Annotated in this window: 62 protein-coding genes (1 of these 62 running past the window's edge); 21 read left to right on the forward strand and 41 right to left on the reverse strand. The window is 42.7% G+C overall.

The features are described 5' to 3' along the window. Positions 1 to 155: 155 nt before the first annotated feature. From H0R92_RS03430 to H0R92_RS03455, 6 genes are all read right to left on the reverse strand, one after another. A complete protein-coding gene (locus tag H0R92_RS03430) occupies positions 156 to 1,529 on the reverse strand; it encodes an MATE family efflux transporter (RefSeq protein WP_432961187.1) in 1,374 nt (457 codons plus the stop codon). Next, positions 1,519 to 2,172, reverse strand: a complete 654-nt coding sequence (locus H0R92_RS03435; protein WP_432961189.1) for a TetR/AcrR family transcriptional regulator — start codon at positions 2,170 to 2,172, stop codon at positions 1,519 to 1,521. The genes H0R92_RS03430 and H0R92_RS03435 overlap by 11 nt, the downstream gene beginning before the upstream one ends. 167 nt (positions 2,173 to 2,339) lie before the next feature. After that, entirely contained in the window at positions 2,340 to 2,834 is a 495-nt protein-coding gene (locus H0R92_RS03440) for an O-acetyl-ADP-ribose deacetylase (RefSeq protein WP_432961191.1), read from the reverse strand. Between the two features lie 44 nt (positions 2,835 to 2,878). Continuing rightward, entirely contained in the window at positions 2,879 to 3,193 is a 315-nt protein-coding gene (locus tag H0R92_RS03445; protein ID WP_432961193.1) for a winged helix-turn-helix domain-containing protein, read from the reverse strand. Continuing rightward, positions 3,186 to 3,794: a hypothetical protein gene (locus H0R92_RS03450; protein ID WP_432961195.1), complete on the reverse strand. Its 609-nt coding sequence runs from the start codon at positions 3,792 to 3,794 to the stop codon at positions 3,186 to 3,188. The genes H0R92_RS03445 and H0R92_RS03450 overlap by 8 nt, the downstream gene beginning before the upstream one ends. Positions 3,795 to 3,868: 74 nt before the next feature. Next, positions 3,869 to 4,375, reverse strand: coding sequence for a hypothetical protein (locus H0R92_RS03455; RefSeq protein ID WP_432961197.1), 507 nt, complete (start codon positions 4,373 to 4,375; stop codon positions 3,869 to 3,871). A gap of 242 nt (positions 4,376 to 4,617) precedes the next feature. Between H0R92_RS03455 and H0R92_RS03460 the strand changes: the two genes are divergently transcribed. After that, entirely contained in the window at positions 4,618 to 5,865 is a 1,248-nt protein-coding gene (locus tag H0R92_RS03460) for a hypothetical protein (RefSeq protein ID WP_432961199.1), read from the forward strand. A gap of 85 nt (positions 5,866 to 5,950) precedes the next feature. Then, positions 5,951 to 7,588, forward strand: coding sequence for a potassium/proton antiporter (locus H0R92_RS03465; protein ID WP_432961201.1), 1,638 nt, complete (start codon positions 5,951 to 5,953; stop codon positions 7,586 to 7,588). Between the two features lie 403 nt (positions 7,589 to 7,991). On the opposite strand, the gene H0R92_RS03470 is transcribed toward H0R92_RS03465, so the two are convergent. From H0R92_RS03470 to H0R92_RS03515, 10 genes are all read right to left on the reverse strand, one after another. Continuing rightward, positions 7,992 to 8,720 carry a leucine-rich repeat domain-containing protein gene (locus tag H0R92_RS03470; RefSeq protein ID WP_432961203.1) on the reverse strand — a complete coding sequence of 243 codons (729 nt, stop codon included), beginning with the start codon at positions 8,718 to 8,720 and terminating at the stop codon, positions 7,992 to 7,994. Between the two features lie 1,276 nt (positions 8,721 to 9,996). Beyond that, on the reverse strand, positions 9,997 to 10,212 hold the full coding sequence (locus H0R92_RS03475; RefSeq protein ID WP_432961205.1) for a hypothetical protein: 216 nt from the start codon (positions 10,210 to 10,212) through the stop codon (positions 9,997 to 9,999). A gap of 250 nt (positions 10,213 to 10,462) precedes the next feature. After that, the gene (locus H0R92_RS03480; protein ID WP_432961210.1) at positions 10,463 to 10,825 is read right to left on the reverse strand and encodes a hypothetical protein; all 363 of its coding nucleotides are present in this window, start codon (positions 10,823 to 10,825) and stop codon (positions 10,463 to 10,465) included. 910 nt (positions 10,826 to 11,735) lie between these two features. After that, complete coding sequence (locus tag H0R92_RS03485) at positions 11,736 to 12,017, reverse strand: hypothetical protein (RefSeq protein WP_432961212.1); 282 nt, start codon at positions 12,015 to 12,017, stop codon at positions 11,736 to 11,738. A gap of 181 nt (positions 12,018 to 12,198) precedes the next feature. Continuing rightward, positions 12,199 to 12,723, reverse strand: coding sequence for a hypothetical protein (locus H0R92_RS03490; protein WP_432961214.1), 525 nt, complete (start codon positions 12,721 to 12,723; stop codon positions 12,199 to 12,201). 6 nt (positions 12,724 to 12,729) lie between these two features. Beyond that, a complete protein-coding gene (locus H0R92_RS03495) occupies positions 12,730 to 13,464 on the reverse strand; it encodes an MORN repeat-containing protein (protein WP_432961216.1) in 735 nt (244 codons plus the stop codon). Between the two features lie 76 nt (positions 13,465 to 13,540). Next, the gene (locus H0R92_RS03500) at positions 13,541 to 14,107 is read right to left on the reverse strand and encodes a hypothetical protein (protein ID WP_432961218.1); all 567 of its coding nucleotides are present in this window, start codon (positions 14,105 to 14,107) and stop codon (positions 13,541 to 13,543) included. Between the two features lie 635 nt (positions 14,108 to 14,742). Next, complete coding sequence (locus tag H0R92_RS03505; RefSeq protein WP_432961219.1) at positions 14,743 to 15,516, reverse strand: hypothetical protein; 774 nt, start codon at positions 15,514 to 15,516, stop codon at positions 14,743 to 14,745. 29 nt (positions 15,517 to 15,545) lie between these two features. Then, entirely contained in the window at positions 15,546 to 16,316 is a 771-nt protein-coding gene (locus H0R92_RS03510) for a hypothetical protein (protein WP_432961220.1), read from the reverse strand. Between the two features lie 116 nt (positions 16,317 to 16,432). Next, entirely contained in the window at positions 16,433 to 16,621 is a 189-nt protein-coding gene (locus H0R92_RS03515) for a hypothetical protein (RefSeq protein ID WP_432961221.1), read from the reverse strand. Between the two features lie 533 nt (positions 16,622 to 17,154). Here H0R92_RS03515 and H0R92_RS03520 point away from each other — a divergent pair. Then, positions 17,155 to 17,412 (forward strand): DUF6290 family protein, encoded by a 258-nt coding sequence (locus tag H0R92_RS03520; protein WP_432961222.1) that lies wholly within the window; start codon positions 17,155 to 17,157, stop codon positions 17,410 to 17,412. Continuing rightward, positions 17,409 to 17,684 (forward strand): type II toxin-antitoxin system RelE family toxin, encoded by a 276-nt coding sequence (locus H0R92_RS03525; RefSeq protein ID WP_432961223.1) that lies wholly within the window; start codon positions 17,409 to 17,411, stop codon positions 17,682 to 17,684. Before H0R92_RS03520 ends, H0R92_RS03525 begins: the two co-directional genes overlap by 4 nt. Positions 17,685 to 17,804: 120 nt before the next feature. On the opposite strand, the gene H0R92_RS03530 is transcribed toward H0R92_RS03525, so the two are convergent. From H0R92_RS03530 to H0R92_RS03560, 7 genes are all read right to left on the reverse strand, one after another. Beyond that, complete coding sequence (locus H0R92_RS03530; protein ID WP_432961224.1) at positions 17,805 to 18,452, reverse strand: hypothetical protein; 648 nt, start codon at positions 18,450 to 18,452, stop codon at positions 17,805 to 17,807. A 172-nt stretch (positions 18,453 to 18,624) separates the two neighbouring features. Then, the gene (locus H0R92_RS03535) at positions 18,625 to 19,500 is read right to left on the reverse strand and encodes a YitT family protein (protein ID WP_432961226.1); all 876 of its coding nucleotides are present in this window, start codon (positions 19,498 to 19,500) and stop codon (positions 18,625 to 18,627) included. Between the two features lie 32 nt (positions 19,501 to 19,532). Continuing rightward, positions 19,533 to 20,603, reverse strand: a complete 1,071-nt coding sequence (locus H0R92_RS03540; protein ID WP_432961228.1) for an alpha/beta fold hydrolase — start codon at positions 20,601 to 20,603, stop codon at positions 19,533 to 19,535. 10 nt (positions 20,604 to 20,613) lie between these two features. Beyond that, complete coding sequence (locus H0R92_RS03545) at positions 20,614 to 21,705, reverse strand: alpha/beta fold hydrolase (RefSeq protein ID WP_432961230.1); 1,092 nt, start codon at positions 21,703 to 21,705, stop codon at positions 20,614 to 20,616. Between the two features lie 33 nt (positions 21,706 to 21,738). Continuing rightward, positions 21,739 to 22,611 (reverse strand): TPM domain-containing protein, encoded by an 873-nt coding sequence (locus tag H0R92_RS03550; RefSeq protein WP_432961232.1) that lies wholly within the window; start codon positions 22,609 to 22,611, stop codon positions 21,739 to 21,741. Further along, on the reverse strand, positions 22,608 to 23,384 hold the full coding sequence (locus H0R92_RS03555) for a TPM domain-containing protein (protein ID WP_432961234.1): 777 nt from the start codon (positions 23,382 to 23,384) through the stop codon (positions 22,608 to 22,610). The genes H0R92_RS03550 and H0R92_RS03555 overlap by 4 nt, the downstream gene beginning before the upstream one ends. 11 nt (positions 23,385 to 23,395) lie before the next feature. Next, complete coding sequence (locus H0R92_RS03560) at positions 23,396 to 24,004, reverse strand: LemA family protein (RefSeq protein WP_432961236.1); 609 nt, start codon at positions 24,002 to 24,004, stop codon at positions 23,396 to 23,398. 125 nt (positions 24,005 to 24,129) lie between these two features. Between H0R92_RS03560 and H0R92_RS03565 the strand changes: the two genes are divergently transcribed. Further along, the gene (locus H0R92_RS03565) at positions 24,130 to 25,362 is read left to right on the forward strand and encodes a GDSL-type esterase/lipase family protein (protein WP_432961238.1); all 1,233 of its coding nucleotides are present in this window, start codon (positions 24,130 to 24,132) and stop codon (positions 25,360 to 25,362) included. A 104-nt stretch (positions 25,363 to 25,466) separates the two neighbouring features. Here H0R92_RS03565 and H0R92_RS03570 read toward each other — a convergent pair whose 3' ends face one another. The 5 genes from H0R92_RS03570 to H0R92_RS03590 are packed head-to-tail and all read right to left on the reverse strand — an operon-like array spanning position 25,467 to position 31,453. After that, positions 25,467 to 26,141, reverse strand: a complete 675-nt coding sequence (locus tag H0R92_RS03570) for an HAD family hydrolase (RefSeq protein ID WP_432961240.1) — start codon at positions 26,139 to 26,141, stop codon at positions 25,467 to 25,469. A 30-nt stretch (positions 26,142 to 26,171) separates the two neighbouring features. After that, entirely contained in the window at positions 26,172 to 28,301 is a 2,130-nt protein-coding gene (locus tag H0R92_RS03575) for a hypothetical protein (protein ID WP_432961242.1), read from the reverse strand. Further along, positions 28,298 to 30,013, reverse strand: coding sequence for a DNA repair helicase XPB (locus H0R92_RS03580; RefSeq protein ID WP_432961244.1), 1,716 nt, complete (start codon positions 30,011 to 30,013; stop codon positions 28,298 to 28,300). The genes H0R92_RS03575 and H0R92_RS03580 overlap by 4 nt, the downstream gene beginning before the upstream one ends. Positions 30,014 to 30,024: 11 nt before the next feature. Next, complete coding sequence (locus tag H0R92_RS03585; protein WP_432961245.1) at positions 30,025 to 30,732, reverse strand: MgtC/SapB family protein; 708 nt, start codon at positions 30,730 to 30,732, stop codon at positions 30,025 to 30,027. 16 nt (positions 30,733 to 30,748) lie between these two features. Next, positions 30,749 to 31,453 carry a hypothetical protein gene (locus tag H0R92_RS03590; RefSeq protein ID WP_432961248.1) on the reverse strand — a complete coding sequence of 235 codons (705 nt, stop codon included), beginning with the start codon at positions 31,451 to 31,453 and terminating at the stop codon, positions 30,749 to 30,751. Between the two features lie 75 nt (positions 31,454 to 31,528). Between H0R92_RS03590 and H0R92_RS03595 the strand changes: the two genes are divergently transcribed. After that, positions 31,529 to 32,758 (forward strand): cation:dicarboxylate symporter family transporter, encoded by a 1,230-nt coding sequence (locus H0R92_RS03595; protein ID WP_432961251.1) that lies wholly within the window; start codon positions 31,529 to 31,531, stop codon positions 32,756 to 32,758. A gap of 67 nt (positions 32,759 to 32,825) precedes the next feature. On the opposite strand, the gene dtd is transcribed toward H0R92_RS03595, so the two are convergent. The 6 genes from dtd to H0R92_RS03625 all read right to left on the reverse strand — a co-directional run bounded on the left by dtd (position 32,826) and on the right by H0R92_RS03625 (position 37,007). Next, positions 32,826 to 33,266: a D-aminoacyl-tRNA deacylase gene (dtd, locus tag H0R92_RS03600; RefSeq protein ID WP_432961254.1), complete on the reverse strand. Its 441-nt coding sequence runs from the start codon at positions 33,264 to 33,266 to the stop codon at positions 32,826 to 32,828. Continuing rightward, positions 33,267 to 33,884, reverse strand: a complete 618-nt coding sequence (locus H0R92_RS03605) for an imidazoleglycerol-phosphate dehydratase (RefSeq protein ID WP_432961256.1) — start codon at positions 33,882 to 33,884, stop codon at positions 33,267 to 33,269. An 11-nt stretch (positions 33,885 to 33,895) separates the two neighbouring features. After that, entirely contained in the window at positions 33,896 to 34,831 is a 936-nt protein-coding gene (gene hisG / locus H0R92_RS03610; protein WP_432961259.1) for an ATP phosphoribosyltransferase, read from the reverse strand. A 264-nt stretch (positions 34,832 to 35,095) separates the two neighbouring features. Then, positions 35,096 to 36,037: a DNA/RNA non-specific endonuclease gene (locus tag H0R92_RS03615; protein ID WP_432961261.1), complete on the reverse strand. Its 942-nt coding sequence runs from the start codon at positions 36,035 to 36,037 to the stop codon at positions 35,096 to 35,098. A gap of 63 nt (positions 36,038 to 36,100) precedes the next feature. Then, entirely contained in the window at positions 36,101 to 36,631 is a 531-nt protein-coding gene (locus H0R92_RS03620) for a hypothetical protein (RefSeq protein WP_432961263.1), read from the reverse strand. Positions 36,632 to 36,716: 85 nt separating this feature from the next. After that, positions 36,717 to 37,007 (reverse strand): TRL domain-containing protein, encoded by a 291-nt coding sequence (locus H0R92_RS03625; protein WP_432961265.1) that lies wholly within the window; start codon positions 37,005 to 37,007, stop codon positions 36,717 to 36,719. A 146-nt stretch (positions 37,008 to 37,153) separates the two neighbouring features. Between H0R92_RS03625 and H0R92_RS03630 the strand changes: the two genes are divergently transcribed. The 3 genes from H0R92_RS03630 to H0R92_RS03640 are packed head-to-tail and all read left to right on the forward strand — an operon-like array spanning position 37,154 to position 38,952. Continuing rightward, positions 37,154 to 37,570: a secondary thiamine-phosphate synthase enzyme YjbQ gene (locus H0R92_RS03630; RefSeq protein WP_432961267.1), complete on the forward strand. Its 417-nt coding sequence runs from the start codon at positions 37,154 to 37,156 to the stop codon at positions 37,568 to 37,570. Between the two features lie 6 nt (positions 37,571 to 37,576). Next, positions 37,577 to 38,320, forward strand: coding sequence for an epoxyqueuosine reductase QueH (locus H0R92_RS03635; RefSeq protein ID WP_432961270.1), 744 nt, complete (start codon positions 37,577 to 37,579; stop codon positions 38,318 to 38,320). Further along, on the forward strand, positions 38,317 to 38,952 hold the full coding sequence (locus H0R92_RS03640) for a hypothetical protein (protein WP_432961272.1): 636 nt from the start codon (positions 38,317 to 38,319) through the stop codon (positions 38,950 to 38,952). Before H0R92_RS03635 ends, H0R92_RS03640 begins: the two co-directional genes overlap by 4 nt. Before the next feature lie 69 nt (positions 38,953 to 39,021). Here H0R92_RS03640 and H0R92_RS03645 read toward each other — a convergent pair whose 3' ends face one another. From H0R92_RS03645 to gyrB, 6 genes are all read right to left on the reverse strand, one after another. Next, entirely contained in the window at positions 39,022 to 39,327 is a 306-nt protein-coding gene (locus H0R92_RS03645) for an XRE family transcriptional regulator (protein ID WP_432961274.1), read from the reverse strand. Positions 39,328 to 39,339: 12 nt separating this feature from the next. Further along, positions 39,340 to 39,528: a type II toxin-antitoxin system RelE/ParE family toxin gene (locus H0R92_RS03650; RefSeq protein ID WP_432961276.1), complete on the reverse strand. Its 189-nt coding sequence runs from the start codon at positions 39,526 to 39,528 to the stop codon at positions 39,340 to 39,342. A gap of 114 nt (positions 39,529 to 39,642) precedes the next feature. Then, positions 39,643 to 40,044, reverse strand: a complete 402-nt coding sequence (locus H0R92_RS03655; protein ID WP_432961279.1) for a hypothetical protein — start codon at positions 40,042 to 40,044, stop codon at positions 39,643 to 39,645. 64 nt (positions 40,045 to 40,108) lie between these two features. Continuing rightward, on the reverse strand, positions 40,109 to 40,651 hold the full coding sequence (locus tag H0R92_RS03660) for a GNAT family N-acetyltransferase (RefSeq protein ID WP_432961282.1): 543 nt from the start codon (positions 40,649 to 40,651) through the stop codon (positions 40,109 to 40,111). A gap of 11 nt (positions 40,652 to 40,662) precedes the next feature. Next, on the reverse strand, positions 40,663 to 43,110 hold the full coding sequence (gyrA, locus tag H0R92_RS03665; protein WP_432961285.1) for a DNA topoisomerase (ATP-hydrolyzing) subunit A: 2,448 nt from the start codon (positions 43,108 to 43,110) through the stop codon (positions 40,663 to 40,665). 63 nt (positions 43,111 to 43,173) lie between these two features. Beyond that, entirely contained in the window at positions 43,174 to 45,090 is a 1,917-nt protein-coding gene (gene gyrB / locus H0R92_RS03670; protein WP_432961288.1) for a DNA topoisomerase (ATP-hydrolyzing) subunit B, read from the reverse strand. A gap of 89 nt (positions 45,091 to 45,179) precedes the next feature. Between gyrB and dnaA the strand changes: the two genes are divergently transcribed. The 12 genes from dnaA to H0R92_RS03730 all read left to right on the forward strand — a co-directional run bounded on the left by dnaA (position 45,180) and on the right by H0R92_RS03730 (position 55,914). Then, on the forward strand, positions 45,180 to 46,598 hold the full coding sequence (gene dnaA, locus H0R92_RS03675; RefSeq protein WP_432961290.1) for a chromosomal replication initiator protein DnaA: 1,419 nt from the start codon (positions 45,180 to 45,182) through the stop codon (positions 46,596 to 46,598). A 216-nt stretch (positions 46,599 to 46,814) separates the two neighbouring features. Beyond that, positions 46,815 to 47,918 carry a DNA polymerase III subunit beta gene (gene dnaN / locus H0R92_RS03680; protein WP_432961292.1) on the forward strand — a complete coding sequence of 368 codons (1,104 nt, stop codon included), beginning with the start codon at positions 46,815 to 46,817 and terminating at the stop codon, positions 47,916 to 47,918. Positions 47,919 to 47,922: 4 nt separating this feature from the next. Then, complete coding sequence (gene recF / locus H0R92_RS03685) at positions 47,923 to 49,023, forward strand: DNA replication/repair protein RecF (protein WP_432961296.1); 1,101 nt, start codon at positions 47,923 to 47,925, stop codon at positions 49,021 to 49,023. After that, positions 49,013 to 49,414: a DUF721 domain-containing protein gene (locus H0R92_RS03690; RefSeq protein ID WP_432961298.1), complete on the forward strand. Its 402-nt coding sequence runs from the start codon at positions 49,013 to 49,015 to the stop codon at positions 49,412 to 49,414. Before recF ends, H0R92_RS03690 begins: the two co-directional genes overlap by 11 nt. A gap of 71 nt (positions 49,415 to 49,485) precedes the next feature. Next, positions 49,486 to 50,466 (forward strand): hypothetical protein, encoded by a 981-nt coding sequence (locus tag H0R92_RS03695; RefSeq protein ID WP_432961300.1) that lies wholly within the window; start codon positions 49,486 to 49,488, stop codon positions 50,464 to 50,466. A 134-nt stretch (positions 50,467 to 50,600) separates the two neighbouring features. Beyond that, positions 50,601 to 50,756 carry a 50S ribosomal protein L34 gene (gene rpmH / locus H0R92_RS03700; RefSeq protein WP_432961303.1) on the forward strand — a complete coding sequence of 52 codons (156 nt, stop codon included), beginning with the start codon at positions 50,601 to 50,603 and terminating at the stop codon, positions 50,754 to 50,756. A 16-nt stretch (positions 50,757 to 50,772) separates the two neighbouring features. Continuing rightward, the gene (gene rnpA / locus H0R92_RS03705) at positions 50,773 to 51,138 is read left to right on the forward strand and encodes a ribonuclease P protein component (RefSeq protein WP_432961306.1); all 366 of its coding nucleotides are present in this window, start codon (positions 50,773 to 50,775) and stop codon (positions 51,136 to 51,138) included. Between the two features lie 11 nt (positions 51,139 to 51,149). Then, positions 51,150 to 51,377 carry a membrane protein insertion efficiency factor YidD gene (gene yidD, locus H0R92_RS03710; protein WP_432961308.1) on the forward strand — a complete coding sequence of 76 codons (228 nt, stop codon included), beginning with the start codon at positions 51,150 to 51,152 and terminating at the stop codon, positions 51,375 to 51,377. A 32-nt stretch (positions 51,378 to 51,409) separates the two neighbouring features. Next, positions 51,410 to 53,206: a membrane protein insertase YidC gene (gene yidC / locus H0R92_RS03715; protein WP_432961310.1), complete on the forward strand. Its 1,797-nt coding sequence runs from the start codon at positions 51,410 to 51,412 to the stop codon at positions 53,204 to 53,206. A 45-nt stretch (positions 53,207 to 53,251) separates the two neighbouring features. Next, positions 53,252 to 53,944, forward strand: coding sequence for an RNA-binding cell elongation regulator Jag/EloR (jag, locus tag H0R92_RS03720; RefSeq protein ID WP_432961312.1), 693 nt, complete (start codon positions 53,252 to 53,254; stop codon positions 53,942 to 53,944). A 124-nt stretch (positions 53,945 to 54,068) separates the two neighbouring features. Beyond that, positions 54,069 to 54,896, forward strand: coding sequence for a DUF6675 family protein (locus tag H0R92_RS03725; RefSeq protein WP_432961314.1), 828 nt, complete (start codon positions 54,069 to 54,071; stop codon positions 54,894 to 54,896). 1 nt (position 54,897) lies between these two features. Next, complete coding sequence (locus H0R92_RS03730; protein ID WP_432961316.1) at positions 54,898 to 55,914, forward strand: peptidylprolyl isomerase; 1,017 nt, start codon at positions 54,898 to 54,900, stop codon at positions 55,912 to 55,914. A 58-nt stretch (positions 55,915 to 55,972) separates the two neighbouring features. On the opposite strand, the gene H0R92_RS03735 is transcribed toward H0R92_RS03730, so the two are convergent. Continuing rightward, positions 55,973 to 56,021: the 3' portion of a hypothetical protein gene (locus H0R92_RS03735; protein WP_432961319.1), read on the reverse strand. 410 nt of this gene lie beyond the right edge of the window; 49 of the gene's 459 nt are visible here — the last part of the coding sequence; the start codon falls outside the window, past its right edge; its stop codon occupies positions 55,973 to 55,975.

Below are 56,021 nucleotides of genomic sequence, written 5' to 3' on the forward strand. Positions count from 1 at the left end.
AAAACTCAAAGGTGAAGCGAGCGGCGCTATTTCAGCCGCGAGCTTCAACACACCTCCTTTGTTTTATTTAACTAACAAATCGGATGTACGCTATCAAAACACCTCCTAAACCGTACACAGGGAATAAACCGCCCGTTAAAAAGGCGGCAACGCCCTTATTCTTTTATTTCCCGCCATTTTGTGCGTCCCGTCCGTAAAAGACGGAATTCTCTGACAAGCAAAATCAATACGGGAACGCCGCTTAAAACTTCAATGAGAAAGGTTCCGTAGTACACACCCCCGACACCGATAAAGGCGGGCAGGATGAGCATAACGGGGATGTAAAATACAATCTGCTGCAAAATACCGAGTACCGAGCTTATTTTCCCCTTATTGATTGCGGGAAAAAATCCAAGCGCTAAAAAGACAAGGGGCATAACCGGCAAAAGGGCCATATATATTCTAAAATGTATAATATCCTGAAAGTTCAGCTGCGGGCTTTTAATCATTAAAGAAATCGCGGCACCGGGGAAGGCAAGCATTAAAATCCACAGCGGGATTATCAATACGAGGGCGATACATAAAAAGCGTTTAAAAGCCGAAACAAGCCGCTCCGGCCGATCCGCACCGAAGTTTATACCGATAACCGGAGAGAGGGCAAACATAAAACCGCCTATGGGCTGTATTATAAAAGAAAAAAGACGGGTAACTACCCCGTAAAACGCAATATCGCCTGACGAACCGTAGCGGCTGATCACGTTTAACACTAAAAACATTTGAATAGTTCCCGTAAGCTGCATAATAAAACCGGCTAAGCCCATCGAAACGATTTTACCGAGAATATTCCGGTCGCATTTAATATTGAATACGGAAGAAGGGGCGGCCTTTTCTTTTTTTATAAAGTATAAAACCGCGATGAGCGCCTGTACCGCCATACCGATATTTGTCCCCATTGCGGCACCTTTTATACCGAAATTAAAAATAACCATAAGTACATAGTTTGAAAAACCGTTTACAACCAAGCCGGTACCCATAATAATTGCCGCCGTTTTCATCTTTCCTTCGGAGCGGATAAGATTATTTAATGCAATCGAATAAATCCACACCGGAGCTGCCGCAAGGACTGTACGGTAGTATTCATTTCCGCGTGCAAGAGCTTCGCCGCGGCCGCCCATTAAAAAAAGCGTTTGCTCGGAAAGCAAAAAACCGAGTATCATGACAATAAGGCTTACAGCAAGAGTTAAAAAATTAACGTTTCCGGGTATTCTTTTTTGCGCTTCTTTATCTTCAGCTCCGATGGAAATGCTTAAAAGAGTGCCCGCCCCCGAACCGATAAGAATACCCAATCCTATAATAATAATAACGGGCGGCAGGGCAACGGAAATACCGGCAAGAGCACCTTCTTCGGCAAAGTGGCCGACAAAGATTCCGTCCAATACGTTGTTTGCACCCAATAAAACCATCGCGATAACGGCGGGCCACGAAAGATCAAAGATAACTTTCCACAAATCACCTTTTAAAATAAATTCTTTTTGTTTTTCATTTTCCATTAATTTGCTCCATCCAATATTGCTTCCAGCCTCCGCAGTGGTAGGCATTAAAATCGAGGATATATTCCAAGGCTTCATTTTTTTTCAGATTATGATAAAAAATTTCTTTCATATTTTCAAAATGAGAGGAAACCGTTACATGAATAAAAAATTTTGTTCTGCGGGATACGCTGATGCCGTCTTTTTTAAGCCAGCGGATTGTTTCGGCTTCCAAAAATTCAACAGCGTCATTAAATACATGTTCGTAAGAACTTCCCTTGGAACTGCATATAATCAATTTCATTTCATCATAGTTATCGTAAAAAAAATCGACCATCCGTATAAAGCGCTCACGGGAAAGTTCCGTAATAAGCGAAATATCGGTTGTTTTGATGCTGTAAAATCCTTTTTCGGAGGATCCGTCATGACTTTCTTTTAAAATTTTTAGAAATTCGTCAAAAACGTTCCCTATAAGGGCGGCGAATATGGCGTCCTTATCTTTGAATTTATTGTATAAAGCACCGGTGGTAAGGCCCGCTTTTTCGGCAATAGTTCTTACGCTTGTTCCTGCAAACCCCTTGTTCAAAAATTCTTCTTTTGCCGCAAAAAGAATTTTTGCCTCGGTATTCAAATTATCCTTTGCTACTAAAACTTTTTCAATCATAAAAGCGTTTCCGACTGATAATATCATTGATATGAATAAATAACAGTGTTATTTTCTGCTAACAATAGTATTCAAAAGGCTTCGGAATGTCAACAGGAATCGGTATTTTAAATACGGAAAAATATAATTAAAAGCTTTTTTTCGGATTTTTTTTTGCCGGCTGCCGCTTACAAAGCTTTATAAATTCCGAACGACTCCTTGTCAAAGCAAACGATATATACATGCAAAAAATCACCGTTTTTATGTAAAAATGTCCGGATTTCGCCGAAAGCAATGCCGGCGGCTTCTTTTTTAGGATAACCGTAGATACCCGTGCTTATACAGGGAAAGGCTACGGACTTACACCCATGTTCAGCCGCCAAAGCTAAACAGCGCCGATAACAGGATGCCAGTAAATCGGCTTCACCGCTTTTTCCGTCTTTATACACGGGGCCGGGAGTGTGAATAATATATCGTGCAGGCAGCTTGTATCCGTCCGTTATTTTTGCATCTCCGGTTTTACAGCCGTTAAGCTTTTTACATGCTTCCAAAAGCGCCGGGCCGGCCGCCCGATGGATTGCACCGTCCACACCCCCTCCGCCGAGAAGAGAGGTATTTGCCGCGTTTACGACCGCATCGACCTTCATCTGTGTAATATCGCACATAACGATTTCTATAGGCATGATTTTATTATAAGATTAAAAGCCTAAAACACGCAAGCATAAAATCATTCAAAAAAAGAAGACAACTGCGCTATGTATTTTTTGACCGCCTTACGCCCCTCCTCCGTTGCCGCATATAGGGTAAGGGGCTTACGGTTTACAAAGAGCTTTTCGACGGTCAGATAGCCTGCGTTTTCGAGTTTTTTACAGTGAGCGGTTAAATTACCGTCGGTAGCCCCCACCTTTTCCCTGAGCAGGGTAAATTCGATTTTTTCGCAGCCGAGTAAAACCGACATAATTGCAAGGCGAAGCCGCGACGACAACTGTTCGTCAAGAAGGCGGTGATCGAAAGAAGAGTGCCGATTGTCGGCTTCACTCATCGGCATATACCGCCTTTTTTCTTTTGACAATAATCAGAGCGCTTAGTGCCGGCAATCCGAGTAGTACAAAGGTTGCCGCCCCGATAATAAGGGGTGCCGTGTATTTCGGTGCAAAGAGGCAAAGCGTTCCGCATCCGGCCCAGCACAAGGCTTCAAAACATAAAAACAGACGCAGTTTTTTTTGTACCATGGCGGCGGTTACCCCATGACCGACCGCAAGACAAAGCCCCGTACTAAAAAATCCTGCATTAAAATCGAGTTTCCCCCAAAAACCGAGTACCATATTTAAAATAACGGCCGCACCGATACTCCCCCATAGAGCCGCAAAAATCCTGTCGGTTGCTTTTTTTATCTTCAGTTTTTGTTTCCGCTTCATAAAAAAAGCTAAAAAGATTTGACAGGCTGCCATTATAAAAAGCCAAAGTACCGGAATAAACAGGCTTTGTTCCGCCCGTGCCAAAGCATAAGATATAAAAGTGCCTGCGGGAATCGTAAGGCCGTACAATAAAAAGGGTACAATCATATCTTCAAGCCCTTCACGTACCTCTTCGGTTAATGCGCTTATCAATATTAATCTTTCTTTTATTTCTTCATTAGTCATATTTTTTCCTATCGGCAAACGTGGTGCCGTCAGTATCGAAAAGCCGGCTTTTAAACAGCTCCAAGGACGCTTGTTTATTTTGAACGCGGCAGCATCGGTATGGTGTAGCGCATGCCCGCCTTTGCCGTAAATCCGAGTCCTCCGCCTCCCATTTCGGTAAAAACACTGAAATCCGCAGACCGCTTTCCCGTAAAAAATTCAAAGCCGAAAAAGCCCTGTCCGCTTATAAGTACGGCGGGCTTATCTTTTTGAGCGGGAAACACAAAGACGGGGCCGCCTCCGCCGTAAAGACGTATATTTGCCGTTTGCATGAGCGTCCCTCCCATCAACGAAACGTCAAGTACGTAATAGAACTTTTTTCGCTGCGGATTCGGAAAAAAGCAGCCGGCATTTACCTTCAATGCGGCCGAATTATAAAACAGCCAAGGAGACGTAACGGCAGCCGACATACCGAAATCGTTTTGACGTCCGACAAGGGCGTAATCGAAGGCGATACCCGTAACAGCGCTTTGCTTGGGTTCCGCATAAACGGAAACAAAGATAACACAACACAAAAAAACACAAAGCATGATTTTTTTCATTTTCTTCTCCTTAAATATTTAAGATAAGAAAATCATATCACGGCCACTTTGTTTTGTAAAGTACTTTATAAAATAAAAAAACAACACAAAAAAAAGAAATAAAAAGCACAAAACATTTTTTATTGAAATTTTCTTTTTTAATGACAAACCGTTCAAACTGTTTTATACTTTCTGTATGTACAAAGCACCGAAGACGAAGCTTGCCGTCGGTTAAAAATAAACAACGAGAAGGAGTGTAAAAAATGAAAAAATTTTTTATAACGGCTCTATCGATTTGTACTCTGTATACCGCTTTTGCATACAATATCGAGCACATCGATGTGTCGAAAATAAAAAATGTCGAAAAATATACCGCCGAAATTCGTTTTTTACAGGAAAACACGAAATTTTTAAGCGGATACATCCCCGATGAACACTGGAAGGCTCCCCTGTCTAAAACCGAATATATTAAAAAACTGAAAAAAATCCGCATCACGTTTTCCAAGTATCCAGAAAAGGACAATGCCGAATACTTGCTTTTAAAGGCGTTGGTGTCCGAATACTTGTATCATCTGCACGATACGGATTCTTATGAAGATACCGTGCAAGGCTACAATGCGGCAGGCAAGCTTAAAGATGCGGACTATCGTTATAAATGGTTTTTAGGAACTTTTTATGCACGCGCCGCTCAACCTTTTAAATCGATAAAAGAATTTGAATATATTTTTGAGCGTATTCCGCGCGAGCGCCTGCATCCGGCTTGTATCGGAGATTATGCCTATGCCGAAATGCTTGCCTTGATGCCTAAACGGGCAATTGCCGATTTTACCTACTATCATTCCGTAATCGGCGGCGGGGCGGAAAAAAACAGGGCATTACAATCTTTGATGGAAAACTTTATCGACTATACGGGAAAACATGATATAAAAGCCGATGACGTATTTTCTTTTTCCGAAAGAGAAGAAGGTTCCGGTGTGTTTTCGCGTTTACTGGGTTTGTGGATTCCCGTTGCTCCGGACGATACGTGTCAATTTTTAGACCTTACAGACGGCAAAGCAGCTGTACTGATAAGCGTTCCCTCCGTTTTGCCCGAATACGCCGGCACAACCTATACAATTCTCGTGCTTTCATTTTTATCCGATTTTGACGGACCCGCGGATATTTTGGAAAAATTACCCGCCTTAAAAGAAATAAACCTCGGTTTTCCTCAATCGTATAAAACCTACGAATACAGCAACCCCCGGCAATATCCGGAAAAAGGCGGCGCATACGGCTTGGCTGCGGTTGTGAGAGCTCCTTATGAGGCCGGACTTGAAACCGAAATAGAGCGGCCCGTAACAATCCGAAACACGGACAACGCGCCGGGTCCGCAGTACTTTGCTTTGCAAAAAGAATTCAACCGCTATAAGGGCGAACTGGTACATCTTATTTTACTTGACTCTTGTATTGCGTTTTACGATGAATCCGTACAAAAATATACCGACTTATTAAAAACCGTGAATATAAAATAAAGCTTTGCCGTATTGGAAAAAAACCGGTTTTTTATTATACTGGGGTTTATCGTTTTATTATGCGTATTTTTACCGCGGAGGTTTTATGCCCCTGTTTTTATTAACGGTGTCGGCCGTTATCTTTTTATGTGTTATCTTAAATAAGGTCGCTTCAAAACTCGGCATCCCGATGCTTTTGGCCTTTATTGTTTTGGGAATGGTGTTCGGGACCGACGGTCTTTTTAAAATTTCTTTTGACAATTATCCCTTTGCGGAAAAACTCTGTACGGCCGCCCTTATTTTTATTATGTTTTACGGCGGTTTCGGTACCAAATGGAGCGCGGCAAAACCGGTTGCCGTGCAGTCCTTTTTGTTGGCCACAATCGGCGTTGTGTTTACCGCCTTTTTTACCGCCGCATTTTGTTATTTTGTGCTGAACGTTTCGATAGGGGAAAGCTTTTTAATCGGGGCGGTAACAAGTTCCACCGACGCCGCTTCGGTGTTTTATATTTTACGTTCAAAACAGTTAAACCTGCGCTACAATACCGCTTCCCTGCTGGAAGCCGAAAGCGGAAGCAACGACCCTATGTCGTATATGCTTACGATTATAGCCTTATCGGTTTTGGAAGCCCAAAACGGAGGAGAAGGCAAGGGAGCGGCGGCCCTCGTTTATTTGATTTTATCGCAGCTTATTTACGGAGCGGCCTTCGGTATTGCAGCGGGCAAGGCGTCCGCCCTTATTTTGCGCAAATTCAAATTTGCCGATGCGGGCTTCGATTCGGCCTTTGTTATAGGAGCGGCGGTTATCTCTTATGCCCTGCCCTCTCTTATCGGCGGCAACGGCTACCTTTCGGCCTATATAGCGGGTATAATTTTGGGAAACAGCAATATACCGCATAAAAAAACCTTAGTGCATTTTTTTGACGGCATTACCGGCCTTGTACAAATGTTTGTGTTTTTTTTGCTCGGCCTTCTTGCCTTTCCCTCGTCTATTATTAATGTTTTACTGCCTTCAGCGGCGATTGCCGTCTTTTTAACCCTCGTTTCGCGCCCCCTTGCGGTTTTTTTGCTTTTAACCCCCGCCCGGTTTCCCGTAAAACAGCAGGTTTTGGTTTCATGGGCGGGGCTGCGCGGAGCCGCTTCAATCGTTTTTGCGGTTATGGCGGTAAGCAGCGTCCGCGGAACGGGCGGTATGCTACAGCACGATTTATTTCACATTGTTTTTTGTATCGTTTTGTTTTCGATTTTGATACAGGGCAGCCTTTTACCCCTTGCATCGAAAAAACTGAACATGATTGACGACAGCACAAACGTTTTGTACACCTTTAACGACTATCCCGACGAAATACCGATACGTTTTATTCAGGTAACCCAGCCCGAAGAGCACCCGTGGAACGGCCGGGAAATAAAAGACCTCATTCTGCCGCCCGAAACTATTTTGGTGCTTATTTTGAGGGAAACAAAGCGCATTATCCCGCGCGGAGGGACGGTGATTCAAAGCGGGGACATTTTGGTGCTTGCCGCGCAGGTTTTTGCGAATCAGGCGCAGGGAGAAGAAGCCGGAGACGAACTTGTGGAACTTCCCCTCGGCAAAAACCACGAATGGGCCGGAAAAACTTTGGCGGAAATCGCTTCGGAAGATACCTTTATCGTGCTTATAAAACGCGGAAGCCGCCTGATTATTCCCAAGGGAAGCAGCCGCCTCGCCGCAGGAGACGTGCTGGTGGTGGAACATGCGTCCTAAGTATTAGAGGGGAGAGAGCACGGTGTTCATAAAGATGAATAGTATCGAGGCATTGGGCACACGCAAAAAGGCTTCCGCGCTTCGCTTGTGCAGATTTTTTGCGCGGTGCCCATGCCTCACCGCCTGTTTCATCTAATGCCGCTGTATTCTCTCCCCTCATTCGCAGTCCCGAACAGGATGTTCGGGAAAGCTTTATATCGGCATAAAATCGGACACGATGTGCGATTTTATGCCTCCCGGCACGGATGACGGAACAGCCGTTAGTAATCGGTTTTGAGCTATGCTCAAAACCGGGATTCAAAACCGAGCAGGAGGCTCGGTGTTTCCAAGCCTTGCGAGTTTGAAGCAAAGCTTCAAACTCGTTGATTAAGAATGTACTCAGGAGGTACATTCTTAATCTCTTTTACGGCAGTACAATGTCTTGAAAGTCTTCCTCACCGCAGACTTTTAGGAGCTTCCAGTGTTTTGTATCCCGGGCTTTTTTAAAGGCTTCTTTTAAATCTGCGGGAACAGGGGCTTCAAATTTGTAGTTTTGCTCGGGAACCAGCGGGAGTTCGCTGAAAAGTATGCAGCTTGCATCGTCGATTTCCGCCCGCGCGGGTAAGCCGTTTAATAAGGCGGTAAAGGCGGCGGCATCCAGTTTGTTTAGGGCGCAGAATAGATTTTTCAGCTCGGTTACATTGTCCACATTAAGCGCGGTTAATTGATTGGCGTGGCAGGCGAGTTCTTGCAAAAGGGAAAGCCCCCGTACGTCAAGGGCGGTAAGCTTGTTGTTCCAGCATGCAAGCTCCGTAATTTTACCGCTTTTTAAGGTAATTTTGTCCCCCGTTGCGGTAAGTTCGGTTTCTTCGCCGCTGTTTACGCTTGTTTTGTCCGCACCCTCCACCGTTACGGCACTCCCGTCCGAGGTTCCTACCGTGATTTTTATCGTTTTATTGGCAGGGTCTAGGGTAAGAATTGCCGCGTCGGGGGTAATTGTTCCTCCGCCGGAATTACTTCCCGAACTTGTTCCGCCGCCTCCTGCGGCGTTGGGGCAGGCGGTAAACAATCCTACCGGCAATAACGATGCGGCAAGTACTGTAATTGCCGCCCAATGTGTAAAGCGCTTTGCGCTTTTGTTTGTGTGTTTCATAAGAAACCTCCTAAATGTTAGGGGGAGAGAGTACGGCGTTCATAAAGATGAATAGTATCGAGGCATTGGGCACACGCAAAAAGGCTGCCTCGAAGCTTCGCTGGCCGATACCGCGCTTCGCTTGTGCAGATTATTTTGCGGGCGCGAACCCCCGTCGCACACCACAGTATATTTATATGCTACGACCATAGCACCTCGCCCCTGTACCCGCCATTCCCGCTGTTCCGTAGGAAAAGCGGAAATTTCTTTCCACAGTCCCGAACAGGATGTTCGGGAAAGCTTTATATCCCCGACGTTTTAGGCGGTGTACACACCGCCTAAAACTCGAAGCATAAAATCGCACATGGATGTGCGATTTTATGCCTCCCGGCACGGACGTGCGGGAAAACTTGATATTTGCATACAAGCGGACATCCTGCCCGATTGTATGCAAGGTTCGGTTTTGAACCTGTGTAATATAAAAAAACGCACAGAGCGGAAAAATCCGCTTTGCGCGTTTGGGTGTGAGAATGCTTGTTTGTGTGATTTTTCGAAAGTGTAAATTTACAGCCGGCTATCCGCGAGTTTCGCCGGCTGCGCCGCCGAAACTCGTTGCATAAAAGCGAGCTGCCCTGCAGAGAGCTTTTATGCCGGTGCTGAGTGCTGAGTGCTGAGTGCTGAGTGCTGAGTGCTGAGTGCTGAGTGCTGAGTGCTGAGTGCTGAGTGCTGAGTGCTGAGTGCTGAGTGCTGAGTGCTGAGTGCTGAGTGCTGAGTAATTATGGGGGCGCGTTCGGCTTTGTCAAGTACCCTGTGCCCTTTTTGTGCGGAAAAGATAACAGATGTGCCGGTATTACCGTGCATAACGCCCCTCGTAAAAAGTTAATATAAAGCACAGCACAGATGTAGATAAGCGGATTATCCACGATGTCCGCTTTGCAATCCGTATTCCCCATAGCTTTTACAACCTGCACATGGACGTGCAGAAAAGCTTTAGGTAACAAGTTTTGCGAAGCAAAACTTAAGTTAAAAAGAAAACAGGATGTTTTCGTCCGATTCACCTTTTCCCATACGCTTTCCGACGCATACACGGATGTATGCGAAAGCTTTAGGTAACAAGTTTTGCGAAGCAAAACTTAAGTTAAAAAGAAAACAGGATGTTTTCTTTTTAAACATTGTAACACAAAATTCCTAAAAAAACAAAGTTTCGGGAAAGTTTTTTGTAATTTGTGTTAAGAAAGTACAAAGTGCGAGTCCGAGGGGCGAACTTTGCATTTCGACATTCACACTTCGAACTTTGTTACACTTTTTCTATTTCTTCTTTGCTTAAGCCCGATATTGTGCAAATATCGCTAATCGGATAATTCATAGCCTTCATCAGTTTTGCCGTTTCCAGTTTGGTTTGACGGGCACCTTTTTCAAGCCCGATAGCTTCGCCTTCTTCCAAGGCGATCTCGCGTTCTTCTTCTCTTTGAACCGCTATATCGGTTGCGTAATCATATTCTGCCAATAACATATTCATTACCTCCCGCGATTTGCGCTCCAAGTACTCTCTTAGTATATCATTATTTATACATTCCTGTACAGATTAGTAATATCAAAAAGCAGATACGTTGGGACGCCGCTCAAAAAGGCTGTCTGGAAGCTTCGCTGACCGATACCGCGCTTCGCTTGTGCAGAATTTTTCGTGCGTCGTCCACGTATCCGCTGTCTTTATATATACGATTAACCGTAATGTATACTTTAAAATATTTTAATAAAATATTTTAATGCCGGCATGGATGCCGCCGTTTCCGTATAGTCGCGATGTTTGGCGCTTGCACCAAACTCGAGGTCAAGGAATGTACACGGATGTGCATTCCTTGACACAGCATGTTTTCATTAACGGTAGACTGGTGTTCTGCAAGTACAATGATTTTATTATCTACAAGGAAGGACACATCGTTGTAGAAATTCATATACAGGATTTGCTCCAGTCTGATGTGACGCAGCTCGCAGTCAAGCGGCAGCTGTGTTCCGTGCAAGGCATTGTATAAACTGATAAAGTTTGCTTTTGCCGACTTATCCGCCCCGAAAAAGTCGGCAAACACGGAGTCCTTATAGGTTCGTTTGGGATTAGCCTTTGTCATACTTCACCTCCACCTATATATATAGGTGTCAGTTGACAAAAAAAGACACTTTTTCCGAAAAAATATTTTATGACCGGCACGGATGCCGGAAAAAGTCGATTATCCCCGACGTTTTAGGCGGTGTGTACACCGCCTAAAACTCGTAGCATAAAAACTCACACGGATGTGAGTTTTTATGCCCGCCACGGACGGCGGCACAGGCTATATATCCCCAAGTTTCGCTTGCGAAACTTGAAGCTAAAAATCGGACAAGACGTCCGATTTTTAGCCGCTCTCTTTAAACATTATAGGTTTGATATGAAAAAAAACAGAGTTTTTCCGAAAAAAGATAAATCTATTTTATATCTCGCCATGGATGGCGCCAAAAGCTTGATATCCACATAAAAACTCACACGAGGTGAGTTTTTATGTCAGGCAGGAATGCAGACAAAAGCTGTAACCAATCAGTTTTTTTTGGCACAGCTGCACAACAAAGCTATAATCATCTTACGACAAAAACATTCAATTACATTCCCAAAAATTATCGGCCCTATATCTTATCAAGAGAAAGCAATCCCCAAAAATTCTCCGTATCTTCATAAAAAATTCTTCCGGTGCCAAATGAAGCTTCCATAGACTTCCGATTCACCGGCTGCAATACTGAGCAAAATAATCTTATTCGTTTCCATTCTCCATCCATTATTTTTTAAGCAAATCATATATACAGTAATAAACGCGGAAAACAGAACATCGCTGTACCTATTCGGAAAATAATTTTTTGATATACATGTACCCATAATTTATCTCCGTCATTTTTATGATTGTTTTATAATACGGTCTGCTTGGTGACTAACCTCTTTTTTAACAGAAGAGAGAATCTCTTTTATCTTATTATCTTGTATAGTTTTAGTTGATGTACAACCCCACAAAATCAGGGTAATCGATACAAGTACATAATAATCTCTATTTCTCCGATTATACCGAGAGCAATAAAAATCAGCCCGTCTAATATGCATTCTTTTTTTGAGTACCAATGTCCCTTTCCATAGATGTTCCCGGAAAAAGAAAAAAAAGCTCTGGAAAGAAGGCTTATTCCATAAAACACAGGCATAATATATACTTCTTTCATTAGTAAGCAGATTAATAATCCCAAAATGCCTATACCCGGAAAAAGCAACAACTGGAGATTGACATTCAGATTTTCTTTTTTCATTATTTGCCTCTGTACCACCCTCTCTTGCGTCCGTAAAAACGTGCATATTTTCTGCCGTATCACACATTATACGGGCGTTTTCTTTTAGCTGCAAGGGTTTAGCGGCTTGGTAAGACGGACATCACGATTAAGGTACTTGTTGCGAGTTTCACCTATGTAAAACTCGCAACAATGTATGGCGCTATGGCATTGTATATAGACAACCAATTACAAAACCCTGCTTCCGTATTTCATCTTTATATTGCCTTTCCATAAATATTTTCGGTATCCACTGTTCCGGCATAAAAACCAGCATTAGATTAATATATTCTATGTTATTAAAATCAAGTGCGCATTCTTTTACATTTCCGGTATCCATTTCGAATTCAACCAGCTTCTGCGTTTTATCCAAAATCAATTTGTACATCATTTTTTCACCTGATTTTATGTAAAGTGTTCGAGGATCATAAACTTGTGCTGAAGAAAAATATTCAGTACAAAACGAATAATTCGGTGCATAAAATAAAACATTTTTTTGTATCGCTATTAAACTGTGTCCCGTATCCTCATGCAAATAGATATTTTTGTTTGTATTATTCGTAATAACTACAGAAATTATATAGTTTGTAGGACTATTTATAATATCCTTTATTTCCAGTTCAATTTTATCATTCGCAAATAGAAACCGACATATTTGTAATATCAACAAAAGAAATATTTTTTTCATTTTTCGTTATCTAATATTTACCGATTTCTTTTTAAACAGTATCAAAATGCAAAATATATTTATACAAATTGAAATTAAAAACAATATTATGAGAACCGGTAATAAAACAACTTTATTCTTACTCTTCAAATATTCTTCAGGTAGATTTCCTCTCGAAAAGACTCCCGTATATACCTTACCTGTACTTAGTGTAAGCTTTCCTTCTCCATCAAAATAATTATCCTTAAAATTCCCAACGTAATAGTCGCCTGCTTCATTTTTATATACGCCTTTGCCTTGTAAAAGCCCGTTCACAAAATGGCCATAGAAGGAATCCCCATTTTTTAAGATCATAACACCTTCGCCATTTAAATAACCGTTTTGAAATGTGCCACTACTGGTATTACCCGCTACATCAACAAGCTTACCGTGTCCGTCATAGAGTCCGTCTTTAAATTCACCTTCATATTTCGCTCCATTACTAAGCATTATTTTTCCTCTTCCGGTTTGCATACCGTTTAAGAAATCTCCTTCATATACGTATAAACGGGTTGTCAGCTTACCTTTGCCGTTATATAATCCGTCTTTGAATTCTCCTTCGTATTTATCTCCGTTTTCCCAAATTTGAATTGCGTGTCCATGAAACAGTCCTGTTTGTAAATTACCCAAATAAGTAGAACCGTTTGGCATTTGCACCGTATCCGCACATGCGGCACCAAACAATAAAGGCAAAAAAATAATCATCACAAAGTATTTCTTCATTCTATTCTCTCCTCTACAGTCCATCATCGTACTTTTTCGTTATTCAATTCGAAATATGCCTTCCTTTACAAAGAAATTATTGACAGCACTCGAACCTATCATCTTCCGCAGGTAAAAACAATACTCCCGGACTTATTGAATCCTCCAAAAATTCCGCATCCTGTTCTATGTAATTAATCCACTCCGTCAATGTCCAATAATAATTATTATCGGTTTTATAAAAATATTGTATTTTACCGGCAAGCGGTATATGCTCCAAATCGGTAGAAATACATGCCCGCCAACCGTCTTTCAGTTTTACAAAAATACAGAAGCCCGGCTCCACATAAATAGAGTTCGGATATTTATCGATACATTCGGCAACAGTGGAATTCACGGACAACTTATCTTTCGTCTTAAAGTGTATATCGCTTGTCCGTATGTATATAAGACGATTCTGTTTTATGGAAACCCAATAGGTAATATCGTCCAATGATATTTCAGAGTAATAAGCAAGTTCCGATGCCCGTATTTGAATAAGGGTGTTTGATAAAAGATTTTTTCCTTGAGAAACAATTCTTTGCTCAAAATTGCGCGCTTCTATAGATGCACAATTTATAAATATCAAGCAATAAAGCAATAAAATAAAAGTCATCCGTTTCATAGCCAATGATTTCTTCTATATGAATATATGTTAATTTTTCCGACTTCAATCTTGAGCGGGGTATCCGATATTCCATACATATACTTTTACCGAATAACTTGTAATAATATCTACAAAATAATTCCGTTGTTTCGCTTTTTTGATTTTTTTGTAATATCTTTAAAATCAATTCTTAACAGATATAACGATAACCGTGTTTGAATATTCGGCATAAAACATGATAGCATATTTATTGCAAAAAGTATAATACAACCGTAATAAAAAAGAGTATAGATTTTCTTTATTTGCATAACCGCTATTGAGATTACAAGACCATAAAAAATAATATTCTCCAGAATAGTCGTAGAAATTATGTGCTTTTTTTGCTCATATTTATATTTACAAATTAGTGCACCAAGTGATTTATATCGGATATTTGACAATAACAAATATAATACGAATAATCCGACTCCGATAAAAACAAAACGTTTGGGAATACTTAAAGTCAATTGTTCTTCTATGTTTACAGTTACAAATACCCATCCCACTATATATAAGCAAAAAAACATTATTTCAATAAAGAGTGATAAAAATGACTTTATAAAAACTATGCTCCCGTCCTTCATCTTATCCATTATTTTTACACACCTTTCGCCTTAACCATACTTTTCCGCTTTACCTAATAAAAAAATACCCCAAATGTACTTAATAATGATAAACCATTGAAGAATAGTGAATAATATAAATAAAGGGAAAACAATATCTACTAATTCGAATCTAAAGCTCTTCCCGTTAATAGTTTTCTCTTTTTCAACTAAGAAGTTACCGAAATTCTTATGAATATCATTTCGGAGCCAAGCACACTGTTCATACAGCGTTCGATAAAAGTATTTTAACTCACTATCTGATATACCTTGTATTGCTAATGAAGCTTTCCTTCCTTGTTTCATATAAAAACATAAATAAGTTGCCGAGTCCCCGCCGCCGGAAACAATTTTTATATCAGCAATATCATCATAGAATATTGTTTTTGATTTTACGGAAAAAGCATAACCGAACGGTATGATCCTGATATACGAAGTAACTTTTTTATCATCATATCGACTATAACTCCATGCCGGTATGATAAAAACAATCCATAATAAAAAGAAAACAATAACAATCAGTACCTTAATAAGACGGCCTTTAGCCGATCGAAGTATTTCATTATCAAAAATGAAAATATTTATAAATATTGTAGCCAAAAGAATAATAAAAACTTTTGTTTGCATTGATCTTCGAAGAAATCCAGTTATAACCGGTTCTTCTATATAATAAAACAAGAACCAGTATAAACATATAGATAATACAAAAAAAACATAGAAAATAGGATTCTTCCCTTTAAGGAAATTAATTAGTAACTTGATTCCTTCTGCACCGTTAGAGTCCATTTAACCTTGCCCCTCCACCGGCTTTAATTTTAATAGGAGCTGTCATTGATTTTAAAAGTATAAACCAACAGACATATTATCTGTGCAAGAAACAGCCAAAGGAAAAAAGTATTTAATAAAATATGAACAACATTAATATATCCGTATTCTTTTTTACCGTCAACATATATTTTTCTTCTTTCAATCAATCCGAATTGTTTTTCCAGATCATCTCGAAGCCAATCACATTCATCATACAAAGTGACAAGAAATATATCCCTTGATTTTTTCGGAACATTTGCAATATCCAAACTTTGTTTTTGTCCGTCATGCAATATAAATCTCAATGCTCCCGTATCCTCTCCCGGACTGGGGTTTACAGTTTTGATTGTATCAAATACTAATGTATCCTTAATCCTTATATAAGGACTATTTGGGAATGGTAATATCCGTGCGTAAGTATCCATTTTTTTGTGATCATATTCATTAAATATCCATGCGGGTAATATAAATACCATAGCAAGGAAAACGACTCCCATTAATAATATAGCTCTAAGAAGCACCGACTCAATCTGTTGTATAAAATGCGAAGTTCGAAAGAAATGAAAAAGAAATATTGTTACAAAAAAAACACAAAACATTTTTATTTCTTTTGATCTCTCCATCACACCAAAGGCTTCGCCGCCGCACCGGATATAGAATATATACACATACAGACCGGCAGCAGGAAAAAGGAGTATATATATTAACGGCCTTTTCCAACTAAACGGATAATAAAACATTCTAATGCGTTTCTTCCCTCCGGGTAAATCGTCCTGCATATTCTTTATTATACGGGCGTTTTCTTTTAGCGGCAAGGGCTTTATCGGCTCGGTAAGACGGACGGCGGCGCAATGTGTACCGTATTCATTAACTACGGGGATTTAAGATTTTTATTTTAATTTCCGCAAAATATATTAATTATATCATCTTCCGTCATATTCAAAAAAAGCTCATCTGTTTTTAAATCATTATTTTTTCCAAGTAATTTACTACATACGGCAACGGCTATTTCGTAATCACTCTTTAAACTAAAAGCTTTTTCCGATGCGTCGTCTAAGATTTTTATAAAAAAAATTCCCGGCATTTTCCGTTATTCTGATTTTCTGTTTTGAACATGAAATCGATAAAAATAAAATAAGAAGGATTGTAGATATTATAAATAATTTATTCTTTCCGCTCATTCCGACAGTCCTCTATCGTTTTTTCGCCCGTTGAACAAATCATATATACAACTATAAACGCGGAAAACAGAACATCGCTGTACCTATTCGGAAAATAATTTTTTGATATACATGTACCCATAATTTATCTCTGCCTTTGAGTAAATTTAAGTGCAGAATAAAAAAATTACTGCATCTAAATTTTCGGAAAGAATTCTAATTTTTTGTCAAAGTCCTTCAAGGTTAGCATTAGAGATATACAAGGCAATATTTATTACTTTGTATATTCCTCCTTTTTATTTCTTATCACCACTATGAAAGATAATGCTATATAAAATAAAAAAATATATTATTGCCGTTTATTTTATCATAAAGTGCTGATACTGTCATACTCTCACTTGCGATTGACAATTGATAATAAAAATATTACGATTGTTAAAACACGAGAGAGGTATGTATGCAAAATACAAAATCAAAAGTAAAAAGCATGAGCATCAGTTTTCAGCCCGATGTGTTTACCCGCATTGATTCCTACTGTGCCGAACGCGGTTGTTCCCGAAGCTGGTTCATAAACAAAGCTGCGGAGTTGTTTTTGTCCGAATGTCTTGAAGACAAAGAGGACTATGAAACTGCCGTTGCATCTTGGGCTGAATACGAAAAGAGCGGACGAAAATCTTATTCAAGTGCGGAACTTAGAAAGGAATTCGGGCTGTGACCGTAGTGTATTCCGAAAAAGCTAAAAAGCAGCTAAAAAAAACGGATAATACTATTAAGTCCAAAATACTTGACTATATGGATGAAGTAGCAAACTTGGAAAATCCTCGTTCCCGCGGGAAAGCTCTTGTCGGAAACTTACTCGGATTTTGGCGCTACCGAGTCGAAGATTACAGATTACTCTGCCGTATACAGGACAATGAACTCGTGATTGCCGTTATCGAAATCGGACACAGACGAGATGTGTATAAAAGCAAACACTTATATTTTTAGAATTAACCTACCATTCTCCGGACAAAAGAAAACTTATTGCTCCCATTTACGATTGCAGTTGACAATAAAAATATTAATACTATAGTTAATCACTAAAATTTCTTCGTGTGAATCCGTAAGTCATAACCCGGCAAACGGAGAAATATACCTTCCTTTAAATGTTTTTACTTTAAAGGGGACTAAAAGAGTTTTTTCTTCTTCATTGTCAAACCTATATGTGATCCTAACATCAAAAAAAAATTCATCACCATTTTTTTTCCCTTTGAATATTTTTTCAAAATTCGTTTCAAGCCAAAGTTTTGACTTATCTTTCCAATCCTCAGGTTCTGCATCCCGGCCATTCATACAGTAATATATACCATTTGTTATCCAACCTTTTTTGTGCTCCTCTATTCCTCTAACATTTGGAGTAAGCATAAACTTTACATCGGATAATACAGTTATTTCATTTTCTTCATAAATATATGTGATATTTTTTACAAAAATATTTGAATAGTTTTTCTTTGTTAAGAACACAGGATAAAATTCGGTCTTAAATGAATTACCGGGCTGACGGAACAAAATATTTATTTCAGGAGTTTTTTCTGTAGCCAACTCACATGCTTTATCGGCAGCCCCCCAATAGAAATTATTATCAATATTATCAAATGTAAAAAAAAGCCTAGGATAAAATATTCCGGCACCGAATGTAAATACCCTCATACTGCTCAGTAAAAACAGTATGAAAAAAACAAAAGCATTTTTATTTGCAATACTCCCAATTGGCATTCCGGACTCCCATGGATACAAATACTGTATTCATTTTAATTATTGTAATATTATTACCCTTCATAAATCTATCATAGGAGTTAAATTATGCCTACTCTATAACAGTTCGGGAATATTCGGAACCGACATCTATATTTTTTCCGCCTTTGTCTGCCCAATTAAAAACCGATTTTTAATCGTTCGGGCGAAGGTAAAAGCGGCCGGAAACCTGTTTGGAGCGCACGACGTTGATAAAGGCGGCGGGATCTACCTGCTTTATCTTGGGTATGACACGGCGTACTTCATCTCCGGATACAACCGAATACACAAGATCGCGTTCGGCATTATTGTAACAGCCGTGACCGTGAAATACGGTTGCACCGTGGTTTGTGTTTACCTTAATCACTTCAAAAACGGCTTCTGTGTGATTCGTTATGACAAACAACGTAATCTTTTGATATCGGCGGTATAAATAATTCAAAACCTGTGTTGTCGTAAATTGAAACAAAATAGAGTACAAAGCTTTTTCCCAGCCGAACAGCCAGCCGCCGACAGCCAAGATAACAATATTGCCGGCAAGTATATAGTTCCATGCATCGCGCCCGTATTTTTCCGAAATAAAGATGGCGATAAAATCGGTTCCGCCGCCGCTTGCACCCGCAAGCAAACACAAGCTGCTTGCAACTCCGTTTATTCCTCCGCCGAATACGGCTAAGAGCAAAATGTCGTCGGTTATCGGATAGCCGGGCAAAAAATCGATTAAAAGGCCGGAAAGCACAATCATAAGCACCGAATAAAGGGTATAACGCCTGCCTATAAAGCGGAAACTGATGATGACGGGAATACAGTTAAAAAGAAAATAAACAAAACTGAACGGAATTTCTATGCCTGCAAACTGTAAAAAACATTCTTGAATAAGCAGCGTTAAGCCCGTAAAGCCGCCCGGCAGCAATCCTCCTGCCCGTACAAAGGTTTTGATGTTGACTGCGGACAAAGCTGCCGCAAGGGTTATCAATAGCAACCGCTTGATTTTCGTACCTATGGTTGACGCTGTAAATACTTTAATCATATATCCGTCCGGTCTATGTTTTTTGTATAAAATTAAGGTGTAAATTCATCAAAAAAACGGAAGAGTTCCGGATACCAACGTGCAACCGTTTCGTTTGTACCGTTATACAGCTCGTGGTTTGCGCCCTCACAAATAACCAAGCGAACAGAAGGAACCGACTCGGCAAAGCGTATATGTCCTTCAAGAGGCACCGTGTCGTCTTTTTCCGCTTGAAATAAAAGAACGGGATCCGTAATTGCTGCCATAGTTCGTTTTTTTAAGATCTTTTTTATAGCATTAAAAGATTCGTCGAGCCATGCATAGGTTGCTCCCCATGTTTGAAAACGAACTTCAGCTTTACGCTGTCCGAAATGGTATAAAAACCGATGTTGGCTGCACGTTTGTTTTTTGTGGTCGGGGAACCGATATGTTCCGTCGAACGCGCCGTGTCCGGAAATATAAGATTTTTCGCCCCCGAAAAACCGTGCAAGTTTAATATACAAATGCGCACCTATTTTAGGTAGTCCGCCTACATACAAACCGAACATAGGGGCGGAAAAGACGGCTGCCGTAAAAAGCCCCGGATGCCGGGCTAAAAACAAAGCACCGACCGCCCCGCCCATCGAGTGCCCGAACAAAAAAAGAGGCAGTTTTTTTTGGCGTTTTTTTTCCAATTCGGCGGCAAGCGGGCGGGCGACCTGTTCGACAACTTCATAAGCACAGTCAACATAGGTTTGGAATCTTTTTATATATACTTTAGACAAATCTTCGCAGTCCCGATGAGAAAACCCGTGTCCGTATTGGTCGAAGCGGCACAGGGCATAGCCTTGTTTTAAAAGACAGTATGTAAATTCGTCGTATTTCCGAGAAAACTCGCAAAAGCCGTGAAAAACAACAACAAGGCCGCGGCATTCCTTTTTTCCGTCGGCTCCGGCGGGAAAAGTTTCGGGCACAAAGATTTCACACTGTATTTTTTTCCCGTCTTTTGTCGTCAACTCTTGCTTTTTGCAAAACTTATTTAAAAACGGCACAACGAGGCTTTGCATTGTTTCCGCAAAATCGGTGTCTTTCAAGGCTTCAAAGCCGGGATATTTTTGTTCCGCATTGAGTATTGTTTTGTGCATATGTTCCTCCTTAAAGCGTGTGCTCGTTCACAGTACCGTTCTGTCCGAAAAAATCGAAGAGTTCCGGATACCAACGTGCAACCGTTTCGTTTGTGCCGTTATACAGCTCGTGGTTCGCCCCTTTACATACAATCATACGTGCCGAGGGAACAAGTTCTACAAAGCGTTTTTGCCCGCCCAAGGGAACGGTATCGTCTTTTTCGGCTTGAAAAACAAGAATCGGCAGGGTTATTTTTTGCAGATTTTCTTTTTTGAAAATCCGCCGGATTGCCTTTAACGATTCGTCGAGCCATGCATAAGTTCCGTTCCATGTTTGATAGCGGACTTCGGTTTTGCGCTTATTAAAATGATAAAAAAAACGACGTTCGCTGCATATCGGTTTTTTATAATCGGCAAATACATAATTTCCCGTAAAATCGCCGTCTTTTCGGAAAAATCTTTCTCCGCCTGCGAACAGTCTGATAAAGGAAAGCATAAGGCGGGCGGTTGTATTCGACATTCCCGGTATGTTAAGTTCCAGCATGGGAGATGCAAGAACGGCCGCTTTAAAAACATCGGGGTATTGCTGCAAAAAGAGGGCTGCAACCGCACCGCCCATAGAGTGGGCAAATAAAAAAAGCGGAACTTTTTTATGCGCTGTTTTTGATAAATCGGCGGCAAGGGGACAAGCGATTTGTTCTACAACGGCACGGGCGCAGTCGACATAGGTTTGAAAGGATCGTATATGCACCTTTGAGCTGTTTTGTGTTTCTCTTCCGGAAAAGCCGTGCCCGAACTGGTCGAAGCGGCATAGGGCATAACCCTGCTTTAAAACATAGTAGGAAAACTCGTCAAACTTTGAGCAAAACTCGCAAAATCCGTGAAAAATAACGATAAGGCCGCGGCATTCTTTTTTTCCGTCGGCTCCGGCGGGAAAAATTTCGGGCACAAAGGTTTCGCAATATATTTCGCGTCCGCCCTTTGCCCTAATGCGGTGCGTTTTACGCAGTGCGTCCAAAAAAGGTTCAACCTCGTTTTGCATTGTCCTCTCAAAATCCCTGTCGTCTATGGGATTAAATCCCAGACAAACCTTTGCCTCTCCAAGCACGCTTTGTTTTACCATGTTCCCGCCTTTTTTGAATCCCGTTATATGAACTTACCAGCCGCCGGAAGCACCGCCTCCGCCGAAGCCGCCGCCCCCGCCGGAAAAACCTCCGAAACCTCCGCCGCCTGAAAATCCTCCGAAACCGCCCGATGAGCGCCGGGAAGAAGTGCTTGAAGAACGGCTGAGCGACGATAAAATGGATGCGGCTGCAGCGGTTCTCCAAAGTCCCGAACCGCCGGAAACGCGCGATCTTCGGTTCATTCCCGACATCATAAACAAAAAGAATAAGGCTAAAACGACAAAGGATAAAAAGCTTCCTTCTTCATCTTCCGTTTCACCTTCTTCTATAATGATAAAATCTTCATCGGTACCGGCAAGTCTTGCAGCCTCGGGAGCGGCAAGTTCCGCCATGTGCCGAACGGCGGCGGCAATACCCTTTCCGTAATCGCCGTTTTTAAAATGAGGGGCTATGATTTTTCGGATAATCAAGCCGGCTTGCATATCGGTCAACACCCCTTCAAGGCCGTAACCGACTTCTATGCGGATTTTTTTTTCGGCGGCGGCAACAAGAAGCAGAACCCCGTTATCCTTTCCCGCTTGACCGAGTTTCCACGCTTCAACCGTCCGTATCGAAAAATCTTCGATACTTTCACCTCTAAGGCTCGGAACAGTTAATACGGCGATTTGTATGCCCGTATAGCGATTCAGGCTTTCCAAATAATTTTCAATGTTTTGAATATCGCCCGCATCGAGCATTTTTGCATAATCGTTTACGGGACCGCGCAGTTCGGGGACGGTCAAAGCAAAAAGGTGAGGAATCGAAAAGAAAAAAAACCAAACGGCGGTAAAAAGGGCTGCCGTGAATGAAAAGCGTTTTGACGCGCAATACCGTTTTGCAAGTTTTTTTATAAAGGGGATACTCATTCGCCGCCCTCCAGTACCACAAGCTCGTTGTGCAGTTCGTCGGGATTGTCGGCGGAAGGAGGAAAATGCTTTGCCAACAGAGCGCCGCATTCTTCCACCGTTTGCACAATCGCCGAAGCGGCCGACGACAAACTTTTGCCGGGTGCGGACAACGTATGGCCGGAGGCGGGTGTTGCCCCGGGCCGCGTGCGTTTTGAAAAACCGGCCGAAAGCTGTGCGGCAAGAGCATCCCATACGCTTTGTTCGATTTTTGATGAAATGCCGCGGTCGGCGATAATGAATACTTTTTTTTCCAAAAGAGAAATAAAAATTAAAACACCCGAATGTTCGCGCGTATCGTATATGCCGCTTTCGGCAAAAAAGCGCATTGCGCGGCGGAACACCGCGGCATTTTTATAAGCGGCGGGCACAACCAAACGGTCTATTACAGGGATATTGGCAAAGCGAAACAAAAGAGCGGTGATTAAAAATATAAGGGCGCCGGCACAAAGGGGCATAAACCGTGCGGGAAGGCTTCCCCAAAAAAAGCGCGCGGCAAAAGAAGAAAGGTGCGGTAAAAAGGCCATAAATAAGGCAAAGGCAAGGGCTGCACAGGAAAGGGCGAAAAACAATTCCCAAAAAGAATAGCTGTGGCTTGAAGGCGTAAGAGCTGCGACTATTTCGCCGCTTGTCGTTTTTTCCGCGCGCGCAACGGCTTCCCCGACTGCTTCGGCGTCCTGTTCGCTTAAGCCTGCACGTTTTAAAACACGCAGACGGTAATTACGTTCATTCATAAAAAACCGTTTTAAAACGAAACCGCGGGAGCCGAAGATGCTTTTTCGTCGGCACTAAAATACGGCTTTTGCGTAAAACCTGTCATACCGGCAATAATATTTTTCGGGAACATGCGTATCGTGCGGTTATACAGCTGCACGGCATCGTTAAAACGCTTACGTTCGACGCTGATACGGTTTTCGGTTCCTTCAAGCTGATTTTGCAAAGACAAAAACTGCTCGTTCGCCTTTAACTGCGGATAATTTTCCGTTACCGATAACAAACGGCGCAAAGAGCCGCCCAAAGAATTTTGCGCTTCCTGAAACCGCTTAAAAGCTTCCGGGTCGTTCAGCAAGTCCGCAGGCATTTGCATAACGCCGCCGGCTTTGGCGCGCGCTTCGCTTACATCGGTGAGTACCTGCGATTCGTGAGCGGCATAGCCCTTAACGGTAGCCACAAGGTTGGGAATTAAATCCAAACGGCGCTGATATTGATTTTCAACTTGAGCCCACTGCCCCTTGATTTGCTCTTCCATTGCGACAAAGGAATTATAAGTTCCCGTATAAAAACTGCATGCACCGGCTGCAAAAAGCACGATAATACCTACAATCACCAGTGCGGTTACGGCGGATTTTTTCATAGTACCTCCACGTACTGTCTTAAAGTTCAGCTTTTAAAATACCGAAAACGGCATCGAAAAGCAAATTCAGTATATATTTCGTCCCTCGTATTTATCCTATCCTTTTTTTATGCTATTGTCAAATAATGAAATTCACTGCTCTTGAAGACTTTGCGCAAAGGCCCTCTTTTTTTAACATATGGGGGCGCACGGGATATAACGAAAACGGGAGCATCCGCTTAAATCCCTTGGTACTTTTTTGGACGGCAAGCGGTATTGAAATCGCCGTCCGCACGGAAAAATGCGGAAAAATTTATGCCGATATCGAATGTTCGTGGAAGCATTACCGTCCGTACCTGAGTGTATGGATAAACGGAAAGAGGGTGCGCCGGCTTGCCCCGGAAAAGGGCCGAACCCGCCTTTTGCTTTGGGACAGTGCGGCATCCGATACGGAAGCGTTTGCGGAAACGGCAGCGGCGGAATCCCCGGAATCGGGAAAAATCGTCTACATACGCATTCTAAAAGAATGCCAGGCTATGGCCGGCGACAGCGCGCACCGGCTTGCAATACACGGCTTTTTTCACCATGTTTCCGCTATAAGTGTTTCCGCCGCAACCGAAAGCGGTGAGTTTGAAAACGCATTTGAAGATGTGTTTGCACCCGCAGCCAAACGGCCGCTTTTATTTGAATGTATAGGCGACAGCATTACCTGCGGCGAGGGGCTTGAAGAGCCGATAGAGGGAAAAGAATGGAATCCTGCATGGCAGGGAACGCGCAATCACTTTGCAATGCTTCTTTCGGAGCGCTTTAATGCGGATATTTCCGTTTTGGCGCAAAGCGGCTGGGGGCTTTTATGCGGCTGGAACAACGACCCCGCCTGTGTTATTCCTCCCCTCTACCCCTTTGTCTGCTCCCTTGCCAAAGGAAGTGCAAACCGCGATGCGGGCGCAGGTCAAACGTGGGATTTTTCGCGGCGAAAAACCGATGCCGTTATCGTGAATCTGGGTTCAAACGACGAATACGCATTCCGTGCCGCACCGTGGCAAGATCCGGCTTCGGGAAAAACCTATAAATTGCAGGGCGAGGCCGATTACAAGCGCTTAAAAAAAGCGGCAAAAAGCTTTATAGGGGAAATAAGGCGCTCAAATCCGCACGCCCCGATTATCTGGTGTTACGGAATGTTTTTAACCGATTGTATGGACTTGTTCCGCAGTGCCGTAAAAGAGTTCGCCGCGGAAAACCGCGACGGCAAAGTCCGCTTTATAGAGCTTTCTCCGATGGACGATAAAACCGCAGGCGCCCAAAAACACCCCGGCCACCTCTGCCACAAAGAAGCTGCGGACTTGATAAGCGGAGTACTGAGGGAATACGGGATGTAAAAACCGCATAGGCGGCAGAACGGCCGCCTTTTTTAATACATATTACAGCAAATCGGTAAGGGCGATTGACTCCGTATAAAAATCGATTGTAACATTTCGCGCGCTTAATCTATTTTCAGGCAGCCTGCCAACGGGACAACAATATCGGCCTTTTCGGCAAGTAATGCTTCGCGGTTTCCCAATCCGTCGGTTACGGCACAGGTGCGGCAGCCGAAATTACGGCCGGCTTGGATATCCGTAGCCGAATCCCCAACCATAATGATATTATTGCGCGGAATCTTTGTGCCGTATTTTTTTTCTATAAGATTAACCGCCAAAACCAATCCTTCCGGATCGGGTTTTATATGTTGTAATTGTTCGGGGCCTACAACTGCATCAAAAAAAACATCTATTTTAAAATGTTTTAAAACTTCTTCGGTAACACTTAGGGGTTTGTTGGAAACAACGGCTGCATAAATGTTTTTTGCTTTAAGTCGTTCGAGCAATTCATATACGCCGTCATATAAAACCGTTTTGCAAACCGCATGGCTGCGATACCAAGACACATACCATTCGAAAAACTCTTGAAAATCGGGCATATCCGATACCGAAACATGTTGATATGCAAGAGATCGGCTTAAAAGGCTTTTTGCGCCGTTTCCTACATAACCTATCAATACGTCTTCGGGAACTTCAGTATATCCGAAATGTATCAAAGTTGCGTTTACCGATGCGGCAATGTCGGCACCGGAATTTATAATAACGCCGTCCAAATCAAATAAAACCGCTTGTGTTTGCATTTTTTTCTCCTATATGTTGTGTTTGCTTTTTTATTTTTTGCTGAAAATCGAACTGCGAATACGCTTTACCGTGCGCGCTTGTGCGACGGAGATTTTTTGCAGCTCCTCCGATCTGCCCTCTTGTATAAAAACGGCCGTATCTCCCGCCAGCTTTTCCGTTTTAACGGGAATTCCGCAAACGGTTTTTTCTCCCGTCGTAATTTGTATAAGGTCGGAACAGGCAATCGCATTTTCGATAACACGAATTTTACCCAAAAAATCCATACCCGACGCTTCGTTTTTTTCGACACGGACGGATTCTCCGTTTAACTGTTCCGCCTGTAATATTGTTTTTCTCCTTATACGAAGCAACAATTCTTCTTCTTGAAATTTCGGCAAATTCTTTTTTTTCAATTCATTTTCCATCGCTTGTATATGGCGGGATTGAAACGTTTCCCTTTCCGTCTGCGAAAAAAAAGGAGATTTAAATCCTTGTTGCGTAAAAAGCGTTTTTCCCGCTTCGACAAACGCCGTCTTTTCTTTTAAAATCTCAAAAGGAAGACCCTCCGGCAGATTGTTTTGATTTTTCAATTCTCCTATAAACTCAAGACTGCTTTTTTTTATCGTTTCGTACGCTTTTTCATCGTCTGCAAAATCCAACAAATATATACCCGGTGCAAGCTTTTCCCGTATGTGCGGCTCCAACAAGGGATTGTTTTCTATCAACACCCGCTTTTCCTGCGAAACCTGTAATACATAGCCCTTATAAAAATGCGCCGAAGAAAACAAAGAATACCAATCGTTTAATGAAAAAATCAAATTTTGAGGAATATTATGTGCCGTCGTTTTTTGCAAAAGGCTTATAATATCTTCGGGTTTTGTTCCGTTTGAAAAGGCTCTAAAACAAGCGGAACGAGTGATACAAAAACGGCTGACTGTCCCGCAGCCTTCCAAATCCGCGCAGGAAATAAGTTCAATAAACAGGGAAAGCGGAAGCTCTTTAAGAACGGTTATGGAAAATCCGGCATTTATACTTACCGATCCGCGAATGTCGCCGGAATTTTCCTCCGTTTTTTCAAGGGCGGCTTTTTTTTTCAATTCGGGGTTTGCGTAAAGAAAAACGGAACCGTTTTTATCGGCTTCCGCTGTCACCAAGCCGAACAAAACCGCTGCGGACAAAAGGTTTTCCGGATCCGCCGTATAAAAAGATTCGGCTTGTAATGAATTTTCATGCAATAATTGTCTGAATTTGTTTTTTTGCGGACTTGGGTTTTTTTGCCGTTCTTGTAATAAAAAAATCAACCGCCGCACATGGTGCGGAGAAAGCCCCTTTTCGGGGAGCAAAAAAAATAACTGTATCAAATGTTCCGCATTTTTTTGTAATATATCGCGTCTTTGAAAACCGCATAAAGCGGCACAAATGTAGGCATATTGATCTAAGACGGGCAAAGCGGCAAAAGATTGCCATTTTTGTTTATCGGCTTCATGGCCGGTTTGATTTTTACGGAATAAAGACAGGTTTGTTAAAGCGGTATTCAAATTGTATAAAAAATCCGGGCGCACGTCCGAAAAGGCGGCTTGAATCAGCTCTTCGGCCTTTTTTTTAAAGCCGCCGTCGGCACGGCACAGATCCGGATTTGAACATACAAAGACAAGCCAAGATGCCAGAATATGCGAAGACAACCGTTCTTGTCTTTCGTAAAAAAAAGGCGATGTTTGCTCGGAAATCGTTCGCTCGTTTTGCGGAAAAAGTAAATCCATATGAATCAAAGGCTCTATATCCGCGCGTAAAAAGGGGTTTACATCAAAATATTCACTGCCGTCTTTATCTTTTCGCCGAAATAAAATCAAGCGTTCTTCAAGGTTTAACAATGTATTATATAAAGATGCAAACGATATATGCGGAGAAAAAAATGAAGCCGCTTTTTCCCGGGTACAAAAGGGAATATATACAACCGCACTGATAAGCATGAGGTCTTCTTGAGAAAGTAAGCCGACAACGGTTTTCCGGTTTGTTTCTTTATGTAAAAAAGCCGTTAAAGACTCTATAAGTTTTTGCTTGTTATACGGAGTTTTTACTTCTCCGGCATATAAGCGCATAAGATCAAAAAAACGGGATTCTTCCATAGCGGTAAGAGATTCGCGCCAGCTCAAAAAATCTGCCGCATTTTCGCTTTTCATTGTCCGCCTCCGCTGCCGTCTTCCGGACAGGTGTCCAAACACTCTTCTATTGTGCGCACCAGCCGATAAGAATAGCCTTGCTCGGCAAGAAATTTTTGGCGGTTTGCGCCGTAATCTTCTTCCTGCGTTCCGGCGGTAATAAGGGTAATAAATCGTGCGGTACGATTTTTCGGACGCAAAATACGGCCGAGCCGTTGGGCTTCTTCCTGCCGGCTCCCGAAAGTGCCGGAGACTTGAATAGCCATCGATGCATCGGGTAAATCGATTGCAAAGTTTGCAACCTTCGATACAACCAAAATTCTTTCTTTTCCGCTGCGGAAATCATCATAAATCGTATCGCGTTCGCGCACGGGTGTTTTTCCCGTAATAATCGGCACTTTCAGCAAGTTTGCGATTTCAAACAGTTGATTCAAATATTGTCCTATTATGAGGATTTTATCATCACCGAAGCGTTTTACCAAATCGAGGACAAGGGGTACTTTTAGCGGATTTTCGCCGGCAATACGGTGTTTTTGCCGCAAAGACGCAACGGCATATTCAAGTTCTTTGCTTTTGTCCAAATCCGTTCTAAATTCAATACACACGGCGTTGGCAATCCAGCCGGATGTTTCCAATTCTTTCCACGGAACATCGTACCGTTTCGGACCGACAAGCGAAAACACCAACCCTTCACAGCCGTCTTCACGGACAAGGGTTGCCGTCAGTCCCGCACGGCGTACCGCTTGCAATTCCGCAGTTACGCGGAACACCGGCGCGGGAAGTAAATGCACTTCATCATAAATGATAAGCCCCCAATTCCGGTCCCGAAAAAGCTTAAAATGCGGATACGGGCCTTCTTTTTCGGGACGCCACGTCAATACTTGATAAGTTGCAACCGTTACAGGGCGTATTTCTTTTTTTTCGCCCGAATATTCGCCTATTTGATCGGCAGGTAAATCGGTTTTATCCGTCAGTTCGGTTATCCATTGATGTATTGAAGAAATATTCGCCGTAACGATAAGCGTATTGGTACGCAGTTTTGCCATCAACAGAATTCCCACAATCGTTTTACCCGATCCGCAGGGCAGCACAATGGTGCCGAAACCCGTACCCGGCCGGCAATCGCCCAAAAACGCTTCCGCCGCATTTTTTTGATACGCGCGTATAATAAAATCACTGCCAGACAGCGTTTTTTCGCGTATATTGATATCCAAAGTATCGCCGTCTTTTAGCGGTACTTCGTCTTTTACCGGCCAGCCCGTTTTTAAAAGCTCTTCTTTTATTGTTCCCCTGTCCGTAAAACTTAAGCGAAAACACAGTTTTTCGCCGGAATCGGTTAAATATTTGGACAGTTTTTTGTTTGCTTCCAACTCGCGGAAAACCGCAATGGAATCGGTTTGCAGCAGCAGGCTTTCTTCCGTTCCCGCATCGGGTATTAAACGGATTTTTCCGAACCGCGAAGCGGTTTCGTATATCCAAGCGCTTATCGACTGGGGAACATCAAACCGGGAATATTTTTTTAACACGGAAAGGGCATAATCGGCAAAAAGCCCCGCCCCCGCGGCGTTCCAAAGAGAAAGCGAAGAAAGGCGGTATGTGTGCAAGTGCTCCGGCGAGCGTTCCAATTCGGCAAAGGGAATTAACGCACGGCGGCACTCTTCCGCAAGAGGAGCATGAACATCTAAAAGCAGGGTTCTGTCGCCCTGAACAATCAGCGGAGCCGAATTCTGCATAACAGTTTATTTTAATCCGTTAAACTGAATTCTTCAAGACGTCCTATTTGTTTTATTTTGTCGGTTAAGGCAAAAATATCCAAAGACGGCGGAACTTTTACCGTAAAAGAAATGTTCAAATGTTTTTGTCCCAAAATTCGGGTTATATCCGTCGTTGAAATGATTAAACCGTTCGCCACAATCAGTTTATTTAAAGCGACCAGATCAATGCGTTTGTTTTCAAAAACCAAATTTAAATGCTTTACCCGTTCGGCGGGGAAATATTTTTCTTCGACTTTTTCAAGAGAAATAAGACACACTTCACATACAAATAAGGCTATAAGAGCGGGAACGATAAACCCGGAACCGATAGTCAACCCCAGTGCGGCGGCGACCCAAATAATAGCCGAAGAGGTTAAACCCTTTATATTCAACCCTTGCCGTAAAATCGTTCCGGCACCTAAAAAACCGATTCCCGATACGACTTGTGCCGCAATACGAGAAGGGTCTCCGCGCACGCCGTTTTCCGACAAACCCGATGTGTATATGGAAAGCAGCATCAAAACGGTTGAAGCAACGGAAATTAAAATCAAAGTCCGCATACCGACAAATTGCTGCCGAATTTTCCGCTCCAACCCCAAAACGGCGCCCGCAATCATACTGAGTAAAATACGCGCCAAACACGCATACCAAGAAATATCTTTGCCGAAAAGCAAATCATATATATCTTCGAAATTCATAAAAAGCTCCTCATAATTATCGGTTAAAAAAGTTCCATGCAGAAGAAATTTTTGAGCCGGCTTTTATCCAATGAGAAAATTGCTTTTTACCGCCTTTTTTGGAAAAAGAGGCCGTTTCCAACAGTGAAAACAAAAAATCCGCCGATTCTTTTTCTTTATCGGAAAAAGTATTATCTTCTATCAGCAAAAAATTAAGGTTTGAAGCCGCATATGAAGAGGCCGTTTGCTCTGCAAACGTTTTAAATGCCGATGCCGCCGATAACACAAGTGTTTTCGACGGACTAAAAATCTCGTTACGGGATACCGTCTTATCAATACAGTACGGTTTAAAAACAAAACAAAGGGTTCCGCCGTCCTGCCTAACAAACCGGTTGATTATCTCCTGTGTTATATACATGTAAGAAGAAATCAAAACATCCACTCCGCGGGAAAGCGTTTGGCTGTCTTTAACAAAAACATTTTTTATATATAGAGGAACATCGAAGATGACGATTGCATGGGTTAATTTCACCAACGATGTTTGCGCATCTAAAACAAAAGAACGAGCGGAAACGGAAGACGTTCTTTGCCAAACAAAGCTTTGAACCGGATCCTGCAAGCCTTGAGGGGTATCGCCTTCGGGAATAGAAACCATAACGGAAAATCCGTTTTCCAACGCCGCCGTTACAAACGCGCGTGAATCGGGAAAATCCGATCCTGTAATGATAAGGTTTTTTTCCATACATAAAGTATAACAGAGCGCCGCTCTTTTCTCAAGTATGTTGACTGTTGCCTCATCATCGGGTATGCTTCGAGTATGAAAATTTGGATAAAATACCTCATCGGTTGCGCACTTGGAATTCTTATGGCCTTTTTTCTTCCCTTCGATGTGCCGCAATTTAAAGCCGTGTTACATTTTTTTACCGAACTTACCGTCAGGATGGGAAGATATTTTTTATTACCCGTACTCTTTTTTAACATGACGATTGCGATAACAAAATTGCGCGATACGGGTAAATTATTACGCACCGGTCTTTTTACCCTTCTTACAGCCTTTGCCCTTACTTTTATAACGACTTTTATCGGGATTATTTCCGCCATCATCATAAAGCTTCCCCGTATTCCGATTTCGGTAGAAAAATTATCGGAACCCATCAATTTGAACATTCCGGAACGTCTTTTGTCTTTGTTTCCCTATAACGGTGCCGCCGGCCTTTTTGAAGGAGATTTTTTGCTGCCTGTATTTATTTTGGCAGGTTTTTTAGGGGCAGGGTTTGCCTCCGACACCATACGGGCAAAGCCGGCTTTTACTTTTTTTGATTCCCTTGCAAAAATCAGTTATGAAGTCTTAAGCTTTTTTACCGATTTGATAGCAATCGGTATTATCGCCGTATCCTGCACGTGGGCACTGACTTTTTTTGAAACCCTCGTTTCGGGAACCTTTGCCGGTTTGTTTATTCTCTTGGCAGTAGATATGCTTATTGTGATTATCGGTTTGCTGCCCCTGCTTTTGCGCTTTTTATGCGGCGAAAAACATCCGTATAAGGTACTTTTTGCAGGTATTGCGCCGATTGTTGCCGGTCTTTTTTCCGGAGATGTGAACTTCAGCCTTGCTCTGAACCTCAGACATGCAAAAGACAGCCTGGGCATTAAGCGGAGAATCGGAGCCGTAAGTATGCCGCTTTTTTCGGTTTTTGCGCGCGGCGGGACATCCTTGGTTATCGCCGTATCTTTTATTGCCGTTCTCCGATCCTATTCGAGCCTCGGAGTTTCCCTTTCGGACGTTATTTGGCTGGCAGGAATGTCTTTCGGAATATCCTTTTGCCTAAGCGCCTTTCCTTCCGGCGGACCCTTTGCTGCCCTTACTATTTTGTGCACCGTATACGGAAGAGGCTTTGAAGCCGGCTATCTTTTGCTTAAACCTGCTGCGGTTGTTATCTGCGCCTTTGCCGCCGCAATCGATACGGCAATTGCCCTTTTTGCAACCTACTATATCGCTTCTCGGGAAAAAATGGTTATACACAAAGACTTAAAACATTACGTGTAGGGCCACGTTTTTTGTTTTTTGTAAAAAACCGTATTCGAAGCGTGTGTATCGGCTGTATCCCCGCCCCTTATTCCGTTTCCAGCAGAATCGTAAAGGGGCCGTCATTGATAAGAGAAACCTTCATGTCGGCTCCGAAAATACCGCGTTCAACCTTTGCAAAACGATCTTCACAAACCGAAAGAAAATGTTCATATAAACGCTCCGCGTGATTCGGGGCGGCGGCCTGTTCAAAACCGGGCCTGTTGCCGCGGCGGCAATCGGCATAGAGGGTAAACTGCGAAACCGCAAGCAATTCGCCGCACACATCTTCTATCGAACGGTTTGTTTTACCGTTTTCGTCCTCAAAAATACGCAGTTTACGGATTTTTTCGGCCGCTTTTTCGACCGTTTGTTCGGAATCCGTGTGAGTAATACCCAAAAAAACAAGAAGACCGTGCGAAATAGAAGCCTTACATTCCCCGTCAACGGAAACGGAAGCCGAAAGAACGCGCTGAATTAAACACTTCATTTATACGATAAGGCCCTTTGTAGAAGGAATCGCATTTCCGCGCCGCTCGTCAATACTTACCGCATCGCGCACAGCCCGTGCCGCCGCTTTAAACAATGCCTCCATTTTATGATGATCGCTTCTTCCGCGAAGCGTATCCAAATGAAGCGTACATTTTGCCGTGCTTACAAAACCCTGCCAAAAATCTTCAAAACAGTCGGTTTGAAACAACGCTTCCTTCCCGTCCGCACCGACGGACACAAGCGGTACGCCGGACAAATCGGCATTGCACACAAAAAAAGAACGTCCGCCGAAATCGACGGCGGCACGGCACAGCGTTTCATCCATAGGATACAGACAGGATCCGGCGCGGTAAATACCCGCACACGAACCGAGAGCTTGAGCAAAAACGGCGCCGAGAACAATCCCCGTATCTTCAATCAGATGGTGCTGGTCGACTTCCAAATCGCCTTTGAGAGAACCGGAAAGGTCAAACAAACCGTGTTTGCAAAACGAGTGAAGCATGTGATTAAAAAAACCGATCGGACAATCTATGTTGCAGTTTCCGCCGCCGTCTATATTTAAAAGAAGTTTTATATCGGTTTCCGCAGTTTTCCGCGCATATTCGGCAGTTCTCATCGTTGCTCCTTTTAGGCAAGCACCTTTCTTAATTCGTATTCCAAAATATCGGTTGCGCCCAATTCCTTTAAACGCGGCAATAAAGCCGGCACGTCGCTTTGCTTAACCGCAATTTTTACGGCAAAACCGGAAGCACCTGCGCTTCCTGAAGTTTGGGCACTTCCGTCCGTTTGAACGCTATCTGAAGCGCCGGCGGCATTACCGCCGGATTGAGCCGAATAAAGGGGCGAAACGGTCGGGCTTCGCATTGAAGGCAGCCCCCTTACAAGCTTGTCGAAATTCTCGGCACTGACGTTCATTTCAAGCATAACGCGGCCGCGTGCGTTCAATACCGCCTCAAAAAGCATTTTCAATTCCATAATTTTTCGCTTTTTTTCGGGGTTTGCAAGCGCGGCTTTCGAAGCGAAAAAGCGGGTTGAACTTTCCATAATCGTTTCGACAATACGAAGACCGTTTTCGGCCAAAGTGCGTCCCGTCGCCGTATTATCGATAATCATATCCGCATCGTCGGGAGGAAACACTTCGGTCGCTCCGTATGTGCGAAGCACAACCGCCTGTATTTTTCGGCCGTCAAGCCAGCGGCGTGCAATGTGCTCGTATTCGGTTGCCGCAATAATGCGTTTTGATTTTAAATCTTCATCGTTCAAAGCTGAAGGAACGGCCGCAACAATACGAACCTTATCGAACCCCAAATCCATTATTTCTTCGACATCGGCTCCGGTTTCGTCAATCCAATCGCGGCCCGTAAAACCGCAGTCGTGCGCACCCATTTCAAGCAATTTGCCGATATTTTGGGGCTTCATAACCTTTGCTTCCAAATCATCCTGATTGACAATCGGCCGGTATGCCCGCTCCGGTAATTTTACGGCAATCCCGGCACCCGCAAAAAGTTCCACTACGTTTTCATAAATCCTGCCCTTAGGCAGCAAAATCTTCAGCTTATCCATACGCTCATCATACAAAAAAATACCGCTTCTGTATAGGTCCCGAACGGACGGATGCTCAAAAGCAGTCTTTTTACAAAGATTTTACGGGCGTTGCGCCGGCACGTTTTTTGCAGCCCCGCCTTTTTCAAACACTGTGCTCTCGCCGGCGCCGGGTACTGCGCACTTCCGCTTACGCTTCATACCGCCCCAAAGCCCGGCGTTTAAGCGCAGGGGCGGTACGCCTTCGGCGGTGCTCCGTCCCCTAACGCGCAAAACAAAACGCTTTTACCGCCTTTCGGCATGTACATATTGTTTATTTTCCAACACCTCTTCTACGGCATCGGGAAGCTCTGCAAAAAAATCATACCCGGTTAAAGTTTCAAGTTCGCGAACGCTCAGCGAATATTCGTACCAGGGCAAAGTACATTCTTCGCTGTTCGGTATGCACACAGCAATAACGGATGTTTGTTCGTTTATACGCAAAAGGTCGTTGTTTCCGCATTCCAAAACAAGCACAACCTTCCATGTATAAGCAGGAACTTCTATCGCAAAGCCGCTTTCTCCTGCCGGAATCGATTCAAAAAAACCCTTTTGAGAAGTTCCGCCTCTTCCCGCAGGGCCGCAGATAATATAAAGCTCTTTACCGTTTTTTGCAAAACTTCGGCAAGCTTCTTCAAGCAAGCGCCATGTATGCCTGTTGTTTTTAGGAGATTGCGGAACCATATTCGTCATTAAAAAGGTTTCCGAATTCAATTCGCCGTTTTTTGTTCTGTCGCCTGCAGGACAGAGGTGTCCCCGGTCAAAACCGTACACCGAAAAACGGTAATCCGATTCGGCAGCCTCATGAGTCAACCTGCGTTCGCTTCCGCCCCTTACCGCATACCAGTTTTCCGGCAAAGCCGGATCGGCACGAAAATCGTTTTTCCGTTTAACGCCGCCCAAATCCGCCTCTTCCAAGTGCCAGCTTACCCAGTTCGGTATCAACTTCGTTTTATTATACGAAAGCGCATAACCGTTTTTTATCATTAAAAAATTATCGAAATGCGTTTCGGGATTAGCTTCGGCGCCGCTCGGATTTCCCAAATACAAACTGCCGTTTTCCCGATAGGCGGACGAAGTTTCCGCCGGGTTTTCCGCCGTATCTTCTGCATACACAAAGTACACAAAAAATAACAGCATGAACAAAAAAAGCGCCGCCTTTTTTTGCCGTTGTTTTTTTCCGTCCACCGCAATCCTCACATTGGCGCCGCGTGGGCTTCAGCTATAATCATGCCGTTTCCTTATTTGCGATTATTTTGAAAAAGCTTCGGCGATCCTTGCCGCCACCTCTTTTGTCGGTAAAAACGTTTTTACGCTTCCGTCATCCAATTCGATGTGTAAAACAGCTTTAAAAGATTCAAGCTTTTCCAAAACTTCATGTATACGGCCCGATTCAAGAACGGTAGAAACACGTATATGATTTTTTTGTATATTTCTGGACAACAAAGAAATATGCGAAAGCGGTATAATCACATTATCGTCTGTTTTAAAATATGCTTTTGAAATAAAGGCCTTTGTTTTATACGTAAGCGTAAAATTGACGTATGCATTGCCCACATACGTACGGTTTGATTTTTGATACGTAAAATCCGCCGTAATAAAAGCGTCGTCCGATTTAAACTCCGCAGAAAGCATTTTTGCAGGACGGAGATAGTATTGTAAATTTCCGGACGGCATATAGGTTGTTAAGACTTTTTCCGAATCCGAAAAAAAAGACATTCCCGCACAAGCGGAAAACAAAAACCAGATACAAAAACCGATTATATAGCGGTATAATTTCATTTTATTTATTGAAAACTTAAAACCTAAAAAAGTAAAAAAAACGGATAGAGTTTTAAGAGGAAAACTCTATCCGTACATTCATTCCTTATTCTCCGGAAACAACAGTCGTTACTTCCCAATAAGGAATAATGGGGCTTGCCGGCCAGTGGATGCGTACATCAACAACACCGACTTTGGAAATACCGCCGTTTTTGGCAGCAGCTTTAATGCCGCCCTGTCCGTTCAACGGAAAGCCGAAAACAAAAGCTTGTTTTGCTTCTCCAACCTTTGAACCGACAGTTCCCGTTGCTCCGGCAACGGGCAGAACCGTCGTACAAGCGGCCAGCAATACAAGTGCCAAAGCACAAACCATCACAAACGCAAATTTTTTCTTCATAAGAAAACCTCCGTATTATTGCGATACTAACAGTATATACCCTTTTCCAAAAAGAAAGCAAGTAGAAACTCTTAAAATTCGAATTATTTTATGTAAAAGAACTTTTTACCCTTGTCCGAGCTTTTTCTACGGAGTATACTGATTATATGAAAAGTTTTACAAAAGAATTATGGTTTAATACTTCAAAGGCGCGCGAGTTTATAAACATCACGCCGACAATCGAACAGCTGCTTAAAGAATCGGGTGTGCAGGAAGGACTTGTCCTCGTAAATGCCATGCACATTACCGCAAGCGTTTTTATAAACGACGACGAAAGCGGCTTACATCACGACTTCGACGTATGGCTTGAAAAACTGGCCCCGCATGAACCGGTTTCGTATTATCGCCATAACTACGGCGAAACAAACGCCGACGCCCACATGAAACGCCAAATTATGGGACGCGAGGTCGTTGTTGCCGTTACCCAAGGAAAGCTGCATTTCGGCCCCTGGGAACAGATTTTTTACGGCGAATTCGACGGCGGACGAAAAAAACGGGTACTTGTAAAAATCATCGGAGAATAAGAGGTTTTGAACGAACAGCAAAATTTCGACAAGCTTTTTTCCCTTGAACTTGAACGCATAGAGCGCTCGCCGGATTTTCCGGAGCAAAAGCCGCGCCTTTTGCTCCATGCATGCTGCGGGCCCTGTTCGTCTGCGGTTTTGGAGCGGCTTACGGATTTTTTCGATATTTCAATCTTTTACTATAATCCGAATATCCACCCGGCCGCCGAATACGAGCGCCGCCTTGAAGAACTCGGCTTTTTTTTGGAAAAGCGGTACGGCATCGCCGCAGGCAACACGGAAAACGGCCGTTGCGACAACGCGGACAACGACGGCAGTACGGATAAAAAGAGCCGCCCCTCCCTTATCCGCGCGGATTATATCCCGGACGATTTTTTTACTGCCGTCAATACGAAGGAGTTTCCCGAACGGGCATTTGAGGCAGAACAAGGTGAACGCTGTTCACTTTGCTATCGGCTCCGTATGGAAAAAGCCGCAGTGTACGCGATTAAAAACGGGTTCGATTACTTTACAACAACCCTTTCAATCAGCCCGCATAAAGACGCGGCAAAAATCAACGCAATAGGCCTTGCACTTGAAAACGAACTGAATGCGCCGCTGCGCTATCTGTACGCCGATTTTAAAAAGCGCAACGGCTATAAACGATCTCTTGAAATTTCGGCCGAATACGGTTTATACCGTCAGGATTACTGCGGCTGCATATATTCCAAACAAAATACCGAAAAGCGGCGGGGGCAAAAAAAGCCATGACACCGTCTCCGATAAAACGCCTCTTATTAACTCTCGTATTTTTTTCCGCAGCGCTCCCCTTTTTTTGCGCGGGAACGTTCAGCGTCGGATTAAAATATTTCGGCTTAAGCGTTCACCCCAAAGGAGCCGTAAACGCCTCCCTTATGCCGCTCAAGCTCGATAAAAACGGCATCTTTGTATTTAATTTGGGAGCTTCGGCAAATGCGGAATATTTTATTTGGCGCGACATAGTTTCGGTAAAAGCGGTACAAGCTTTTTATTCGGACTGTATCGGGCAGTTCGCCGGCTTTTCGCATATAGGCTTTCGGGCGCGGATATTCAAAATCGGCAACTTTTCTTTAAACGGCGGCATCGGGCCGACCTTTATTTACCGAAAAAATTGGTACAAGGTGCCCGGCTATGACGACGCTTTTTCCTTTTTTTACGGCGAAAAAGACGACGAATGGCAGCACCGTTTTTTATGGTACGGCGGAGAGTTCGAATTCAACTATTTGATTGCCCGCAGCACGGAATTGTCGTTTTCCGTCATTCCCGGCGGTTTTGATTTAATCAATTTCAGCTTGGGAGTAAGGTATAACATCCCTAAAAAGCACCGACACCCGGATAAAAATGTTTCACGTGAAACATTTTAAACCAGCAAAGGTTTTTTACCGTATGGGTTCCGACGGTGTAGAAAATCGACATAAAACCTTGCCGGAAATCTATACTTTTAATAAAACCGCTTCGGAATGAATGTCGGATGAATTTTTCGGATATGCCCGAATTTCAACACCCATTCCGAGACTGTCCAAATATTCAATCAATGTTGATATTTTGAGATCTTTTCTTTTTTCCAGTTTTGAAACAGCGGTTTGAGTAAATCCTGTTATCTGTGTTTGTGTTAAATTTTGTTTTTCCCTCAATTGCGCCAATTTTATTGTAAGACTTTCCCGTTCGGCTTTTATACGCGCCCGTTTTACGGTTTCCGGTTTCATATAGGTTTCCATCATTTCTATTGCATCTTTCATTTTATATTCCTCTCAAATACGGAATTTATACTTTTCAATTAATTTTTCCGCATCTTTTATAAGTTTTTTATAAAAAAGTTTTTCTTTTTTACCTTTTTTATCTCCACCTATAAGTAAAACAGCTTTCCGTACCGTATCAAAACAAAAAGCAACCCTCAATATATGATTACCTGCATGAGCCCGCAGCTCTTTTAAATTCATATATTTGGAACCGTGAAGAACATCCGCATAAGGCCTGCCCAATATTCTTCCGTCCAATCAATATTCCACATAAATAATTATATGAACTTTAGTGCATATTGTCAAGAAAATATTTTAGCTCTTAAACCTCTTTATAATCTCATACGCAATCAAAATAAGCACAAAGACGCGCACGGCTAAAGAAAGGGGCGAATAGCGCATTTTCGCTTTTTTTGTTTCAATGGGAAAAGAAAAATATTTTTCAGGGTGAGCCCAAGGATTAAAGCCGAATTGATAGACCGTATCTTCGTATGTGAATTCCAAAACAGAGCCGGGAATAAGCATTTGGCGGATGTGGTACAACACGGCATTTTGTATCTTATCCGTATCGAAAAGCCAATCGCCGCAGCGGATTTCTTTTTCGTATACTTTAAAAATAGCGCGGCGCGCAAGTACCCAATTCTGAGAATAGCGGACACCTTCTCCGGCTTCTTTATTCGTTGCCTTTGTTATGCAGCGGTATAAGGGTTTTGACATAGTTTTAACTCCTATAAAAGGTTGAAAAGGAAGTGAGCCTTCCGATTGATTTCACATACAAAAATCAAACAGATGTTTTGTTTCGTACGTCTGTTCTTTTTTCCAGTATTTCGCCGCTTTCCGCGCGCTGAACAAAAACATAGCCCAAACCGGCATACAGGTTTTTGGCTGCCGTATTGGTGTCTTCCACGTGCAGCCTGATTGTATCACAGCCGCGTTCACCAAGAAGTTTTTCAGAGAGCCTGAGAGCATTGCGCGCTATGCCTTTACGCCGGTATTCGGGAAGAACGAATATATCCATAAGAAATGCGATATCCCTCCCCTCTTTTTCGACGGCAAAAAACCACAGATACCCGGTCAAGAGGTTTGCATAAAGGCCGGCTGCACCGGAACGGTCGGCGGTATGTTTATCGAGAGAAAAAGCGTTTATTTCGATTGCGTACAAATAGTGTTTTTGTGTATTTTCGGCGTCGGGAAGAAGGGCGTCGATTTCTTTTTCACAAGCCGAATAAGACTTTTTTGAAAAGGCGGCGAGGTTTTCAATCATATACGGCTTAATTGTTTTATAAAGAGCACAGTCTACGGGCTTTAAAACAATGTCCGCCATAGCACCGGCCTCTATTCTTCGTCTTTTTCGACGCGGTCTACACCGATAACAAAGTCGGGGGCGTCTATTTTAAGAATGCACACACCCTGACTGGTGCGCCCCTGCCTGCTTATCGCCGAAGCTTCAAGCTTGAGGGTTTTTCCCTGACTGGTAATGCACATTACTTCATCGCTGTCGGCCGCCGCAATAACGCCGACCACTTCGCCGGTTTTATCCGTTACGTTGTAGCCGATTTGCCCCTGAGTACCGCGCGAGTGCACCGAAAACTGATCGAAGTCGACGCGTTTTCCGTAGCCGGATTCGGTAATTAAAAGCATATTCGCATTTGTATCTACGCGGACGGCGGCGGTTAACTCGTCCCCGACTGCAAGCTTTAAGCCGGAAACGCCGCGCGAAGAACGTCCCATCGGACGAACCGAAGTTTCGGTTATGCGCAATACTTTTCCGCGGCGGGAAGCAAGAGCCAAATCGTCGCTTCCGCCGGTAAGAATCGCCGAAACGATTTTATCTCCGGCATCAAGGTTGATTGCGATAATGCCGCGCGTTTTTGCGTTTTTAAAATCGGCGGTTTTAACCTTTTTAATAACGCCGTTTGCGGTCGCCATAAACAAGTGGTGTTCTTCGCTGAATTCGCGAAGCGATACGACGGTTGCGATTTCTTCGTTCGCTCCGATCGATAAAAGGCTTTTTATATGGGCGCCGCGGGATGCTCGGCCGGCTTCGGGAATTTCGTGAACCTTAATCCAATAGGCTTTTCCCTCTGTCGAAATAAAGACAATGTAGTCGTGGGTCGACGCGACAAAAAGCTGTTTTATGTAATCATCTTCAACAAGTTTCGCGCTGTTCGAGCCCTTGCCGCCCTTACCCTGATTTTTATAGGCGGTAACGGGAACGCTTTTTATATAGCCCAAGCGCGAAATAAGTATGACCATATCTTCTTCTTTGATAAGGTCTTCAATATTGATTTCTTCAACCTCGTCCGCCACAATCGTCGTCTTTCTGTCGTCTCCGAATTTTTCCGCCAATTCGAGGGTTTCGGTTTTTACCAGCTGCAAAATCTTTTCCGGGTGTGCAAGAAGGTCCTTGCATTTTTCTATAAAGATTTCAAGTTCTTCCAACTCTTTTTTAAGGGTTTCGATTTCGAGGCTCGTCAAGCGCTTAAGCTGCATATCGACAATAGCCTGAGCCTGTACTTCGTCGAACGAAAAGCGCTCCATAAGGCCGTTTTTTGCCGTTTGCGTATCGCGCGAAGAACGGATGATTTTTATCACTTCGTCGATGTTGTCGATGGCGACAATGAGGGCGCGCAAAATGTGTGCCCGCTCTTCGGCTTTGCGTAAATCAAAGCGGATACGCCGCGTTACAACTTCGTTGCGGTGTTCTACAAAATAGTGAATTAAAGACTTTAAAGTTAAAACTTCCGGGCGGCCTTTTACAAGGGCAAGGTTGTTTACGCTGAACGATGACTGCAATGCGGTTTTTGAAAAAAGCTGATTTAAAACAACCTTTGCAATCGCTCCGCGTTTAAGCTCGATAACAATGCGCAGTCCCGCCCTGTCCGAGCTTTCATCGTTAATGGCGGCAATGCCGTCGATAACTTTTTCGCGGGCAAGAGCTCCTATGCGCTCACATAAAACGGTTGTATTTACCTGATAGGGTACTTCGGTAAAGACAATGCTTTCGCGCCCTTTTTTATCGACTTCAATCGTAAAGCGCCCGCGGACAATTACCCTGCCCTTTCCGGTTTTAAAAGCCTGTTTAATACCTTTGCGGCCGTAAATGACGCCGCCGGTGGGAAAATCGGGGCCGGCCATAAATTTGGTAAGCTCGTCTATCGTTATTTCAGGATTGTCTATATAGGCTGCAACGGCGGCGGCGATTTCGCGCAAATTGTGAGGCGGCATATTCGTCGCCATACCGACTGCAATACCGCTTGAACCGTTGGCAAGCAAAAAGGGAAACTTTGCGGGTAAAACGGTCGGCTCGACGGTGGATTCGTCAAAGTTCGGAATAAAATCGACGGTTTCTTTTTTTATATCCTCGACCATCGTTTCGGCGATTTTCGCCATCTTCGCTTCGGTGTAGCGGTATGCCGCCGCAGGGTCCCCGCCGATGGTACCGAAGTTTCCCTGAGGATGGATTACCGGATAGCGGAGCGAAAAATCCTGCCCCAAGCGGACGAGGGCGTCGTACACGGACGCGTCTCCGTGCGGGTGATAACTTCCCAGCACATCACCGACAATTTTCGCGCACTTGCGCGTCGGTCCGGAATAACGCAAACTCCTTTCTTCCATAGAGTACAAAATGCGCCGGTGAACGGGCTTTAATCCGTCGCGTACATCGGGCAGGGCGCGGCTTACGATAACGGACATCGAATAATCTATGTACGCCCGTTTCATTTCGGTTTCTATGGGAACCGGTATTAAAATACCGCCTTCCGGAGTTTTTAATTCTTCCATTGTTCCTGTGTTTCCTTATTTAATGCGGTACGGACTCTTAACCGAAGATTTCGGACAGTTTCATTATACGTCCAAATTCGCGTACACGGCATTTTCTTCTATAAACTTTCGGCGCGGCTCGACTTCTTCTCCCATAAGGGTGCTGAATATACGGTCGGCTTCAACCGCATCGGGAAGCGTTACCCGCATCATTTTGCGCCGTGCCGGATCCATTGTGGTTTCCCATAATTGGGTTCCGTCCATTTCACCCAAACCCTTATAGCGCTGTACGCTGATTTTTTCCGTATCGCGCCCTATTTCGGCAAAAACCTTATCGCGTTCGGCATCGTCGTACACATACCACTCTTTTTTATTAAACATGATTTTATACAGGGGCGGCATGGCAAGATAGACAAATCCCTTTTCTATCAATTCCGGCATATAGCGGAAAAAGAAGGTCAACAAAAGGGTGCGTATATGGGAGCCGTCAACGTCGGCGTCTGCCATAATGATTATTTTATGATAGCGTATTTTATCGATATTAAAATCTTTGCCGATTCCCGTTCCCAAAGAAGCGATAACCGGCTGTAATTTTTCGTTGTTTATAACCTTGTCCAATCTTGTGCGCTCGACGTTCAGCATTTTTCCCCACAGGGGTAAAATAGCCTGCGTTTTACTGTCGCGGCCCTTTTTAGCCGAACCGCCGGCCGAGTCTCCTTCCACTATGTACACTTCGCATTTTGAAGGGTCTTTTAGAGAGCAGTCGGCAAGCTTTCCGGGAAGCCCGAAGCTGTCCAAAGAACTTTTGCGTCTGGTTGCTTCCTTTGCTTTGCGGGCGGCAATACGGGCGGCCGCTTCGGACACGCATTTTTCCAAAATAAGGTCTATAACCTTGGGATTTTGCTCAAAAAAGAGGGTAAGATGTTCGTTTACCAAAGAGTCGACGATGCCGCGCACTTCCGTATTGCCGAGTTTTGTCTTTGTTTGTCCTTCAAACTGGGGTTCGGGCACCTTTACCGACAATACGGCGGTAAGGCCTGCACGGACGTCTTCTCCCATCAGTTTTTCTTCTTTGTCGAGTTTTTTCAAAAGTTTTGCGTTGTTTTTTAAAAACTCGTTCATCACCTTGGTAAGGGCTGATTTTAAGCCTTCCAAGTGAGTGCCGCCTTCTTTGGTGTTTATGTCGTTTACAAAGCTTAAAATATTTTCGTTATAGCCGTCGTTGTATTGAATCGCCGTTTCAACAAGGATGTCGTCGCGGCTTCCTTCTATAAAGACGGGAGCGGACGGGATAACGCCCTTTCCCTCGTTCAAATACGAAACAAACTGCTTTATGCCGCCGTCAAACTGATAGACAACTTCTTTCGGCGTTGTAAGCCTCTCGTCGCGGAATACAATCGTTATATTGGAATTCAAAAAGGCAAGTTCGCGCAAACGTGTTGCCAACACTTCAAAGCTGTGGGTAGTTGTTTCGGTAAAAACCTGCGGGTCTGCCTTCCAGCGGATAGTCGTTCCGCGCCTGTCGCTTGTACCGATTTCTTTTACCTGTCCTAAAGATTTTCCGGCGGCGAATTTTTGGTAGTATTTTTTGCCTTCTTTTTCGACATAGGCTTCAAGCCATACCGAAAGAGCGTTTACGCAGGACACTCCTACGCCGTGCAAACCGCCTGAAACCTTGTACGAGCCCTTGTCGAATTTACCGCCTGCATGAAGACGGGTTAATACCAATTCCAGTGCGCTGATACCCTCGGTGGGGTGAATATCGACCGGAATACCGCGTCCGTTATCTTCAACGCGCACAATATCGTCCGGTTCGAGAACTATTGTAATGCGGTCGCATTGGCCGGCCATCGCTTCGTCTATGGAGTTATCCACAACTTCATACACCAAGTGATGCAGTCCGTCCGGACCGGTAGAACCAATGTACATACCCGGTCTTTTTCGAACCGCTTCAAGACCCTTTAAAACTTGAATATTTTGAGCCGAATAGCTTGCACTCATGAAAAATCCTTAAAAACAGGTATAAATATGTTTTTTTTTATTATAGCCGTATTGCGTAAAAAAGTAAAGGCGGGTTATAATATCTTGCTATGGCTGCGTGGGATTATTCCGATTTTTGGAAAGAAGCCGTTATACAAATACGGGAAGAATTAAGCATAAATAAACGGTCTCAGGAATTCGACATGTGGTTTTCTCCGGTCGAATACGTAAATTCAAAAGAATCGGTTATAATAGTTTCCTGCCCGTCAAAATTTTTACAGGATAACTTTATTTCAAGAGGATATGCCTCCTTAGTTCAAAAAAAATTACATGAATTATCGGCAAAATCGCTTTCGCTTGAATTCATTATAAAAGCACCGGTTTTTTCTTCCGAAAAAGAAAAAAAACCGAAAGAAGTATCCGCTCAACGCCAAAAAAATCAAAATGAAAGCAATGACGGTCAAAAAATCAAAAAGCATCCCGATTTAAGAGAAGACTATACTTTTGATACCTTTGTTATGGGAGAAAACAATTCTTTTGCATATAATGCAGCCGTCGTTATTTCAAAAAATCCGGGACGCGCATATAATCCCGTTTTAATTTACGGCGGCGTCGGTTTGGGAAAAACCCACTTAATTCAAGCTATAGGAAACGCAATGCATAATGCAGGCGCTTCAAAAGTTATTTATATTACGGCGGAAAATTTTACAAACGAATTCATTCAATCTTTAAACGATAAAACTACACAAAAATTTAAAAATAAATACCGTTCCGCCGATGTTTTGCTTATAGACGATATTCACTTTTTACAAAATAAAGAAGGTACGCAAGAAGAACTTTTTTATACCTTCGACACTTTGTATAATTCTTACAGACAAATTGTTTTTACCTGCGACCGTCCCATATCGGAACTTAAAAATCTTACGGAACGTTTACGTTCTCGCTTTGAACGGGGTTTAAACGTCGACTTGCAGCCTCCTAAATACGAAACACGCCGTGCAATTTTGGAAAAAAAACTTGAGCATATACGCACGGTTATGAGCGAAAAAGTTATTTCTCTTATACCGAACGAGGTAATAGATTTAATTGCAAAAAATGTAGAAACAAATGTCCGCGATTTGGAATCCTGTCTTACAAAGATTATCGCTTATGCGGAATTGGTTCAAAGCGAAATAACCTTGGAAATAGCACAACAGCAGCTTCGCGACAAATTTTCCGCAGCACAACCGGGCAATATAGGTATAGATATTATACAACGTGTTGTCGCCGACGATTTTAATATTTCTCTTTCGGATATAAAAGGAAAAAAACGCACAAAAAACGTTACCCTTCCCAGACAAATAGCTATGTATATAGCTCAAGAAATAACCGAATTTTCCACTACGGAATTGGGAATAGAATTCGGCGGACGCGATCATACAACCGTTATGTACTCTTGTCAAAAAATACGCGACGCTATTTTAACCGATTCGAAACTCGATTCAAAAATTCAATATCTTATAAAAAATGTAAAAGATTATAAAAAATAAGATACACAAGTTGTGGAAAATATGCTATTATATTGTTAATAAACGGGGATAAAACCGTAAAACGGTTAATATGTGGATAATTTTGTAAAGAAAAAGGCATTTTATTAAACGCCTAAATTCTTATAAAAGAAATAAATAAAATAAATATCCACTTTTACACAGGCCCTATTACTATTATTGCTATTATATATTAATATAATGGTAAACGGAGGATATATGAAATTCACATTCGACAGAGATGCGGTTCTTAAAGAAATAGGCATTGCACAAGAAATCATCTCTACAAAAAACGCCCTTTCCATACTTTCAAACGTTTTATTTATAGCCGAACATAATTCTTTAACCATAAAGGCAACGGATATAAAAGTTAATTTCGAAACGAAAATTCCCGTTGAAGTGGAAGAAGAAGGAACAACTACCGTTTTTTGTGACAAATTCATAAGCATTTTAAATACCTTGCCTTCCGGCGATGTGGAATTTTCACAAAAAGACATAAACGTCGTTATTAAGCCGATAACAAAAAAAGTGCGTTTTCAGCTTAAAAGTATGGCAAGCGATAAATTTCCCGAATTTTCCTCCGAGCAAAATATCCCATGGTTTGAAGTTCCGGCTGCCGAATTTAAAAATATGATTACTCAAACGATTTTTGCCGTTTCGGATGATGAAACACGTTATTTTATGAACGGTGTATATTTTGAAAAAAAAGAGGAAAACCTTATTATGGTTGCAACGGACGGACGCCGCCTTGCTTATGTGTCAAAACCTCTTTGTGCAGGTGTTGCCGATTTTGAAAGCGCAATCGTACCTCCCAAGGTATTAAATATTATACTCAAACGTCTTTCATCCGAAGGAAATCTTTTTGTAGCCATTGTAAATAAAATGATTTATTTTAAATTCGGCAATTACAGTTTTTCTTCGGTTTTAATTGACGGTCAGTTTCCCAATTATCAGCGTGTTATTCCCGAAACGCAGGAAAAACATTTTCAAATACACCGCAGAGATTTGCTTGACGCTCTTAAACGTGTGGGACTTTTGGTTGAACAAAAATCGCGCCGTGTATATTTCGATTTGAATGAAGGAATGTTAACTATAACCGCACAGGAATCGGAAATAGGAACGGCAAAAGAAGAACTTCCCTGCCGTTATGCCGGAGAACAAATCACAATTGCGCTTAATTATCTGTATGTAGAAGAACCTATGAAGGTAATAGATACCGAATACATAACATTTGAATTTACCGAATACATGAAAGCCATTACAATGAAGCCGGAACCGGCACAGGATTTTTTCCACATTATTATGCCTATGCAAATGGAGTAATCGGGTGCCTTTTTTATCGGTTTCTCCGATTAATTTTCGTAACTTAAAAAACAATCATATAGACTGCTCGGCGCCTGAAGTTTTTTTTGTCGGAGAAAACGGACAAGGAAAAACGAATATTTTAGAAACCTTGTATATAATTTCTTACGGATCTTCTTTTCGTACAAAGAGCGACAATGAAATTATAAAAGAAGGTGAAAATTTTTATTCTATACGCGGATTTTACCGTGATGAAAGCGGAAAAGCCGACACCGTAAGTATTCAATATGAGCAAAATAAAAAAAAGATACTTAAAAACGCCAAAGTTTTAACGGATAGAAAAGATTTAATACAAACAATTCCCTGTGTTCTTTTTTGTCATGATGATTTATCTTTTGCCGTCGGAGAACCGGAACGGCGGCGCTTTTTTATAGATCAATCTTTGTCGATGTACGATATTTTGTATGTCGATATTTTAAGAAAATATAAAAGAGTTTTAAAAAGCCGCAATGCGATTTTACGTGACGAAAAAGCAGCGGGAAATGCCGGTATGCGTGCCGATATGCTTGATGTTTTCGATACCGAACTTGCCGCACACGGACGTGAAATGGTACAAAAAAGACGCAGCGTCATACATAATTTTAATCGTGTTTTTACTCCCTTGTATGAAGATGTAACCGGTATAAAAAACGTTTCGCTTGCGTATGATTCGGCATGGAAAGAAAAAAAGCAGGAAGAAATACTTTGTTTTTTAAGAGAAAAACGGGAACGCGATATAATTATGAAAACGACCTTAAGCGGGCCGCATAGGGACAGTATCTATTTTACACGCTATTCCGAACCCTTTGTTCCTACCGCATCTACAGGACAAAGACGTCTTGCGGCAATTTTACTGCGCGTTTGTCAAGCCGTTTTATATACGCAAATATGCGCAAAAAAACCCGTTTTGCTTATGGATGACGTGCTTTTGGAATTGGATCCTGCAAAACGTGAAAAAATAACGGCTTTACTTCCCGCTTATGATCAGCTTTTTTGTACCTTTTTACCGGAAGAACCCTACAGCCGTTATATGAAAAGCGGAACCAAGGTGTATGAAGTCCGCGAAGGGCAAGTGTATGAGCAATGAAGATTTTTCGGTGCAAAGCGCATCCGATTTGTTAAATACGTTTTTTACCGATGTATTCTCTTGTGCTGCGGGAGAAAAGGGCGGCTTGGAACGCAGCTGGAATACCGTTTTACAAAAAATACCGAACGACGGGGAAAAACTTGCCGCGCACAGCCGTATCATAGACCTGAAAAACGATATACTTTTTTTGGAAACGGACCATTCAGGATGGATTCAGCTGTTCGGCTTATATAAAAAACGCATACTTGCAGCCCTCAAAAAAGAATTTCCCGAGCTTACCGTAAACGGTTTTTCTTTTAGTTTAAAAAAAACGGAAAAAAAGACGGGCGGCACATTGCGTAATATTACGGTTGACGAAAAAGAACGCTGGATGGAAGAACGGGGACTTTAAAAAAAGCTGTGCTGAAAAAACATGCCGACGTTAAAGGTTTTCGATAAAATCGTTTTTGAGGAGAATGGAAAATGATAAAAAAAAGAAGGGTAATTTTATCGGTGTTGTTTGTTTTTTTTGTATCATTTTTTGCTGCAGCGGACAACACGGAAGTATCGGAAAAAAGCCGGGAAGGATTTTTTTATGTACCCAATACGGGAGAAATGAATTTTTTTATTCAATCTTGGTCTTTTTTAAAAAAGTGGGAAGAAGAACAAGTTTCCGTTTCCGATACACAATTTGCGAATATGTATTTTAATCGAATCGGAAAGGATTTTTTTGCGAGTATATTATATGAGAATTTTTTTAGAACGACGGAAAACGAATCCATCAAAAAACAACTGAAAGCCTATATAGAAAACGAAAAACTTGAAACGGCGTATGCAAAAACGGTTTTAAAAAAACTGAATTCGAGTGCAAAAGTTTTCGAACAGGATGAAAAAAAACGCATTCAATATTCATATGAAGACAAAGAGTTCGATGAAAACATAAATCTTTTCGATTTTGTGGAAGTACACCCCTTTGAAGACGAGTTCGGAATGCTTTTGTTTAAAAACGATTGGGGCGTGCTGACTTATACTCCGGAAGGGGCGGAGAAAAACGAAAAAAGGAAAGACCTTTTTTTGATGTACGGCGGAGGAACCAATTCTCTTTCGATTAGGATAAAAGAAGATGAAAATGTTTTAAATGAAGAAGATTTGGAAAAAATCTTTATGAATGATTTTTTTGAAAAAAAATATCCGAATGCGTGGACCTTTATGGAAATAAACAAAGAAGGCATATTGGAAAATTGCGGAGCGGATCATTATTTTGTAGGCTGGGGAAGAGGCCCCGATATAATTCCGGAAATAGACTCCGGCACCTTCAATGCCTTTTTATTCAACAAAACGACACAAAAGGTATTTTCAGTCAGTTTTTTTATGAATTTTTCACAAATAAATATGAATTACGAAATCAGAGAACGATTATTCGATTATCTGAGATTTTTTACTCTATTTTGTTTTTGCGATTGACAAAGCAGCGGTTTTTATGCGATTCGATGCGAGGACTTGACCAAGCGCTTAAAAATATGGTATTCTAACAAACCGTTATAAAATCCGGGAGCTTTGTTTTTGCAAAGTTCTTGACATATAAGGAGAAGTGTTCTATGAAACGGACATATCAACCCAGCAAAGTTAAAAGAAACCGAAAATTCGGTTTTCGTGCCCGCATGAAAACCCGCGGCGGCCGCATGATTCTTAAAAGACGCAGAGCAAAGGGCCGCTATAAACTTTCCGTTTCCGATGAAAAAAAGCCGTATTAATTATTAATTCCGCATAATGGAAAAAATACCGTATAAAACCGGAAGTTTTTGCCGCGAGGAGCGAATAAAAAAAAACAACGATATTCAAAAGCTGTTTAAAAAAGGCAAAAGAGTAAGCACGGACGGTGCAAAACTGTTTTTTTTGTTTACGGGAAAAAATATAAACAGAATTGCCTTTGCGCTTCCCAGAGGATACGGAAACGCCGTTCAGCGAAATCGCTGCAAAAGACTGAGCCGAGAAGTATACCGCTTGTTAAAAACAAATATGCACAGCGGCTATGATATGGTTTTATTGGTGTATCCGGGTCAAAATTCTTTTAAAAACAGATATGCGAAAGTAAAAGAATTATGCGGAAAAGCCGGATTGTTTATGACGGCTTAAGGAACGGACCGATGTTTTTTAAAAAACTGTGTCAAAATTTTTTTATCGGCTTAATACGATTTTACCAAATATGCCTGTCGCCTCTTTTTCCTCCGTCATGCAGGTTTTATCCGACATGTTCAAACTATGCCCTTGGCGTAATTCGAAAATACGGAGCGGTTAAAGGTTTATTTTTGGCTGTCAAACGAATATTAAGATGTAATCCTTATTGCAAGGGCGGTTACGACCCCGTTCCCTAGCAGTTCTTTAAAACTTTTTATCGGGAGAAAAAATGGATAAAAATACTATATGGGCTATAGTGCTTTCTTCTCTTGTTTTGTTTGCTTCGTTTTTTATTCAAAACAAGTATTTTGCAAAAGAGCAGCCGGTCGAAAATGCCGGATCGGTACAAGCGCAAACGGAACAATTGCAAAATACGGCAGGTTCCGGGCTGTCGGCTTTACAAAGCACCGTTCCGCTTTTAAATGTTCCGGAACAAAGCGACGACACGCTTGAAGAACAAGAATATGTCGTCGAAACCGAAAAAATAAAAGCTGTGTTTACCAACCGCGGCGGGGACCTTGTAAGCTATGAATTAAAAGGACATTTGGATAAAGGAACGCCCGTTCAAATGGCAAAAAACATAAGTCTTTCAAACCGTGCTTTTTCGCTTTCGCTCGGCGGAGCTTCAAACGCAATTATAAATGATTTGTTTAATGTAAAAATTATTGACGATAAAACGATAGGATTTTATAAAAAATTCAGTATTTCAAATACTTCGGGCGGGCAAGATTCGTTTATCTTGGTCAAACAGTACAGCTTTGACGAAAAAGAATATCTTTTTAAGCTGGATATTACAATCGACGGCGAAAAAGACATGAACGGGCTGGCCTTCGGAGATGCCGCCTATACTTTGCGCTCGTCTCCGCAAATCGGACCCTACTATAATCCTAAAGCGGATCGCTATGAACGCCGTACCTTTATGTTTTTTACAAAAGAAAAAATAAAAAAACTTAATTTATCGGACGGAAATGTAAAAACCTACGATAAGCCGTTCAGCTGGGCCGGCGTTGCCGGAAAATATTTTGTACAGCAAATTGTTCCGCTTTCTTCGTCTACAATTCAATCGGCGGAATATTCGACTAAAAATAAAATAGATAATTTTCAGGATGCACAGCTTTTGCTTGTCCGTTCTCCCGTCAGCGGTTCTTTTGTACAGGATTCGTACTACGTGTATATGGGACCGAAGGTGGAAAAAAACTTAAAATCATATAATAATGCGGCGGAAAACAACTGGAAGCTTTCGGGCTTAAAACTTGACGAAAGCTTGGGTTCCGGATGGCTGGGATGGTTGGAAACCTTTTTGAAATTCTTAATGGAATTTTTCTATAAGCTGATACCGAACTGGGGTGTTTCCATCATCTTAATGACGATTCTTTTAAAACTGGTAATGTATCCGTTGACAAAAAAAAGTTCGGTAGCAACGTTGAAAATGCAGGAACTTCAACCGCGTATTCAGGAAATTCAAACCAAGTATAAAAACAATCCGGAAAAAATGAATGCGGAAATGGGCAAATTTTACAAAGAAGCCGGATACAATCCGCTTTCCGGCTGTTTACCCTTGTTGATTCAGTTTCCGCTGATTTTTGCGATGTTCAATTTGTTTAACAACTATTTTGAATTCCGCGGCGCAATGTTTATTCCCGGCTGGATTCCCGATTTATCGGTGGGCGACAGCGTATACGTATTCCCTGCAGGTCTTCCCCTTATAGGAGAACTTCCGCTGAGGCTTTTGCCGATAATTTATGTTGCTTCCCAGCTTTTGTTTACAAAAATAACACAATCCGCTTCGGCAAACGTTTCCGGCAACAATTCCATGAAATACATGATGTACGGAATGCCGTTATTTTTCTTCTTTATGTTTTACAGCGCTCCCGCCGGTCTTTTATTGTATTGGACAATAAGTAACTTTTTACAGCTTATTCAACAATTGGTAATCAATAAAATGATGCATGCAAAACGGGTGGAAATGGGCTTAGCGGAAGCAGATGCGCCGAAAAAAGCGCCTGTAACGAAAAAGAAAAAATAAGAGTGAATTTTATTTTATTAAGCATTTTATTAAGCGAGGTGCGCTATGATATACGAATATGAGGCAAAGACCGAAAAAGAGGCTATCGAAACGGCGGCTGCAGAACTCGGCTTGGAACAAGACCAGTTTGATGTGGAAATTATTGAAACCCAAAAAAACGGCTTATTTAAAAAAGGCTATGTGAAAATCCGGGTGCATACCGATGCGCAGCCCTTTGAAAAAGGGGCGGAAAAATCTTTGTCTGCGCGAGAAAGCTTGTTTGCCGACCCGCTGCCTAAGGACGAATTTGAAACAAAGCTCATTGATTTTATTTGTTCCGTTGTGCGGAAGATGGGATACGAGGCTTCTGCTGAAGTTATGTTTCGGGAAGAACGTAAAATAAGCATAAGGCTTTCTTCGCCGAATTCTTCTATTTTAATCGGGCGTAAGGGTAAAAATCTCGATGCTTTGCAATTATTGGCGAACGTGTATGCGGGTCATTTGGGTAACGGCGATGTAAAAATCGTTCTCGATACGGAAAACTACCGCATACGGCGCGAAGAATCTTTGGTGCGGTTGGCTTATACCACTGCCGATAAGGTGCGCACAAGCCGCTCGTCCGTTTTGCTTGAACCGATGAATCCTTTTGAGCGCCGCCTTATTCATACGACTTTAAATGAAATCGGCGATGTTGAAACCAAAAGCGAAGGCGACGGTTTATATAAGCAAGTGAGGGTGCTGTATAAAGGTGTACGTTAATCATTTTTGCAAGGCAGGGCTGCGGTACGTCGCTTTGCCGGCTTGCCTGCCTGAAGGGTTTTATGCAGCCCTTCGTTCTGTCCGAACTGCCGTCTTTTGCGGTGCCTTTGTTTGTCTTTGCCTGATGCTCGGCGCTCAGACTGCCGACGCTCAAAGCAGTGAAGAGGATTCTCGTGTCGTGTTCCCCGCCTTAAAAACACAAGATGCGGATAATTCAGCAACTGCGCCGGTGTATGAGCTGAAAGAGCTTTTTCCCGAATCGGTTGCGGAAGAACTTTTAAAAACGGGACGGATTCAGCGTTCGTTTTACGGAGAGTCGAACGTAAAACTTGAGCTGTGCCCGGCCACCGATTTATGCCGTTCGGCCGCTTCCGCATGGGACAAACAAAACGAACCGGTTTTTATCGTCGAATCCCTGTATCTGCTTAAAAAGGCACAGGGTACGGGGCAGGCTGCCGGGGAAATCGGTAAAATATCTTCGATACTGCGCAATTTATCCACCATGCAGGGTATTCAATACTATTCCAATTCGCGCAAGAGGTGGGAAACCCTTTATACGGAAGTGTATACGGTAAACAATCCCGACGAGCGCGCAAGGATTCCCGACCCGGCAGATAAAAAAGCCGACGGTCTTGTGTCTTACGTCTACCAAAAAGACCGTTCTTTAAGCGGCTGTGTGTATAAATTTCAGTACTTTGAACAGGCGGCGCAAACGTCTTTCCGTGCGGAAAACACCGAAAAAATCGTATACAAGGGTTTTAATATAGTAAAGCCCGAAGCTATGCTTTTATGCTTGAATGCGGTAGAAACCGAAGAACACATTGTTTTTTATATTACGGTCCGCGCCGACGCGGCAAAGATTCCCCTGGTTTCCGAGCGGCTTGCAAAGTCTTACGGTTCCAGAGCGGACGCCATCTATAATTGGTGCGTATCGAAATATTCGGAGGAGTAATATGAACAAAAAATATACGGCGGCCGTGCTTGTCTTTGCGGCCCTGATATGCGGAGGCTATGCACAAATGACAAAATCGATAAAATCGCTTGAAGGAAAAGAAGGCGTTTTTGCCCTTATGGAAACGAGCAGGGGGAACATCGTTCTGGAACTGCATTATAAACAGACGCCCTTAACCGTTACGAATTTCGTAGGCTTGGCCGAAGGAAAGCTTAAGGCCGCAAAGGGAAAACCCTTTTACGACGGGTTGAAATTTCACCGCGTTATAAGCAAGGCAAACGGCGATGACCAGGACTTTATGGTTCAGGGCGGCGACCCTCAGGGAACCGGACGCGGAGGCCCCGGCTATACCTTCCCCGATGAAATCGTTCCCTCGTTAAAGCACAGTGCGCCCGGCGTTCTTTCCATGGCAAATGCGGGGCCGGGGACAAACGGCAGTCAGTTTTTTATTACCCACGTTCCCACCCCCTGGCTCGACGGCAAACACACGGTGTTCGGCAAGGTGATTGAAGGACAGGACGTCGTAAACAAAACCCTCCAAGGCGATGTTATCAAAAAACTGACGATTATCCGCCTCGGAAAAGACGCCGAAGCGTTCAGCGCAACGCAGGAAGATTTTGACCGCTTAAAAAAAGAAGCCGGCGAAAAGATTTTTAAAGAAATCGAAGCCAAATTCCCCGGTGCCAAAAAAGACGCAAACGGTATTTTTTACGTTATTCAAAAAGAAGGAAGCGGCTCCAAGGCGGGCAAAAACCGTCAAGTGGAAACCCACTATACCGGCTCCTTTATGGACGGCAGGGTATTCGATTCTTCCAAGGGCAGGGGCCCGCTCGCCTTTACCACCGGCATCGGTCAAATGATTCCGGGTTTCGACATTATGGCGCAGGATATGAAATTAAAAGAAAAGCGCACGATGATTTTACCGCCGGAAACCGCATACGGCGCAAACGGCATCCCCGGCGTTATTCCGGGCAACAGCTGGCTTGTCTTTGAAGTTGAACTGGTAAAAATAAAATAGAAAAGGACGCACGGCTCCCTTGCGGGAGTTCGTGCTTACCGGATTTTTCGGGCCGCTTTTAAGGCTTTGTAGTTTGCTTTTCCCAATAACCAAATTTCTCATTTTCC

Source organism: Treponema sp. OMZ 840 (assembly GCF_050937815.1).
In the GTDB taxonomy this organism is placed as follows: Bacteria; Spirochaetota; Spirochaetia; order Treponematales; family Treponemataceae; genus Treponema_C.

Bases quoted from the DNA above. Each gene is read 5' to 3' on its own strand.
- H0R92_RS03430 (WP_432961187.1), bottom strand. From the start codon at position 1,529: ATGGAAAATGAAAAACAAAAAGAATTTATTTTAAAAGGTGATTTGTGG.
- H0R92_RS03435 (WP_432961189.1), bottom strand. From the start codon at position 2,172: ATGATTGAAAAAGTTTTAGTAGCAAAGGATAATTTGAATACCGAGGCA.
- H0R92_RS03440 (WP_432961191.1), bottom strand. From the start codon at position 2,834: ATGCCTATAGAAATCGTTATGTGCGATATTACACAGATGAAGGTCGAT.
- H0R92_RS03445 (WP_432961193.1), bottom strand. From the start codon at position 3,193: ATGAGTGAAGCCGACAATCGGCACTCTTCTTTCGATCACCGCCTTCTT.
- H0R92_RS03450 (WP_432961195.1), bottom strand. From the start codon at position 3,794: ATGACTAATGAAGAAATAAAAGAAAGATTAATATTGATAAGCGCATTA.
- H0R92_RS03455 (WP_432961197.1), bottom strand. From the start codon at position 4,375: ATGAAAAAAATCATGCTTTGTGTTTTTTTGTGTTGTGTTATCTTTGTT.
- H0R92_RS03460 (WP_432961199.1), top strand. From the start codon at position 4,618: ATGAAAAAATTTTTTATAACGGCTCTATCGATTTGTACTCTGTATACC.
- H0R92_RS03465 (WP_432961201.1), top strand. From the start codon at position 5,951: ATGCCCCTGTTTTTATTAACGGTGTCGGCCGTTATCTTTTTATGTGTT.
- H0R92_RS03470 (WP_432961203.1), bottom strand. From the start codon at position 8,720: ATGAAACACACAAACAAAAGCGCAAAGCGCTTTACACATTGGGCGGCA.
- H0R92_RS03475 (WP_432961205.1), bottom strand. From the start codon at position 10,212: ATGTTATTGGCAGAATATGATTACGCAACCGATATAGCGGTTCAAAGA.
- H0R92_RS03480 (WP_432961210.1), bottom strand. From the start codon at position 10,825: ATGACAAAGGCTAATCCCAAACGAACCTATAAGGACTCCGTGTTTGCC.
- H0R92_RS03485 (WP_432961212.1), bottom strand. From the start codon at position 12,017: ATGAAAAAAGAAAATCTGAATGTCAATCTCCAGTTGTTGCTTTTTCCG.
- H0R92_RS03490 (WP_432961214.1), bottom strand. From the start codon at position 12,723: ATGAAAAAAATATTTCTTTTGTTGATATTACAAATATGTCGGTTTCTA.
- H0R92_RS03495 (WP_432961216.1), bottom strand. From the start codon at position 13,464: ATGAAGAAATACTTTGTGATGATTATTTTTTTGCCTTTATTGTTTGGT.
- H0R92_RS03500 (WP_432961218.1), bottom strand. From the start codon at position 14,107: ATGAAACGGATGACTTTTATTTTATTGCTTTATTGCTTGATATTTATA.
- H0R92_RS03505 (WP_432961219.1), bottom strand. From the start codon at position 15,516: ATGGACTCTAACGGTGCAGAAGGAATCAAGTTACTAATTAATTTCCTT.
- H0R92_RS03510 (WP_432961220.1), bottom strand. From the start codon at position 16,316: ATGCAGGACGATTTACCCGGAGGGAAGAAACGCATTAGAATGTTTTAT.
- H0R92_RS03515 (WP_432961221.1), bottom strand. From the start codon at position 16,621: ATGCCGGGAATTTTTTTTATAAAAATCTTAGACGACGCATCGGAAAAA.
- H0R92_RS03520 (WP_432961222.1), top strand. From the start codon at position 17,155: ATGCAAAATACAAAATCAAAAGTAAAAAGCATGAGCATCAGTTTTCAG.
- H0R92_RS03530 (WP_432961224.1), bottom strand. From the start codon at position 18,452: ATGCCAATTGGGAGTATTGCAAATAAAAATGCTTTTGTTTTTTTCATA.
- H0R92_RS03535 (WP_432961226.1), bottom strand. From the start codon at position 19,500: ATGATTAAAGTATTTACAGCGTCAACCATAGGTACGAAAATCAAGCGG.
- H0R92_RS03540 (WP_432961228.1), bottom strand. From the start codon at position 20,603: ATGCACAAAACAATACTCAATGCGGAACAAAAATATCCCGGCTTTGAA.
- H0R92_RS03545 (WP_432961230.1), bottom strand. From the start codon at position 21,705: ATGGTAAAACAAAGCGTGCTTGGAGAGGCAAAGGTTTGTCTGGGATTT.
- H0R92_RS03550 (WP_432961232.1), bottom strand. From the start codon at position 22,611: ATGAGTATCCCCTTTATAAAAAAACTTGCAAAACGGTATTGCGCGTCA.
- H0R92_RS03555 (WP_432961234.1), bottom strand. From the start codon at position 23,384: ATGAATGAACGTAATTACCGTCTGCGTGTTTTAAAACGTGCAGGCTTA.
- H0R92_RS03560 (WP_432961236.1), bottom strand. From the start codon at position 24,004: ATGAAAAAATCCGCCGTAACCGCACTGGTGATTGTAGGTATTATCGTG.
- H0R92_RS03565 (WP_432961238.1), top strand. From the start codon at position 24,130: ATGAAATTCACTGCTCTTGAAGACTTTGCGCAAAGGCCCTCTTTTTTT.
- H0R92_RS03570 (WP_432961240.1), bottom strand. From the start codon at position 26,141: ATGCAAACACAAGCGGTTTTATTTGATTTGGACGGCGTTATTATAAAT.
- H0R92_RS03575 (WP_432961242.1), bottom strand. From the start codon at position 28,301: ATGAAAAGCGAAAATGCGGCAGATTTTTTGAGCTGGCGCGAATCTCTT.
- H0R92_RS03580 (WP_432961244.1), bottom strand. From the start codon at position 30,013: ATGCAGAATTCGGCTCCGCTGATTGTTCAGGGCGACAGAACCCTGCTT.
- H0R92_RS03585 (WP_432961245.1), bottom strand. From the start codon at position 30,732: ATGAATTTCGAAGATATATATGATTTGCTTTTCGGCAAAGATATTTCT.
- H0R92_RS03590 (WP_432961248.1), bottom strand. From the start codon at position 31,453: ATGGAAAAAAACCTTATCATTACAGGATCGGATTTTCCCGATTCACGC.
- H0R92_RS03595 (WP_432961251.1), top strand. From the start codon at position 31,529: ATGAAAATTTGGATAAAATACCTCATCGGTTGCGCACTTGGAATTCTT.
- dtd (WP_432961254.1), bottom strand. From the start codon at position 33,266: ATGAAGTGTTTAATTCAGCGCGTTCTTTCGGCTTCCGTTTCCGTTGAC.
- H0R92_RS03605 (WP_432961256.1), bottom strand. From the start codon at position 33,884: ATGAGAACTGCCGAATATGCGCGGAAAACTGCGGAAACCGATATAAAA.
- hisG (WP_432961259.1), bottom strand. From the start codon at position 34,831: ATGGATAAGCTGAAGATTTTGCTGCCTAAGGGCAGGATTTATGAAAAC.
- H0R92_RS03620 (WP_432961263.1), bottom strand. From the start codon at position 36,631: ATGAAATTATACCGCTATATAATCGGTTTTTGTATCTGGTTTTTGTTT.
- H0R92_RS03625 (WP_432961265.1), bottom strand. From the start codon at position 37,007: ATGAAGAAAAAATTTGCGTTTGTGATGGTTTGTGCTTTGGCACTTGTA.
- H0R92_RS03630 (WP_432961267.1), top strand. From the start codon at position 37,154: ATGAAAAGTTTTACAAAAGAATTATGGTTTAATACTTCAAAGGCGCGC.
- H0R92_RS03640 (WP_432961272.1), top strand. From the start codon at position 38,317: ATGACACCGTCTCCGATAAAACGCCTCTTATTAACTCTCGTATTTTTT.
- H0R92_RS03645 (WP_432961274.1), bottom strand. From the start codon at position 39,327: ATGAAAGATGCAATAGAAATGATGGAAACCTATATGAAACCGGAAACC.
- H0R92_RS03650 (WP_432961276.1), bottom strand. From the start codon at position 39,528: ATGAATTTAAAAGAGCTGCGGGCTCATGCAGGTAATCATATATTGAGG.
- H0R92_RS03655 (WP_432961279.1), bottom strand. From the start codon at position 40,044: ATGTCAAAACCCTTATACCGCTGCATAACAAAGGCAACGAATAAAGAA.
- H0R92_RS03660 (WP_432961282.1), bottom strand. From the start codon at position 40,651: ATGGCGGACATTGTTTTAAAGCCCGTAGACTGTGCTCTTTATAAAACA.
- gyrA (WP_432961285.1), bottom strand. From the start codon at position 43,110: ATGGAAGAATTAAAAACTCCGGAAGGCGGTATTTTAATACCGGTTCCC.
- gyrB (WP_432961288.1), bottom strand. From the start codon at position 45,090: ATGAGTGCAAGCTATTCGGCTCAAAATATTCAAGTTTTAAAGGGTCTT.
- dnaA (WP_432961290.1), top strand. From the start codon at position 45,180: ATGGCTGCGTGGGATTATTCCGATTTTTGGAAAGAAGCCGTTATACAA.
- dnaN (WP_432961292.1), top strand. From the start codon at position 46,815: ATGAAATTCACATTCGACAGAGATGCGGTTCTTAAAGAAATAGGCATT.
- H0R92_RS03690 (WP_432961298.1), top strand. From the start codon at position 49,013: ATGAGCAATGAAGATTTTTCGGTGCAAAGCGCATCCGATTTGTTAAAT.
- H0R92_RS03695 (WP_432961300.1), top strand. From the start codon at position 49,486: ATGATAAAAAAAAGAAGGGTAATTTTATCGGTGTTGTTTGTTTTTTTT.
- rpmH (WP_432961303.1), top strand. From the start codon at position 50,601: ATGAAACGGACATATCAACCCAGCAAAGTTAAAAGAAACCGAAAATTC.
- rnpA (WP_432961306.1), top strand. From the start codon at position 50,773: ATGGAAAAAATACCGTATAAAACCGGAAGTTTTTGCCGCGAGGAGCGA.
- yidD (WP_432961308.1), top strand. From the start codon at position 51,150: ATGTTTTTTAAAAAACTGTGTCAAAATTTTTTTATCGGCTTAATACGA.
- yidC (WP_432961310.1), top strand. From the start codon at position 51,410: ATGGATAAAAATACTATATGGGCTATAGTGCTTTCTTCTCTTGTTTTG.
- jag (WP_432961312.1), top strand. From the start codon at position 53,252: ATGATATACGAATATGAGGCAAAGACCGAAAAAGAGGCTATCGAAACG.
- H0R92_RS03725 (WP_432961314.1), top strand. From the start codon at position 54,069: ATGCTCGGCGCTCAGACTGCCGACGCTCAAAGCAGTGAAGAGGATTCT.
- H0R92_RS03730 (WP_432961316.1), top strand. From the start codon at position 54,898: ATGAACAAAAAATATACGGCGGCCGTGCTTGTCTTTGCGGCCCTGATA.